The sequence below is a fragment of the Amycolatopsis xylanica genome (genome assembly GCF_900107045.1).
GTDB classification, from domain to species: Bacteria; Actinomycetota; Actinomycetes; order Mycobacteriales; family Pseudonocardiaceae; genus Amycolatopsis; species Amycolatopsis xylanica.
The window spans coordinates 112,414-168,240 of record NZ_FNON01000003.1; the positions used below are offsets into that span (position 1 = coordinate 112,414).

Annotated in this window: 53 protein-coding genes and 3 tRNA genes (2 of these 56 cut by a window edge); 18 read left to right on the plus strand and 38 right to left on the minus strand. The window is 69.6% G+C overall.

All coding sequences use genetic code 11. The features are described 5' to 3' along the window. Positions 1-67: the 3' portion of an FAD-dependent oxidoreductase gene (locus tag BLV57_RS14290; protein WP_091289238.1), read on the plus strand. It extends 1,172 nt beyond the left edge of the window; 67 of the gene's 1,239 nt are visible here — the last part of the coding sequence; its start codon lies beyond the left edge, outside the window; the stop codon is at positions 65-67. Between the two features lie 194 nt (positions 68-261). On the opposite strand, the gene BLV57_RS14295 is transcribed toward BLV57_RS14290, so the two are convergent. The 9 genes from BLV57_RS14295 to BLV57_RS14335 are packed head-to-tail and all read right to left on the minus strand — an operon-like array spanning position 262 to position 9,691. Then, complete coding sequence (locus BLV57_RS14295) at positions 262-1,638, minus strand: MATE family efflux transporter (protein WP_091289239.1); 1,377 nt, start codon at positions 1,636-1,638, stop codon at positions 262-264. After that, positions 1,635-2,687, minus strand: coding sequence for a PLP-dependent cysteine synthase family protein (locus tag BLV57_RS14300; RefSeq protein ID WP_091289240.1), 1,053 nt, complete (start codon positions 2,685-2,687; stop codon positions 1,635-1,637). The genes BLV57_RS14295 and BLV57_RS14300 overlap by 4 nt, the downstream gene beginning before the upstream one ends. After that, positions 2,684-3,991 carry a type III PLP-dependent enzyme domain-containing protein gene (locus BLV57_RS14305; RefSeq protein ID WP_091290335.1) on the minus strand — a complete coding sequence of 436 codons (1,308 nt, stop codon included), beginning with the start codon at positions 3,989-3,991 and terminating at the stop codon, positions 2,684-2,686. The genes BLV57_RS14300 and BLV57_RS14305 overlap by 4 nt, the downstream gene beginning before the upstream one ends. After that, a complete protein-coding gene (locus tag BLV57_RS14310) occupies positions 3,991-4,971 on the minus strand; it encodes an ornithine cyclodeaminase (RefSeq protein ID WP_091289241.1) in 981 nt (326 codons plus the stop codon). The genes BLV57_RS14305 and BLV57_RS14310 overlap by 1 nt, the downstream gene beginning before the upstream one ends. After that, positions 4,968-5,540 carry an ABC transporter ATP-binding protein gene (locus tag BLV57_RS14315; RefSeq protein WP_091289242.1) on the minus strand — a complete coding sequence of 191 codons (573 nt, stop codon included), beginning with the start codon at positions 5,538-5,540 and terminating at the stop codon, positions 4,968-4,970. The genes BLV57_RS14310 and BLV57_RS14315 overlap by 4 nt, the downstream gene beginning before the upstream one ends. 3 nt (positions 5,541-5,543) lie before the next feature. Continuing rightward, positions 5,544-6,305, minus strand: coding sequence for an ATP-binding cassette domain-containing protein (locus BLV57_RS14320; RefSeq protein WP_091289243.1), 762 nt, complete (start codon positions 6,303-6,305; stop codon positions 5,544-5,546). Next, a complete protein-coding gene (locus tag BLV57_RS14325) occupies positions 6,302-7,114 on the minus strand; it encodes an ABC transporter permease (protein WP_091289244.1) in 813 nt (270 codons plus the stop codon). The genes BLV57_RS14320 and BLV57_RS14325 overlap by 4 nt, the downstream gene beginning before the upstream one ends. After that, the gene (locus tag BLV57_RS14330) at positions 7,107-8,087 is read right to left on the minus strand and encodes an ABC transporter permease (protein WP_218134797.1); all 981 of its coding nucleotides are present in this window, start codon (positions 8,085-8,087) and stop codon (positions 7,107-7,109) included. The genes BLV57_RS14325 and BLV57_RS14330 overlap by 8 nt, the downstream gene beginning before the upstream one ends. Then, positions 8,084-9,691, minus strand: a complete 1,608-nt coding sequence (locus BLV57_RS14335; protein ID WP_218134799.1) for an ABC transporter substrate-binding protein — start codon at positions 9,689-9,691, stop codon at positions 8,084-8,086. The genes BLV57_RS14330 and BLV57_RS14335 overlap by 4 nt, the downstream gene beginning before the upstream one ends. Positions 9,692-9,919: 228 nt before the next feature. Between BLV57_RS14335 and BLV57_RS14340 the strand changes: the two genes are divergently transcribed. Further along, the gene (locus tag BLV57_RS14340; RefSeq protein WP_091289246.1) at positions 9,920-11,089 is read left to right on the plus strand and encodes a S8 family peptidase; all 1,170 of its coding nucleotides are present in this window, start codon (positions 9,920-9,922) and stop codon (positions 11,087-11,089) included. Between the two features lie 57 nt (positions 11,090-11,146). Here BLV57_RS14340 and BLV57_RS14345 read toward each other — a convergent pair whose 3' ends face one another. Further along, positions 11,147-11,968 (minus strand): hypothetical protein, encoded by an 822-nt coding sequence (locus BLV57_RS14345; RefSeq protein WP_091289247.1) that lies wholly within the window; start codon positions 11,966-11,968, stop codon positions 11,147-11,149. Positions 11,969-12,058: 90 nt separating this feature from the next. On the opposite strand from BLV57_RS14345, the gene BLV57_RS14350 reads away from it, so the two are divergent. Both BLV57_RS14350 and BLV57_RS14355 read left to right on the plus strand, forming a co-directional pair. Then, complete coding sequence (locus BLV57_RS14350) at positions 12,059-12,748, plus strand: class I SAM-dependent methyltransferase (RefSeq protein WP_245757320.1); 690 nt, start codon at positions 12,059-12,061, stop codon at positions 12,746-12,748. Continuing rightward, complete coding sequence (locus BLV57_RS14355) at positions 12,745-14,943, plus strand: ATP-binding protein (RefSeq protein ID WP_245757321.1); 2,199 nt, start codon at positions 12,745-12,747, stop codon at positions 14,941-14,943. The genes BLV57_RS14350 and BLV57_RS14355 overlap by 4 nt, the downstream gene beginning before the upstream one ends. Positions 14,944-14,984: 41 nt before the next feature. On the opposite strand, the gene BLV57_RS14360 is transcribed toward BLV57_RS14355, so the two are convergent. Continuing rightward, complete coding sequence (locus tag BLV57_RS14360) at positions 14,985-15,878, minus strand: TIGR03619 family F420-dependent LLM class oxidoreductase (RefSeq protein WP_091289249.1); 894 nt, start codon at positions 15,876-15,878, stop codon at positions 14,985-14,987. A 227-nt stretch (positions 15,879-16,105) separates the two neighbouring features. On the opposite strand from BLV57_RS14360, the gene BLV57_RS14365 reads away from it, so the two are divergent. Beyond that, complete coding sequence (locus BLV57_RS14365) at positions 16,106-16,984, plus strand: class I SAM-dependent methyltransferase (protein ID WP_176968615.1); 879 nt, start codon at positions 16,106-16,108, stop codon at positions 16,982-16,984. 11 nt (positions 16,985-16,995) lie between these two features. After that, on the plus strand, positions 16,996-17,724 hold the full coding sequence (locus BLV57_RS14370) for a phosphatase PAP2 family protein (RefSeq protein ID WP_218134801.1): 729 nt from the start codon (positions 16,996-16,998) through the stop codon (positions 17,722-17,724). Here the strand turns inward: BLV57_RS14370 and BLV57_RS14375 are convergent. Continuing rightward, a complete protein-coding gene (locus BLV57_RS14375; protein WP_176968616.1) occupies positions 17,706-19,091 on the minus strand; it encodes an alpha/beta fold hydrolase in 1,386 nt (461 codons plus the stop codon). The two genes, BLV57_RS14370 and BLV57_RS14375, sit on opposite strands and share 19 nt — an antisense overlap. A gap of 142 nt (positions 19,092-19,233) precedes the next feature. On the opposite strand from BLV57_RS14375, the gene BLV57_RS14380 reads away from it, so the two are divergent. Continuing rightward, entirely contained in the window at positions 19,234-19,701 is a 468-nt protein-coding gene (locus BLV57_RS14380; RefSeq protein WP_091289252.1) for a hypothetical protein, read from the plus strand. A 63-nt stretch (positions 19,702-19,764) separates the two neighbouring features. Here BLV57_RS14380 and BLV57_RS14385 read toward each other — a convergent pair. The 3 genes from BLV57_RS14385 to BLV57_RS14395 form a co-directional block, all read right to left on the minus strand. Further along, positions 19,765-19,837: transfer RNA gene (locus tag BLV57_RS14385), tRNA-Glu, on the minus strand. Positions 19,838-19,864: 27 nt separating this feature from the next. Then, positions 19,865-20,566, minus strand: coding sequence for an alpha/beta fold hydrolase (locus BLV57_RS14390; protein WP_091289253.1), 702 nt, complete (start codon positions 20,564-20,566; stop codon positions 19,865-19,867). Positions 20,567-20,572: 6 nt separating this feature from the next. Beyond that, positions 20,573-21,406: a class II aldolase/adducin family protein gene (locus BLV57_RS14395; RefSeq protein WP_245757322.1), complete on the minus strand. Its 834-nt coding sequence runs from the start codon at positions 21,404-21,406 to the stop codon at positions 20,573-20,575. 96 nt (positions 21,407-21,502) lie between these two features. Between BLV57_RS14395 and BLV57_RS14400 the strand changes: the two genes are divergently transcribed. Continuing rightward, entirely contained in the window at positions 21,503-22,087 is a 585-nt protein-coding gene (locus BLV57_RS14400) for a TetR/AcrR family transcriptional regulator (RefSeq protein WP_091289254.1), read from the plus strand. Here BLV57_RS14400 and BLV57_RS14405 read toward each other — a convergent pair. From BLV57_RS14405 to BLV57_RS14415, 3 genes are all read right to left on the minus strand, one after another. Then, positions 22,081-22,971, minus strand: a complete 891-nt coding sequence (locus BLV57_RS14405) for an RNA polymerase sigma-70 factor (RefSeq protein WP_091289255.1) — start codon at positions 22,969-22,971, stop codon at positions 22,081-22,083. The genes BLV57_RS14400 and BLV57_RS14405 overlap by 7 nt on opposite strands. Further along, positions 22,968-24,137 (minus strand): NAD(P)/FAD-dependent oxidoreductase, encoded by a 1,170-nt coding sequence (locus BLV57_RS14410; RefSeq protein ID WP_091289256.1) that lies wholly within the window; start codon positions 24,135-24,137, stop codon positions 22,968-22,970. The genes BLV57_RS14405 and BLV57_RS14410 overlap by 4 nt, the downstream gene beginning before the upstream one ends. Before the next feature lie 825 nt (positions 24,138-24,962). Continuing rightward, positions 24,963-25,676 carry a S1 family peptidase gene (locus BLV57_RS14415; RefSeq protein ID WP_091289257.1) on the minus strand — a complete coding sequence of 238 codons (714 nt, stop codon included), beginning with the start codon at positions 25,674-25,676 and terminating at the stop codon, positions 24,963-24,965. Positions 25,677-25,970: 294 nt separating this feature from the next. On the opposite strand from BLV57_RS14415, the gene BLV57_RS14420 reads away from it, so the two are divergent. From BLV57_RS14420 to BLV57_RS43240, 3 genes are read left to right on the plus strand one after another with little or no spacing between them, the layout of a single operon-like run. Beyond that, positions 25,971-27,047, plus strand: coding sequence for a 7TM domain-containing protein (locus BLV57_RS14420; protein ID WP_143047057.1), 1,077 nt, complete (start codon positions 25,971-25,973; stop codon positions 27,045-27,047). Positions 27,048-27,073: 26 nt separating this feature from the next. Continuing rightward, positions 27,074-27,895, plus strand: a complete 822-nt coding sequence (locus BLV57_RS14425; protein ID WP_176968617.1) for a sugar-transfer associated ATP-grasp domain-containing protein — start codon at positions 27,074-27,076, stop codon at positions 27,893-27,895. Positions 27,896-27,905: 10 nt separating this feature from the next. Then, positions 27,906-28,079, plus strand: a complete 174-nt coding sequence (locus tag BLV57_RS43240) for a hypothetical protein (protein ID WP_176968618.1) — start codon at positions 27,906-27,908, stop codon at positions 28,077-28,079. On the opposite strand, the gene BLV57_RS14430 is transcribed toward BLV57_RS43240, so the two are convergent. The 4 genes from BLV57_RS14430 to BLV57_RS14445 all read right to left on the minus strand — a co-directional run bounded on the left by BLV57_RS14430 (position 28,056) and on the right by BLV57_RS14445 (position 31,282). Then, positions 28,056-29,087 carry an ATP-binding protein gene (locus tag BLV57_RS14430; protein WP_091289260.1) on the minus strand — a complete coding sequence of 344 codons (1,032 nt, stop codon included), beginning with the start codon at positions 29,085-29,087 and terminating at the stop codon, positions 28,056-28,058. The two genes, BLV57_RS43240 and BLV57_RS14430, sit on opposite strands and share 24 nt — an antisense overlap. A 2-nt stretch (positions 29,088-29,089) precedes the next feature. Beyond that, positions 29,090-29,764, minus strand: coding sequence for a two-component system response regulator CseB (gene cseB / locus BLV57_RS14435; RefSeq protein WP_091289261.1), 675 nt, complete (start codon positions 29,762-29,764; stop codon positions 29,090-29,092). Between the two features lie 14 nt (positions 29,765-29,778). After that, the gene (locus BLV57_RS14440; protein ID WP_143047058.1) at positions 29,779-30,336 is read right to left on the minus strand and encodes a hypothetical protein; all 558 of its coding nucleotides are present in this window, start codon (positions 30,334-30,336) and stop codon (positions 29,779-29,781) included. Positions 30,337-30,436: 100 nt separating this feature from the next. Continuing rightward, positions 30,437-31,282: a S1 family peptidase gene (locus BLV57_RS14445; RefSeq protein ID WP_091290343.1), complete on the minus strand. Its 846-nt coding sequence runs from the start codon at positions 31,280-31,282 to the stop codon at positions 30,437-30,439. Between the two features lie 249 nt (positions 31,283-31,531). On the opposite strand from BLV57_RS14445, the gene BLV57_RS14450 reads away from it, so the two are divergent. The 3 genes from BLV57_RS14450 to BLV57_RS14460 all read left to right on the plus strand — a co-directional run bounded on the left by BLV57_RS14450 (position 31,532) and on the right by BLV57_RS14460 (position 34,232). After that, positions 31,532-32,314, plus strand: a complete 783-nt coding sequence (locus BLV57_RS14450; RefSeq protein ID WP_091289263.1) for a S1 family peptidase — start codon at positions 31,532-31,534, stop codon at positions 32,312-32,314. A gap of 104 nt (positions 32,315-32,418) precedes the next feature. Then, complete coding sequence (locus BLV57_RS14455; RefSeq protein WP_176968619.1) at positions 32,419-33,573, plus strand: sensor histidine kinase; 1,155 nt, start codon at positions 32,419-32,421, stop codon at positions 33,571-33,573. After that, the gene (locus tag BLV57_RS14460; RefSeq protein WP_091289265.1) at positions 33,570-34,232 is read left to right on the plus strand and encodes a response regulator; all 663 of its coding nucleotides are present in this window, start codon (positions 33,570-33,572) and stop codon (positions 34,230-34,232) included. Before BLV57_RS14455 ends, BLV57_RS14460 begins: the two co-directional genes overlap by 4 nt. Positions 34,233-34,261: 29 nt before the next feature. On the opposite strand, the gene BLV57_RS14465 is transcribed toward BLV57_RS14460, so the two are convergent. Then, positions 34,262-34,837, minus strand: a complete 576-nt coding sequence (locus BLV57_RS14465; RefSeq protein WP_091289266.1) for a TetR/AcrR family transcriptional regulator — start codon at positions 34,835-34,837, stop codon at positions 34,262-34,264. Between the two features lie 141 nt (positions 34,838-34,978). Between BLV57_RS14465 and BLV57_RS14470 the strand changes: the two genes are divergently transcribed. Further along, positions 34,979-36,118 (plus strand): agmatine deiminase family protein, encoded by a 1,140-nt coding sequence (locus BLV57_RS14470; RefSeq protein ID WP_091289267.1) that lies wholly within the window; start codon positions 34,979-34,981, stop codon positions 36,116-36,118. Between the two features lie 697 nt (positions 36,119-36,815). Here BLV57_RS14470 and BLV57_RS14475 read toward each other — a convergent pair. Beyond that, a complete protein-coding gene (locus tag BLV57_RS14475; protein WP_091289268.1) occupies positions 36,816-37,964 on the minus strand; it encodes an agmatine deiminase family protein in 1,149 nt (382 codons plus the stop codon). Between the two features lie 110 nt (positions 37,965-38,074). On the opposite strand from BLV57_RS14475, the gene BLV57_RS14480 reads away from it, so the two are divergent. Further along, positions 38,075-38,668 (plus strand): TetR/AcrR family transcriptional regulator, encoded by a 594-nt coding sequence (locus BLV57_RS14480; RefSeq protein WP_091289269.1) that lies wholly within the window; start codon positions 38,075-38,077, stop codon positions 38,666-38,668. A gap of 3 nt (positions 38,669-38,671) precedes the next feature. On the opposite strand, the gene BLV57_RS14485 is transcribed toward BLV57_RS14480, so the two are convergent. From BLV57_RS14485 to BLV57_RS14525, 9 genes are all read right to left on the minus strand, one after another. After that, positions 38,672-40,351 carry an urease subunit alpha gene (locus BLV57_RS14485; RefSeq protein ID WP_091289270.1) on the minus strand — a complete coding sequence of 560 codons (1,680 nt, stop codon included), beginning with the start codon at positions 40,349-40,351 and terminating at the stop codon, positions 38,672-38,674. Continuing rightward, the gene (ureA, locus tag BLV57_RS14490; RefSeq protein ID WP_091290345.1) at positions 40,348-41,034 is read right to left on the minus strand and encodes an urease subunit gamma; all 687 of its coding nucleotides are present in this window, start codon (positions 41,032-41,034) and stop codon (positions 40,348-40,350) included. Before ureA ends, BLV57_RS14485 begins: the two co-directional genes overlap by 4 nt. Then, complete coding sequence (locus tag BLV57_RS14495) at positions 41,015-41,824, minus strand: ABC transporter ATP-binding protein (protein ID WP_091289271.1); 810 nt, start codon at positions 41,822-41,824, stop codon at positions 41,015-41,017. The genes ureA and BLV57_RS14495 overlap by 20 nt, the downstream gene beginning before the upstream one ends. Continuing rightward, positions 41,821-42,789 carry an ABC transporter ATP-binding protein gene (locus BLV57_RS14500; protein ID WP_091289272.1) on the minus strand — a complete coding sequence of 323 codons (969 nt, stop codon included), beginning with the start codon at positions 42,787-42,789 and terminating at the stop codon, positions 41,821-41,823. The genes BLV57_RS14495 and BLV57_RS14500 overlap by 4 nt, the downstream gene beginning before the upstream one ends. Further along, positions 42,786-43,622 (minus strand): ABC transporter permease, encoded by an 837-nt coding sequence (locus BLV57_RS14505; protein ID WP_091289273.1) that lies wholly within the window; start codon positions 43,620-43,622, stop codon positions 42,786-42,788. The genes BLV57_RS14500 and BLV57_RS14505 overlap by 4 nt, the downstream gene beginning before the upstream one ends. Then, complete coding sequence (locus tag BLV57_RS14510) at positions 43,622-44,605, minus strand: ABC transporter permease (RefSeq protein ID WP_218134803.1); 984 nt, start codon at positions 44,603-44,605, stop codon at positions 43,622-43,624. Before BLV57_RS14510 ends, BLV57_RS14505 begins: the two co-directional genes overlap by 1 nt. Then, positions 44,572-46,197 (minus strand): ABC transporter substrate-binding protein, encoded by a 1,626-nt coding sequence (locus tag BLV57_RS14515; RefSeq protein ID WP_176968620.1) that lies wholly within the window; start codon positions 46,195-46,197, stop codon positions 44,572-44,574. Before BLV57_RS14515 ends, BLV57_RS14510 begins: the two co-directional genes overlap by 34 nt. A 32-nt stretch (positions 46,198-46,229) precedes the next feature. Next, the gene (locus BLV57_RS14520; protein ID WP_218134805.1) at positions 46,230-47,258 is read right to left on the minus strand and encodes an agmatine deiminase family protein; all 1,029 of its coding nucleotides are present in this window, start codon (positions 47,256-47,258) and stop codon (positions 46,230-46,232) included. An 89-nt stretch (positions 47,259-47,347) separates the two neighbouring features. Further along, positions 47,348-47,917, minus strand: coding sequence for a TetR/AcrR family transcriptional regulator (locus tag BLV57_RS14525; RefSeq protein WP_245757323.1), 570 nt, complete (start codon positions 47,915-47,917; stop codon positions 47,348-47,350). Positions 47,918-48,029: 112 nt separating this feature from the next. Between BLV57_RS14525 and BLV57_RS14530 the strand changes: the two genes are divergently transcribed. After that, positions 48,030-49,016 (plus strand): agmatine deiminase family protein, encoded by a 987-nt coding sequence (locus BLV57_RS14530; RefSeq protein WP_218134807.1) that lies wholly within the window; start codon positions 48,030-48,032, stop codon positions 49,014-49,016. A gap of 403 nt (positions 49,017-49,419) precedes the next feature. Here BLV57_RS14530 and BLV57_RS14535 read toward each other — a convergent pair whose 3' ends face one another. The 5 genes from BLV57_RS14535 to gltX form a co-directional block, all read right to left on the minus strand. Next, entirely contained in the window at positions 49,420-51,963 is a 2,544-nt protein-coding gene (locus tag BLV57_RS14535) for a phosphocholine-specific phospholipase C (RefSeq protein WP_091289277.1), read from the minus strand. A gap of 783 nt (positions 51,964-52,746) precedes the next feature. Next, positions 52,747-52,819, minus strand: a tRNA-Glu gene (locus BLV57_RS14540). A 58-nt stretch (positions 52,820-52,877) separates the two neighbouring features. Beyond that, positions 52,878-52,949, minus strand: a tRNA-Gln gene (locus tag BLV57_RS14545). Between the two features lie 50 nt (positions 52,950-52,999). After that, the gene (locus BLV57_RS14550; protein WP_245757385.1) at positions 53,000-53,773 is read right to left on the minus strand and encodes an HAD family hydrolase; all 774 of its coding nucleotides are present in this window, start codon (positions 53,771-53,773) and stop codon (positions 53,000-53,002) included. Between the two features lie 144 nt (positions 53,774-53,917). Further along, positions 53,918-55,399, minus strand: a complete 1,482-nt coding sequence (gltX, locus tag BLV57_RS14555) for a glutamate--tRNA ligase (RefSeq protein WP_091289279.1) — start codon at positions 55,397-55,399, stop codon at positions 53,918-53,920. 100 nt (positions 55,400-55,499) lie between these two features. Here gltX and BLV57_RS14560 point away from each other — a divergent pair, with 100 nt between their 5' ends. Continuing rightward, positions 55,500-55,827, plus strand: partial view of an FAD-dependent oxidoreductase gene (locus BLV57_RS14560; protein ID WP_091290350.1) — the 5' end (the start) only. 917 nt of this gene lie beyond the right edge of the window; only the first 328 of its 1,245 coding nucleotides appear in the window; the start codon lies at positions 55,500-55,502; the stop codon falls past the right edge of the window.

The window sequence follows — 55,827 nt, forward strand, 5'->3', positions numbered from 1 at the left end:
CGGGTCGGACACCTTCACCGGCTGGGCCCTGCGCTCCGCCCTCGGCCTGACCCGCGCGAGGTCATGAGTGTTGCGGCCGGTTCTAACCGGCCTAAACACTCACGACCCCCGGCGTTGGGTGAGGGAGGCCCTCACCCAGCTGCCAGGCCACCCGTAGGGCTTTCCACCCGCGGCACGCGCGACCCCGTCAAAGCAGGCCGGGATAAAGCAGGCTTTATCCCGCCGGTGAGCCGTCTGGGGTCGTGAGTGTTGCGGCCGGTTCTAACCGGCCGGAACACTCACGACCTCCTTGAAGCGGCGGGCGAGGAGGACGGCGGTCGCCCCGAAGCCCAGGCACAGGCCCACCCAGACGCCCTGTCCGCCCCAGCCGAAAACGTAAGCGCAGGCCAGCATCGCCGGGACACCCACGCCCCAGTAGCCGATGAGCGTGCAGCGCAAGCCGGAGGCGGTGTCACCGAGCCCGCGCAACAGGCCGACCAGAATGTTCTGGGTCCCCTTCGAGAACTGCTGCACGACCGCGAACAGCAGCAGCGTCGACGCCATGCCCAGCACGACCGCGTCCGCATCCCCACCCAGGAACGGCCACAACATCACCCCAGGCACCACCACGTAGCCCAAGCTCACGACCGCCGTCAAGGACCATGACAGCGTGAAAGCGTGCCGGGCGATCACCGGCGCGAGGTGCCGTTCGCCGCGGCCCGAAGCGCGGCTGACCAGAATGGACGAACCCTGGGACAGGCCGATGTTGCATTGGTAGACGATGTACGCCAGCTGGTTCGCCACGTTCGACGCGGCCAGCGCCGCCGGGCCGAAGGCACCCATCAAGACCGTCGCGATCGAGGTGATCGCGGCCTCCGAGCCGTAGGTGAAACAGATCGGTGTCCCGTGGCGGACGATGTGCTTGACCACGGCCGGGTCCGCACGCCAGGCCGCGAGTGACACCATCGGGCGCAGTTCCGGGTCGCGGCGGACCGTGGACGCGAACGCCGCCAGCGTGAAGACCTGGACCACCGTCGTCGCCAGGCCGACGCCCGCCACGCCCAGCCGCGGCAACCCGGCCCAGCCGTAGATGAACGCCGCGTTGGCCACCGCGTTGACCGCGATCGACACCAGCGTCACCGCGAGCAGCGAGCCGGGGCGGCGCAGGCCGACCGCGAACTGGCGCAACACGTTCAGCCACATCATCGGGAACAGGCCGCCCGCCAGCGCGAACATCATCGCCCGCGCGAGCGACACGATCTCCGGGCGCTGGCCGAGCAGCGGCAGGGCCAGCGCGAGTCCACAAAGGACCGAGGCGCCCACCAAAGCCGCCAAGGTCGCCACCAGCAGGGCCGACCGGAGCAACGAACGGATCTCGTCGCGGGCGCGGTCGTCGAGGCCGCCCGCGCGGAGTTCGGCCTCGCCCGCCGCGGTGGCCACCAGGTTGCCCACGCCGGTGACCATGCCGACGCACATGGTCCGGATCTGGTTGTACAGCAGGATCGCCAGCCCGCCCGCCGCCACCGCGGACACGCCCAGCAACCCCAGCATCGCCAGGTCGACGCTGGTCAGTGCGACCTGCGCGAGCTGGATGCCCGCGATCGGGGCGGCGAGCGTGGCGAGCGCGCGGTAGCCGGTCGGCTGAAGCGTCATCGTCATGCGCTGACCGCCAAGGCCGGGGCGAACGCGTCGCGCTCGGCCACGCGAACCGACACCGCGTAGGTGGTGAACCACCGCTCGACCCGGCGGTGGGCCAGCTCGTCGAGCACCCCTCGGGCACGCAGCCAATCGTCGTCGTAGACCGAGTCGAGGTACTTCTCCCCCGTGTCGTTGCACAGCACCACGACCGTGCTGCCCGCCGGATACGCGTACAGCCGCCGCAGCGCGACGTGGATCGCGCCGCCGGTGGTGCCGCCCACCAGCAGGCCGGTCCGGCGGGCCACCACGCGGGCGCCGGCGAACGCGTCGCGGTCGGACACGCGGTGCGCGTCGTCGACCAGCGAGTAGTCGACGTTGGTGCCGATCGGGAAACCGGCCGGGCTGCCCGCTCCGGTCTGGTGATAGACGCCGGGAGGGCCGCCGAAGATGATCGAGCCGACCGGTTCGACCGCCACCGACCGCGTGCGCGCCCCGGCCGCGCGCAGGCCGCGGACCGTGCCGCACAGCGAACCGCCGGTGCCGATGGCCGCGACGAGCACGTCGACCGAGCCGAGCTGGCGGCGCAGTTCGGCGGCCAGTCCGTGGTAGCCGTTGGAGTTGCCGTCGTTGTTGTGCTGATCGGGGTGGAACGCGCCGAGCTCACGCGCGAGCCGGGCCGCGATCTCCCTGCGCTGCACCGAACTCGGGCCGCCGTCGGCCGAGCACTCGGCGAACACCAGCTCCGCGCCCATCGCCGAAAGCATGCGCAGCTTCTCGCGGGCCGCGTGCTGGTCGACCACCGCGGTGAACCGGTAGCCGCGTTCCAGCGCGAACAGCGCCAGGCCGCAGCCGGTGTTCCCGGACGTCGGCTCGACGATGTGCCCGCCGGGGCGCAGCCTGCCGTCACGTTCGGCCTCGATGATCATCTGCCGGGCCATCCGGACCTTGCACGAGCCGGTCGGGTTGAGCTGGTCGAGCTTGAGCAGCAGGCGCGTCCCGGTGCCGGTGCGCGCCAGCTCCAGCAGCGGGGTGTCCCCGATCAGGTCGGACGCGCGCTGGACGATGGTCATCGGATCTCCTGGATCGGGTACTCGGTGTCGAGCTGCCAGCCGTCGTCGCCCGCCACCACCTTGGGCGGCAGTGGCAGCTGGTGGAAGCCGCTCTCGTTCTTGTCCATCTGGTAGCCGGCGGTGTTCGGGTAGACGAGCAGATCGCCGAACCGTGGCGCGCCGGGCAGTTCCACGGTCCGCCAGGTGAGCACGTCGTATTCCATGCAGCTCGACCCCGCGACGGCCGTCCGCACCGGCCCGCCTTCGCGCGGCGACGCGCTGACCAGGATCGGGTCCGGCAGGAATTCGCTGCCCTTCCACTGCTCGGACAGGCTCATGCTCAGGCCCGCGACCGTGGTGATGAGGTGCTCGCCGCTCGGTTTCGCGCCCAGCACCGGGAACACCGAGAACCCGGCGCCGTCGACCAGCGCGCGCCCCGGTTCGAGCAGCAGCTCGACTCCGGCCTCGCGCAGCCGGGAGGCCAGCGCGTCGTGTCGCAGGATCGCGGTGACCATGGCCGCGCCGGTCGGCGCCTGGTGATACGGATACGTCCGCGCCGGATTCCGCCCGCCGTGGAACCAGCCTTCACCGCGACCGGCCTCGAACCGCGCCCAGTCGTCGGCGTCCACATAGGACACCGCGATGCCGCCGCCGATGCTGATCTTCGTAGCCGGATGCCCCAGTGCCCGCGCGTCTTGGCACAACTCGATCAGCCGAACGGCGAGTTCGGCACGCGGAACGGGGTCGTAGCCGTCGAGGTGGAACGAGAACCCTCGCACCTTGATGCCCAGCTCAACGCACCGGCGCACCGCGGCCGCAAGCGCTTCCTCGGCGAACCCGAAACGGCTCGCCGGAGCCATCGGCGGCCGCACCCGCAGCAGGACTTCGGCCGTCTCGCCGAGGTGGGCGAGGCGTTCCAGCTCGTCGGCCGCGTCGACCGCGATCAGGCAGCCGTGCCGCAGCGCGAGCCACAGCAGGCCTTCGGGCTTGGCCGCGCCGGTCACCCCGATCGACTCGCCCCGCACGCCGTTCCCCAGCGCGTGCACCAGTTCCGGCACGCTCGCGACGTCGACTCCGGCACCCGGCCTGACGCATTCCCGCAGCCAGGCCGAAGCCTTGTTGGCCTTCTTTCCGTAGTAGACGGTGCCCGCCACGCCCTCGGCGGCGAGCGCGTCGACCATCGCGCCCAGGTTCTCCGCGAACGTCTCCGGGTGGACGACGTGGAACGGCCCGCCCCCGACCGCGCGAGCGATGTCCCACAGCATCGGCGAATCACGCAGCTTCGGCGCCCACGGCCTTTCCCGCGCAGGCAAAGGCGGTGACATCACGACCACAACGCCACCTCGAGCCCGCGACCCGCCGCGATGGCACGGGCGGCGAGCGCGTGCGCCACCGGGATGTCCGTGATGATCATGCCGCTGCTGAACGCGAACACCCGGTCCTCGTCGCTACGGCGGCCCGGCACCCGGCCCGCCAGTATCTCGGGAAGCTCGGCGTCGACGCGGAACACGCCGTCCGGGCCCGCCATCCGCCGCCCGGTCACCTCGACCTGCGCGGAACTCGTGGCCACCGTGTAGTCGGCCTCGGCGAGCGTGCCCTCCTGAACTCCCTTGCTGGCCACCGAAATCAGCAACCCGCCCGGCGGCAGCCAGCCCAGCTGGATCTTCGGATGCGCCGCCCGGCCGGACGCCGCGATCACGATGTCGGACTCGCGGGCCGCCGCTTCGACGTCCTCGACCAGCTCGACCTCGCGGTCCGGGAACTGGCTCGTCAACGCGGACACACTGTCCCGGATGCCGTCGGGATGGGTGCCGAACAACCGCAGCCGCTCCAGCTTCGGCAACGCGGTGAGCAGGTATGGCAGCGTCCGGATCCCTTGTGCCCCAGTGCCGACCATGAGCGCCGAGCGCGCGCCCGCCGTGGCGCATTCCCGCGCGAGCAGGGCGGTGCTGGCGGGCGTGCGCGTCGCGCCGACGCGGTGACAGTCCAGCAACGCGAACGGCGTGCCAGTGGTGTCGTCGTACAGCGTGATGGTCGTGTAGTACTTCTCGGCCGACGTGCTGCCCTGGCGGTAACTCGTCTTGAACGCCGCCTGTTCGAGCGAGCCGTCGTAGCCGAGCATCGAGTACGTGACCGCGTCGCGCTCCGGGTCGGGGATCGGCACCATCAGCTTGGCCGGGTTCCGCGACTTCCCGGACGCGAAGGCGAGATAACCGTCTTCGACCATCGTGATCGCCTCGTGCGGGGTGAGCTCCAGGTTGTGGAGATCGCCGCGGGTGAGGACGTGCAGGGTGGGCGGTTTCATGGGGTGAGCACCTTTCTCGTGGAAGCGATGGCGTCGACCAAGTGCAGGTCGTGACTGATGAAGAGCACGCCGGCGCCGTCGTCGGCGGCGCGGCGCAGTGTCGCGGCCACCGCGGCGGTGGTGGCCGGGTCGAGCGACGCGGTCATCTCGTCGCACAGCAGGTACCGGGGCTCGCCGACGAGCGCGCGGGCGATCGCGGCGCGCTGCAGCTGACCGTCGGACACCTGCCGGGGAAAGCGGTCGAGCAGGCTGATCGGCAGGTCCGCGCGAGCACACAGGCTTTCCCAGCCGACCTCGCCGTCCGCGCAGACTTCGATGGATCGCCGCAACGTGAGCCGAGGGTCCATCGCCCGCCGAGCCGACTGGAACAGCATGGTCACCGGGCCGTCTCGCAGCACCTGGCCGCTCAGCGGCTCGGCCAGCCCGGCGAGCACCCGGGCCAGCGAGGTCTTGCCGCAGCCGGAAGGACCGACCAAGCCGACGATCTCGCCGGGCCGGACGTCGAGATCGAAGCCGGTGAACAGGACCGTGCGGCCGTGGCCGACGGTGACGGAACGCGCGGAGAGCATGGTTCAGCTTCCGTATCGGTAGTCGCCGGGGAGGTCGACGAGATCGGGGGTGGGGAACGGCAGCGGGTGCAACCCGTTCTCGGGCAACGCGGCCAGCAGGTCGCGCGTGTACGGATTTCGAGGCGCCGCAAGGACTTCGGCGGCCGGACCGGTCTCGACGATCCGCGACGCGAACATCACCGACAGGTCCGCCTCGCCGGGCACCGCCTCGATGTCGTGGGTCGCCGCCAGCACGACACGACTCGCCGCCAGCTCGGTCAGCAGCGAGACGACGGCGTGCGCACGCTCGCGATCCAGCGCCGAGGTCGGCTCGTCCGCGACGACGACCGCCGGGTCACCCGCGAGCGCGGCGGCGATGGCCGCGCGTTGCAGCATCCCGCCGGACAGCTCGTGCGGATACTTCCCGAGCGCGTCGGCCTCCAGCCCGACCAGGTCGAGCAGCTCACGCGGCCCACGCTCGCCGCGCAGGCAGCGCACCGTCTCGGCCAGCTGTTTCCCGAGCCTGCGCACCGGGGTGAAGCAGGTCATCGCCGACTGCGGCACGACACCGATGGCCCCGGACACCTTCACGCACCCGGTGACCCGCGCCGACGCGGGCAGCATGCCCGTAATCGCCGCGCACAAGGTCGACTTCCCCGAGCCGGAGCCGCCGATCACGAAATGCGGCCTGCCGGGCACGGCGATGAGGTCGGCTTCGGTGACCGCGTGCACCTCGCCGCGCTCGACGGGAATGCGAACGCTGAGCCTTTCGAGCAGCAACGTCATGCCGTCACCGCCGCTCGCGAGGCCGAGAAAGACCGTCCTATCAACGAAAGCGCCAGCGTGACGGCCACGATCGCGCCCGCCGGGAACGCCAGCCGCCACCAATGCCCGAGCAACAGCGCGTCGCCCGCGTCGGCGAGCAACGTGCCCAGAGAGGCTTGGTGCGGCGGCAATCCCACACCGAGGAACGACAGCGTCGACTCGTGCCACACGGCGTGCGCGACGAGCAGCACGACAGCCACCCCGGCCTGCCCCAGCGCGACCGGCAGGAAGTGAACGCGCGCGATCTTCCACGACGGCACCCCGCGCAGCTTCGCCACCTCGACGTACTCGGCGTGCCGCACGGACAGCAGTTCCGCCCGCACGACACGGGCGATCGATGTCCAGTGCGTGAGCACCAGCGAGACCACGATCGCCACGAGCGAGCCACGGAACATCGACACGATCAGCAGCGACAGCAGCAGGCTCGGGATCGCGGTCATCGCGTCGGCCACCCGCATCCCGATCCGGTCCCACCAGCCGCCGAACGCGCCCGCCGCGATGCCGACCGCGAGCCCGGCGATCGCCGACACCACCGCGGTGACCGCCGAGATCCCCAGCGACACCCGCATTCCCTTGGCCACCAACGTGAACAGGTCCCGGCCGGACGAGTCCGTGCCGAACCAATGCGCCAAGCCCGGCCCCTGATCGGCGGCCGCGAAGTCGGTGATGGCCTCGTCGACCGGAAACACGATGGGCACGAAGATCGCGTAGAGCGCCAATGCCGTGATGATCACGGCGCCACACCAGGCGGCCCGGTTCCGCTCAGCCATCGGCTTCGATCCTCGGGTCGACGGCGATCGCGGCCGCGTCGGCCGCCAGGTTGCCGAGCAGCACCAGCCCGACGGTGAGCACCGTGACGATCGCCAGCAGCGGGAAGTCCATCGCCCGCGCGGAATCCACGGTCGCGTCACCCAGCCCAGGCCAGGCGAACACCGTCTCGACGACGGTCGCGCCGATCAGCAGTTCCGGCAGCCTGCCGCCGATGAGCGCGAAGAACGGGGCCGCCGCCATCGGCAGGATGTGCCCGCGTTCGACGACGCCACGCGGCAGTCCGCGAGCCCGCGCGCCCCGCACCGGGTCGCTGGTCGCCACGGCGACGATCGCCTCGCGCAGGCCCAAGATCAGCCACGGCACCTGGGAAATCCCGAGCACCAGCGCGGGAAGCACCAGATGCCGCACGGCCGACGCGGCCGTCACCGCGGCGCCCGGATCCGTGAGCCCCGAGCTGGGGAACAGCCGGAACGTCACGGCCAGCACGAGCACGGCGCCCAGCGCGACGATGAACGGCGGCACGGCCTGCAGCAGCACGGCCAGCGCGCTGATCCCCCGGTCGACGAGCCCGCCCGCGCGGAGCCCGGCGATCGCGCCGAGTGTTAAGGCGAACGTCACCGCGACCACCGAACCGGCCAGTCCCAGCAACGCCGTCCAGCCGAGCCGGTCGGCGAGCACCTGCGCGACCGGCTCGTGGTAGGCCCGCGAGTAGCCGAGATCGCCGGTCAGCGCGCCGGTCAGCCAGTGCCACCAGGCCGCGATCCAGCTCTGGTCCAGCCCGAGCGTGTGGCGCAGTGCCTCGCGTTCGACTTCGGTGAGGCCGTCCCCGACGCCACGCAGATACGCCTCGAGCGGGTCGAACGGGCTCGCCGCGGCGAGCGCGAACGTGGCGAGCGAAACCCCCAGCACGAGCGGAACCCCGAAGAGCAGGCGGCGGACGGCCAGCCGGCCGATGCGGCGCGACCGCGTCACGAGCGGGTCCAGCGGGCCAGCGAATACCAGGGACCCCAGGCCACACCGTGGGTGTGCGGTTCCAGCGCGGTCGGGCCGAACTTCCAGCCGTTGTCGCGCACCACGTACACGTGGTTCTCGGAAACGAGCGCCAGCATCGCGGGCGCCGCGTGATAAGCGGCCTGGAAGTCGCGGTACAGCTGCGCGCGCTTGGCCGGGTCACGCTCGACACGGGCCGCGTCGAGCACGCGGTCGACTTCGGGGTTCACGTAGTCCGAGGCGTTGTCCCACTTCGACCCGGTGCCCGGCTTGGCGTAGCGGGAGTGGAACTTCGGGTAGAGCTGAGTGTCCACTGTGTACGGCTGGCCACCGCCGCCGAGCAGGAACGCGGTCGCGGCCAGGTACTGCGGCGTCATGGTCGACTTCTCGACGGCGACCGGGTTCAGCTCCAGCCCGATCTTCTTGGCGTCGGACACGGTCGCCATCGTGAGATCGCGGCGCAGGTTCTCGGTCGGGTAGTACGCGACGTCGAACCGCGCACGGCGGCCGTCGCGTTCCCGGATGCCGTCGGCGCCCGCCCGCCATCCGGCTTCGTCGAGCACCTTGCGCGCGCGATCCGCGTCGAAGGTGAAGTCCTGGGCGGGATCGTATGCGACCCCGAACAGCGGCGTGACCAGCGTCGACACGGCCGTGCCCTCGCCGCGCAGGATGTCGCGGACCATCGCAGCGCGGTCCACGCCGAGGTTCAGCGCGAGCCGGACGGCCGGATCGCCCGCCACCGGATTGCCGGTGGGCAAGGTGATTCCCAGCCAGTCGTTGGCCTTCGCGGAGATCACGCGGTAGCCGTCCTTCGCGGCCGCATGGGCCAGCGCGGGCGGCAGCCGGGTGCCGTCGGCGTTGCCCGCGAGCTGGGCAGCGCGGGCCTTGTCGTCGTCCGTGCGCCGCACGACGAAGGTCTTCACCGGCGGCTTGGGGCCCCAGTAGCCGTCGCGCGCGGTGAACACGGCCTGGTCGGGCCGCAGCTCGGTCAGCGTGTACGGGCCGGTGCCGACGGGGTGGTCACCGAGGGCGAGCTTGTCGGCGGGGCCGGGCTTCGCGAGTGCCTCCGACGGCGCGATAGCCAAGAACAGCCGGTGCGGCACGTCGGCGTAGGCCCCAGCGAGTGTGAAGTCGACGGTGTCCGGCCCGCTCGCCTTGGCGGACTTGAGGAAGTCGAAGTTCGCGGCGATCGGCGAGGCGAACGCGGGGTCGATGACCGCGTTGTAGGTCGCGGCGACGTCCTCGGGACCGAAGGCCGACCCGTCGGAGAAGGTGACCCCGCTCCGGGTCCGCACGCGCCAGTGCGTCAGGTCGCCGTCGACGGGCTCGGGCGGTCCCGCCGCGAGCACGGGCACCGCGTCGGGAATGCGATCGTCCTGGCCCTCCGCGACGCGATACAGGCTTTCGTAAACCTTCGATTCGCCGTTGCTCCCGTGTCCGGTGAGCGGGTTGAAGTGCCCCAGTTCCTCGGCGTCGATGACGACGAAGCGGTCGGTGGCACCGGAAGCCGTCGGCGTGCCGCAGGCGGTGAGGACGAGCAAGAGCGCGAGCGCCAACGGGCGCGGACGAAGGCGGGAGGTAAGCACGTCCGCCACCCTAACCATAATGATAATCGTTTTCGATTAGACTGTGTGCCACGTCACGTCATGGCCTGGTCAAGAGGCACCCGGTCCGTGGAACACGGTTGACCGCACTCGTTTCGTAAAACGCAAAAGCGTTCGTAAACGCAAAAAGACCGGACTTCCCACGCAAGATCACCGCGCCTAACGTTTTCCTTGTCACTCCCCGTCCCCACTTACCGAGGAGAATCCGTCATGCGCAAATCATTGAGAATCGCCGGTATCGCACTGGCCGGAGCGGTCGCCGCCGCCACCGCGGTGGCCGGTCCGGCCGCGGCCGCCGAGGGCGCGATCGTCGGCGCCGGAGACGCGAATTCCCTGCCCGGCAGCTACATCATCGTGCTGAAGGACGACGCGAAGGAGACCCCGGCCGCGCTCGCGGGCAAGTACAGCGGCTCGGTCGAGCAGGTCTACACCCGCTCGCTTTCCGGATTCTCCGCGAAAATCGACGAAAAGCACGCGAAGCGGCTCGCCGCGGACAAGTCCGTCGCCTTCGTCGAGCAGAACAAGAAGGTGCACGCCGAGGCCGTTCAGCAGAATCCGCCGTCCTGGGGACTCGACCGGGTCGACCAGCGGAACCTGCCGCTCGACAACGCCTACCACTACTCGACGACCGCCTCGAACGTGAACGTCTACGTGCTCGACACCGGCATCCGCGCCACGCACCAGACCTTCGGTGGCCGGGTCCACCAGGGCTACGACTTCGTCGACAACGACACCAACGCCGACGACGGCTACGGGCACGGCACCCACGTCGCCGCCACCATCGCCGGGTCGCAGTACGGCGTCGCGAAGGGCGCGCAGCTCTACCCGGTCCGCGTGCTCGGCTCGGACGGCAGCGGCACGACGGCCGGCGTGATCGCGGGCGTCAACTGGATCACCGCGAACGCCAAGAAGCCCGCGGTCGCCAACGCCAGCCTCGGCGGTGGTGTGTCGACCGCGCTCGACTCGGCGGTCCGCAAGTCGATCACCTCCGGCGTGACCTGGACGGTCGCCGCCGGTAATTCCAACCAGAACGCGTCGACCTCCTCGCCAGCCCGTGTGGCCGAGGCACTGACCGTCGCCGCCGCCGACAAGACCGACACGCGCGCCTCCTTCTCGAACTACGGCGCCGGCGTCGACCTGTTCGCACCGGGCGTCGGCATCACCTCGGCGTGGAACACCAACGACACGGCCACCTACACCGGCAACGGCACCTCGTTCGCCGCACCGCACGTGGCGGGCGCCGCGGCGATCTACCTGGCCACCCACCCCACGGCCACGGCCGCCCAGGTGTCCAAGGCGATCGTCGACGCGGCCACCCCCGGCCTCGTCAAGAACCCGGGCTCCGGCACGCCGAACCGCACCCTCTACATCGCAGGCTGACCAGGTAAGGACTCGTGAGCGTTGCGGGCGGTTCTAACCGCCCGCAACGCTCACGACCTATATCTCCCAGCGGATCCCGATCCGGCCGGACACGTCGGCCTCAGCCAGGTGCACCGACCCGCTCGGCCCCGGCACGAGCGGCCGGAACCGCGCGGCCGGCGCTTCCACGGGCTGATGCAACCGGACGCACCGCGCGGGCAACGTCTCGAACCCGGCCTCCAGCACGTAGTCGCGTGTCGGCCGGTCAAGCAAACGGACGAACTGACCGCGTCCCGCCGTTTTCCCTGACACCGCAAGGTATTCGAGGGTCAGTGACTCACCGTCGGCGAGCGGGGCGTCCAAGACGAGTTCGGCCGTGAGACTGCGCCGGTCGAGATCGTGGTCGATGCGGCTGACCCGGCAATGCCGCTGCGCGACGACCTCGGGCGCCTGCCCGTCCGGCAGCTCCCAGGACACCGTCCAGCGATCCGCTCCCGCACCCGACGCCAGCAGCACGGTTCGGCTGTGGACGGTGCTGATCCGCCCGCCGGCGTCGACCGCGACCAGGTCGTGCTGGCTCACGGCCAGCACCCCGTCGGCCCGCCGCCCGCGCGGCTTGGACGGCCCGAGCAACGCGGCGAGCGCACCGGGGCGCACCCCGAGCACCTGCTCGAGATGCCCCAGCGCCCGCAACGATTCCGCGCGCGCCGGACGGCGGCGGCCGGACTGCCACAGGCTCAGCGTCGGCACGCTCACGGCGGCGCCGCGCAGCGCGAGGTGATGGCGGATCCGGTCGAGCGGCAGCCCGCTGGCGACGATCGCCGCCCGCAGCGCGACCGGGAACGGGCCGTGTTCGAGCAGCCGGTCGAGGTCGGCCTGGTGGTCCACGTCGACACTCATGCGGGAACCCTGGCGGCCATGCACCGAACGTAAGCAGCCGTGTTCCCCACGTCAACGTCGTCCGGATGGTGAACGAGTACCGTGGCCTTCGTGGACGACAGGCCGATCACCATGGCACAGCGCACCTTCCGGCAGCACGCCGAGCAGCTGGCCGGAATGACCCATCGCGACCGCTTCGACTACATCTTCCGCGCCAACATGTGGGCGGCGGACTCGGTGTCGGGCCCGGGCTCCGAACTGGAGCAGACCAGGGCGCTGCGCGAGGGCCTGCCGCCGCTGCTGGCCCGGTTCGGCGTGCGGTCCGTGCTCGACCTGCCCTGCGGCGACTTCGGCTGGCTGAGCACAGTGGACCTCGGCGTCGAGAGCTACCTCGGCGCGGACATCGTCGCCGAACTGGTGGCACGCAACAGCGCGCGCTACGGCCAGTCGTTCCAGGTGCTCGACCTGATCACGGACGACCTGCCGCGCGCGGACCTCGTGCTGTGCCGGGATTGCCTGGTGCACCTGAGTTTCCACGACATCGGCCGCGCGATCGCGAACCTGCGCCGCAGCGGCTCCCGCTATCTGCTCACCACGACCTTCACCGAGCTGAACACCAACGCCGACATCGTCACCGGCGACTGGCGCGCGCTGAATTTCCGCCGCGCGCCGTTCGATTTCCCGGAGCCACTGGCGGTTCTGTACGAGGAGTGCACCGAGGAAGACGGCGCCTTCGCCGACAAGGCGCTGGCCCTGTGGGACATCGCGACGCTGAACGACTCGTGGATGCTCCGGCCGTGACCAAGACGAGCTTCATGGCCTTGCTCAAGCGCTACCGTCTCCGCGCCAATCTGACCCAGGAGGAGCTCGCCGAAGAGTCCGGAGTCAGCATCCGCGCGATCAGGGACATCGAGCGCGGGATCGCCAGGAGTCCCCAGCGGCGCACGATCGAGTCGCTCGCCGCCCCGCTGGCGCTGAGCGGCGACGAGCTGACCCAGCTGCGCGACGCCGCGAAGTCGAACCGCGCCCAGCAGACCGCCACCGGCGTCTACGCCACGTCGGTGCTCGGCATGCTGCCGCCCGATCTCGACGATCTCACCGGCCGTGAGCGCGACCTCGGCACGCTGCTCGCGCTCGCCGACGAGCTGTCAGGCCCCCGCTGGTCAGGGCACACGGCGGTGCTGACCGGGCCGCCCGGCGCAGGCAAGACGAGTCTCGCGGTGCGGACGGCGCACGAGCTCACCGACGCCTTCCCCGACGGCAGGCTGTTCTTGAAGCTTCGCGGGATGTCGTCCCAGCCGAGTGATCCGGCCGACGTGCTGCACCTGGTGCTGCGCTCGCTGGGCGTCGACGCCGTCACCATCCCGGCCGAGCTGGAACAGCGGGCGAGCCTCTGCCGGTCCCTGCTGAAGGACCGCGCCGCCATCCTCGTGCTCGACGACGCGGCGGGTGAGGCGCAGGTGCGCCCGCTCCTGGTCGGCGGCCCGCGCTGTCTCACCCTGATCACCAGCCGCCAGCTGCTGGTCGGGCTCGAAGGCGTCAGCAGGCTCAACCTCACGGTCCTCGACTCCGGCGACGCCATCGCCTTGCTGACGGCGATCGTCGGCCGCGCCCGCGTCGCGGCCGAGCCCGAGGCGGCACGCGAGCTGGCCGAGCTGTGCGGCAGGCTCCCGCTCGCGCTCCGCATCGTGGGCAACCGGCTCGCGAGCCGTCCCGGCTGGCCGCTGGCCGGTCTCGTCGACCAGCTCCGCGACACCGGCACCCGCCTGAAGACGCTCACCGCGGGCGATCTCGACGTCCGCAGCGTCTTCGAGCTGTCCTACCGCCAGCTCACCCCGGCCGCGGCCACGGTGTTCCGCAGACTTTCCCTGGTGCCTGCCGCCGAATTCTCGGCGGGCGCCGCGATGGCACTCGCCGACACCCGCGACGCGGCCCCGATCCTCGAGGAACTCGCCGACGCGAGCCTGCTGCAGACGTCCCATGTGGACGGTCGCTACCAGTTCCACGACCTGCTCCGGGTGTTCGCGGCGGAACTGCTCGCCCAGGAAGACACTCCCGAAGCCATCGAGGCGGCGGACCACCGTCTCACCGGCTGGCTGGTGCGCACGGCCACGCAGGCAGGCCGCTACTTCCTGCCGTCCGGCGACAGCGAGCCGCCGGCGCCGACACCGTGGTTCAGCGAGCCGGACGGCGCGCGGCGCTGGCTCGAAGTCGAGGTCAAGAACTGGCTGCCCGCCATGAAAAGCACCGCCGCACGCGGCGAGCACCGGCCGGTGCTCGACCTCGCCGAGGCCATGCACTGGTATCTCGACATCGACGGGACCGCCACCACCTGGCACGAGGTCTACGAACTCGCGGTGCGCTCGGCGGTCGCGCTCGGCAGCAAGCGCGACGAAGCCGTCCACCGCAACAATCTCTCCTGGATCGTATGCACACTGGGCGACGGAGACGGCGCCGCCCAGCTGGCTCTGCAGGCTCTCGACGCCGCGGTGGCGGCGGGAGACCTGCGCGAGCAAGCCTGGTCGAAGCTCTATCTCCGGCGCGCGCAGGCGGACGACTCCGGCGAGCTGCTCGACGAAGCGGTGCGGCTGTTCGAAGAGGCCGATTACCCGATCGGCCTGCAGTGGGCGCGGGCGGAGCGGGCCACGTACTGGCATGAACAGGGTGACCACGCGGCCGCGGCGGCGGAGTTCGAGCGCTGCCTCGATCATCTCAAGCAGCGGACCGGCACGCCGATGGACGACTACAGCTACGCCTACGTCCTGCTGGATTCGGCCACGTGCCTGCTCGCGCTCGGCTCCCACGACACGGCCTTCACCCGCTGCGAACAGGCACTCGGACTCTTCCGCCGCCACGGCGTGACGCTGGGCCAAGCCCGGACGCTCCAGGCCATCGCCGAGATCCTCCGCCATCGCGGCGACCACGCGAACGCGGCCGCCGCGCAAGCCGAGGCGCACACCCTGTTCGAGCGAACCGGCGCAGCCCGTAGGTCGTGAGTGTTCCGGCCGGTTAGAACCGGCCGGAACACTCACGACTCCTAGCCCTTGGCCGTGAGTTCCAGGAGCCGCCCGGTGAGGTCGAGGTGCTCGTCCACGCTGCTGGTCAGGTAGGTGAGGTCGATGAAGGTGTGATCGGGTTCGAGCACCGAGAGGATCTTCACCACCGACTCGGCGATGAGTTCCGGCTTCGTGTCCGGCGCGGCGTTCACCCGCAGCGCCACCCCCAGCGCGCCCGGATCCCGCCCGGCCCGCTCGGCGTCCGCGCGGAGCTTCGCCAGGGTCGTGGTCAGCATTTCCGCCGGGAACTGCTCGGGCACCGTCCACACCGGCAGCCAGCCGTCGGCCCGCTCGGCGACGCGGCGCAGCGCCTTCTCGCCGAACCCCGCGAGGTGCACGGGCGGCTTGCGCACCGGCTTGAGCCCGACGTGGCTTTCCGCGATCTTGTAGCCGACGCCCTCGTGCGTGACGAGTTCCTTGCTCCACCAGGTGTCCAGCAGATCGAGCAGGTCGTCGAGCCGCTTTCCGCGCTCCGACATGGGAATGCCGACGGCGTCGTACTCGTCGGGCGACCAGCCGATGCCCAGCCCCGGCAGCAACCGGCCATTGCTGGCCACGTCGATGCTGGTCAGCTGGCGCGCGAAGTTGGCGGGCTGGTACTGCGTGGCGTTGATCGTGCTGGAGCCGAGAATCGCGGTCTCGGTCACGGCGGCGGCGACGGCCAGCGCGGTGAACGGGTCGTACGCGGTCCAGAACTCCTCGGGCATGGTGTCGTATCCCGGGTAGGACACCACGGGCGCGACCGGCGACAGCAACCGGTCACCCACCCACAGTCCCGCGGCCCCGGCCCGTTCGGCCTCGCGCGCGTACCGCGCGACCCCGCCCGGCGTGGCCGCGGCCTTGCCGAACACCGGAAGACTGAAACCAATGCGCATGGGTAAACCCCCTGAAGCGGCAACGGACCCGTATCGGTCCTGACACCACTACTACTCGCATATGGTTGCGCGTTCAAGCACTTCCGGGGACCGGTTTCAGGCTGCGGTGAAACGTATTGCGGCCCACCGGCCGGATCCAGCATGCTCCGGTCGGGGTCTGGGGGATGGGGTGTCCATCGTATTCGTCGTCCTTCGGGCGGTATTCGCTTTTTCTGATCGGAGTGGGCGTGGCACAGGTAGACGAGCATCTTGATCGGCTGAAGGAACTCATCTCGTCGGAGGACAGCCGGGACGGCAACTTCGAGGAAATGGTCCTGACCTTCTACGACCTCGTTTCCGACAAGTACCGCAGCGACTGGGGTCAGTCGAACCATCTGGCGCCCATCAAGGACGGCCAGACCATCGACGAGGCCATGCTGGAGCTGGAACTGGCACTGGCCAAGCGCGGCGGATTCACGGCGGGCCAGTCGCTGCTGGAGCTCGGCAGCGGAATCGGCGGACCGGCCATGAACATCGCCGAGCACATCGGCGCGAACGTGACCGGCTTGGACTTCAGCCCCAAGCGCGTGGAAGGTGCCCGGCAGCACGCCGAGCGGCGCGGCCTCTCCGACCGCGTGAAGTTCGTCCAGGGTGACGCGCAGAAGATCCCGTTCGACGACAACAGTTTCGACGGCGCCTACACCAGCGAGGCCATTTGCCACGTCCCGGACAAGACCGCCGTGCACCGCGAGGTCGCCAGGGTCCTGCGCCCCGGCGGCCGCTGGGTGGGCCACGACTGGCTGGCCGCGGACGGGCTGACCGCCGAGCAGCGCGAGGAGCTCATCGAGCCGGTCGCCCGCACGCAGAGCCTCCACCACATGTCCACGCCCAGTGAGCTCAAGGCGGACCTGGAGGCGGCCGGGTTCACCGACATCGTCGTGGGCAACCTCCCCGACGAGCAGGACTGGACGGGGCAGTGGGACTTCCTCGAGGCGAAGTCCCGTGAGGTTCAGGGCTTCGACGACCCGGTGTTCCACTTCCTCGGCGAAGGCGGGTTCGCCGTGTCACGGGCCGCTCGCGAAGGAGCCTTCCTGGTGGTCTACTTCGAAGCCACCCTGCCGTCCTGAGCCACACGGCCTTGACCGCGCTTTTCCGGAGAGCAGGCGAGCGACCTCACCCACTGGTCGAGGTGCTCGGCCTGCTGCTCTGGCTTCTGCTCTTCACCCGTCTTCATGCCGCCATGGGCACCGACGTCACGGCCGCCACCGACAACGCGCTGGCGCTCCAGTCCGCGGAAAAAGCCGCGCACCTCGACATCGAGCTGCACGCGAACGCCTGCCTGGCCGCGCATCCGGTCCTCAGCCACCTGGCGGTGTACCTGTACCGCCTGTACTACGTGGCGATCATCGGCGTGCTGCTGTGGGTGTTCCTCCGCCACGCCGAGGTTTACCGCCAAGTCCGCCGGACACTGGTCGCGATGACGGTCCTCGTCCTGCCGGTCTACTGGGCGGTGCCGATGTCCCCGCCGCGCTTCGCGCTGACGGGAACAGTCGACATCGTCGCCCTGTACGACATCTTCGGAAACACCTCCCGAGACATCGGGAACGGCCAGAACCACTTCTCGGCGATGCCCAGCCTGCACGTCGGCTGGGCACTGTGGTGCGCGTACGCCGGGTGGTCCGCGCTCCGTGCCACCCATCCACGATGGGCGCTGCTGCCCTGGATTTTCCCGGTGCTCATGACCGCGGACGTGCTCGCGACGGGAAACCATTACGTCCTCGACGTCGCGGGCAGCGTCGTGCTGGTGGCGGTGTCGATCGCCGTCGCCTCGCTGTGGCGGCGAAAGGATCAGGGACAGGTCAGCTGAGCCGGAATCGCCAGTTCCACCAGGTAGTTCTCGACCGCGGCCCGGACGCACTCGGTCCGAGGGTAAGCCGTATGGCCGATGAGGTCGGCCCGCAGGAGCACCGTCCGGTTCGCGGTCTGCCGGTGCAAGCCCTCGGCCCACGCGTACCCGGTCGCCGGGTCGTGCGCGGGGTTGACGAGCAGGATGGCCGGACCCGATCCGAACCTGACCGGCGCGGGCGGGTTGTTCGCCTTACGCGGCCAGCCGACGCAAGACAACGCCGCCTCCCGCGCCTCGGACGAATACCGCAGATGCGGGGCCGCCCCTCGTTCACCGCGCACGATCCGCTGCCAGTCCGCGTAGTCGGTGATCCTCGGTGTCCAGTCCTGACAGAAGATCGCGGCCCGCGGATTCGCCGTCACGGTGGAACTCGCTTGGCGTGCCGCGAAACCCGGGTGCAGAGTGCTGATCCAGTTGGCCAAGCCGGGCATGTCCCCCGCCACCAACCGGCTGTAGACGGCCTGGATCACGTAGAACGTGGAGGCAGCTCCTCCCCCGTCTTCGACGAGACCACCTTGATCGGCGAGATCGAGCAGTTTGGAGAAATGCTCGAGCACGGGCTTGCCGTGCAGCGCGCAGGCCGATTCCGCCTCACACCAGCTCGCGAACGCCCTGAACGCGTCCTCGCCGGCGGCGGCCGCCGTGGGGAGGAACCGGTCCAGGCTCAGGCTGTGGTCCATGTTGCCGTCCAGCACCATGGCGCGCACCCGGTCACCGAACAGCTGGGCGTATTGCTGGCCGATCTGCGTGCCGTAGGAGAAGCCGAGGAAGTTGACCTTTTCCTCGCCCAGTGCCGCCTGCAGCGCGTCCATGTCACGGACGACCGAGAGCGTGTCTGCGTGGTCGAAGATCGGCCCGGACTGCCGACGGCAATCGGCGCGGAGCTTCTGGTTGTAGGCGGCCAGCGCGGTGAATCCCGTCTGGTCATGGGGTTCGCCCGGATTCTGGCCGAGCAGCGAGTTGGAGCACCGGATCGGAGCGCTGCCCGCCACGCCTCGCGGATCGAACGCGATCACGTCGAACCGCGCTCGTACTTCCGCGCCGAGCAGCTGGTCGGATTTCAGGGCCAGGTTGACGCCCGAAGCGCCGGGCCCGCCGGGATTCAGCATCAGCACACCGGTTCGCTTCGCGGGATCGGTGGCCTTGCGCCTGGCCACCGCGAGCGGGAAGGTGCCCAGCTTCGGGTCCGCGTAGTCGATCGGCAAGAGCAGCGTCGCGCAGTCGGCGGTGGCGTCCTGCGGGCAAGGCCGCCACTGCACCCTGCCCGGCGGGGCGGCCGCTTCGGCGGGCGCGACACCGGCCACGAGCACCACGAGCGCGACCACCATCCGTCGCAAGATCATCATGTACGGCCAGACGCGTAGCCCGTGCCCTGGTTGCGTTCGTGCACCAGGGACGGCAAGCGAGGCAACCTGATCAACGGCTCACACGTGCAAGGGGGCAGCGAGGGGACGCTGAAAGGGGATTTCCATGTCTTTACTCGTAAGACGAGGCTTGGCCGCGATGGGAGCCGCTGCGCTGGTGGCGGGGATCGGCACCACGCCGGCGCAGGCCGACGAAGTGCTCTGGGGGATCGGGCCGTCGCCGGTTCAGCCTGGCGGCCAGATACACGTCAGCATGAGGGCTTGGGCGGGCGGCTGCGCCCCGGGCACCCCGGTGACGTCACCGGGACTGGTCGCGCCGATCAAGTGGCAGGGTGAGGCCGGCAACTTCCCCTCCTACACCGGAACCGGCACCGTGGTGAAGAAGCCGGGCAAGTACGTGGCGACGTTCACCTGCCAGAGCGGCAAGAAAGCATCGGCGACGTTCGTGGTGGCAGGCACCCCGGCGCCCGATCCGACGCCCACCCCTGCCAAACCCAAGCCGACGGCCAAGCCCAAGCCGCAGGTTGCTGTGAAGCCGAAAGGCGCACCACAGACCGGTGGCGGCGAGCAGTAGCCGACCGAAAACACTGATGCCACCGACCGAAATGGCCGGTGGCATCAGTGTGGATCTTGCGCGTACCCCCGATGGGATTCGAACCCACGCTACCGGCGTGAGAGGCCGGCGTCCTAGGCCGCTAGACGACGGGGGCCAGGATCTTCTTTGGTGCGGGAGAAACTTAGCAGAGCAGCTCGCGGATCAGTTCGGCGACCTCCGCCGGGCGCTCGACGTGCGGTGAATGGCCCGCGTCTTCGAGGATCGCGACCCGGGCGCCCGCCGCGCGGTAGCGGGCGGCCGTCGGGGCGCAGGGGTACATCCGATCGCGGCCGCCGAGGATCGCCAGCGTGGGTATGCCGAGGTCACGGAGTTGCGCGTCGAGTGGCCGGGCGGCCAGGCGGGCGCGGCGGTCGGCGAGCACCACGCGGTACATGCCGGGGTGCATCGTGGACAGTGCGGTCCGCCAGGGGCTGAGGCGGTGCAGGAAGGCGAGTGTCGCCGCCGTCGTGGGCAGGAACGCGCCCGGCGGGAACCTGGCGTAGCTGTAGTCGGGGGCCTGGCCGAGGATGACGAGGCCGGTGACGCCCGGCCACAGCCGCGCCACGGCCAGTGCCACGTCCGCGCCGAAGGAATGGCCGGCCACACACGCTTCGGTGATGTCCAAAGTGGCCAGTGCGTCCACCACGGCACGGGCCTGGGACTCGGCGTCGAGGCCTTGGGCGCCGCCGCCGGTGCGGCCGTGGCCGAGCAGGTCGAGGCGGATGACACGGTGGTCGGCCGCGAGCTCGGACGCGACGTCACCGAACCAGCGCATCGACGACCCGAAACCGTGCAGCAGCACCACGGTCGGACCGGCGGCGAGACCGTCTTGGCGGACGTGCATTCCCGCTCAGTCGAACAGATCGGGGTCGGACAGCGTGATCTGGTCCCACAGCGGCCGCGCCTGGAACCAGCCCGCCAGCGGGCTGCCGAGCTGGGCGCGGCTCTGGAGCGCCACGTCGCGATCGATGAGCTTGGGCGTGCCCGCCGCCATGGCCAGCAGCTGCGCCTGGCAGGACCGCTCCATGGTGATGAACCACCACACCGCTTCCGCGACCGACTGGCCGACGGTGAGCAGGCCGTGGTTCTGCAGGATGACCGCCTTGTGCGGGCCGAGCGCCTCGCCGATGCGCTTGCCTTCCTCGACATCGCTGACGATGCCGCGGTAATCCGTGTAGAGGCCCTGATCCTCGAAGAACGCGCACGCGTCCTGGGTGATCGGGGCGAGCGGGATTCCCAAGCTGGAGAAGGCTTTTCCGTACAGCGAGTGCGAATGGGCGGCGGCCAGCGCGTCGGGGCGGGCCTGGTGGACCTGGGCGTGGATCACGAACGCGGCGCGGTTCACCGGGCGGTTGCCGTGTTTCACGGTGCCATCGTGGTCGACCAGGATCAGGTCCGAGGCCTTGATCTGGGTGAAGCTCATGCCGAACGGGTTGACCCAGAACCAGTCCGGGCGTTCCGGGTCGCGCACCGTGATGTGCCCGGCGACGCCTTCCGAGAAGCCGAAACGGCCGAACAGCCGGAAGCCCGCGGCCAGCTGCTCCTTGCGGTACTGGCGCTCCTCTTCGACCGAGTCGAAGGTCGGCGGCACCGGGAGCTGGGCGTTCTCGGGCATGGGGCCGATCGCGGCCGCCAGCGCGGCGACCATCTCGGCGGGCAGGGTGGACATCTCGGTCGTCGTCATCGCGCGAACCCCATTTACGATTGGTCGGCCAATCCGATTGGTGGTTGTATCCTGTGCCGGGCCGGGAGCGCATGTCAAGGCCGAGAAGGAGACGCCATGCCGAGGGGAACCACCAAGCGGCGCCCGGAAACGCTGGCCCGCCTGCTGGACGCGGCCTTCGAGGCCTTCGCCGAGCTGGGCTTCCACGCCGCGACGATCCCCGAGATCTGCCGCCGCGCCGGCTACACCCACGGCGCCTTCTACTCGAACTTCACCAGCAAGGACGAGCTGTTCTTCGCGTTGTTCGACCGGCACGCGGCGGCCACGCTCGACCGGATCGCCGCCCTCACCGGCGAGCACCTGACGGTCGCCGAGTTCGTCGACCGCGTCTCGCGGATCGACGACGACGAACGCGCCTGGTACCTGGTCACCACCGAGTTCACCCTCTACGCGATCCGCGACGCCGCCGCGGCGAAACGCCTGGCCGAGCACGACGGCAAGCTCCGCGCCGAACTCGTCCAGGTGCTCGAGACGACACTCGGGCCGAGCAGCACGGTCGACCTCGATCAGCTCGCCCGCCTGCTGATCGCGATCCGCGAAGGCGCACTCGCCCAGTCCTATGTAGAGCCCGCCGAACTCCCGCCCGGCACGCTCGAACGGACCTTCCTGCCGACCATCCTGAAGGCGCTCTTCGCTCAGTGAAGCGTGCCCTCGGCGACGGCGCGGAGCTTGTCCGGGTTGGCGACGTTGTGGATCGCGACGATGCGGCCCTCGGCGTCGAAGTCGAACGTGACGGTGGCGATCACCCGGTCCGGCGCACTGAACACGATGCCGGGCCCGCCGTTGATCTCGGCGAGCGCGGCCCTCATGTCGCCCGGTTCGACGCCCTGGTAAGTGACGCTGCCCATGGCCGCGAACCAAGAGGCCACAGTGGACGCTCCGACGACCGGCCGCAGTGCCTGGCGCACCTTGCCGCCGCCGTCCGTCCACAGTGTCACGTCCGGTGACAGCAGCTCCATCAACGCGTTGACGTCACCGCCGGTCGCCGCGTCGAAGAACCGCCGGGTCGCTTGCTCGCGGCTCGACCGGTCGGCGGTGAACCGCGGCCGCTGCGCCCGCACGTGCTCGCGGGCACGGTGCCCGACCTGGCGCACCGCGGCTTCCGACCGGTCCACCGCCTCGCCGATCTCCGCGTAGCTGAAGCCGAAGACCTCCTTGAGCACGAACACCGCGCGTTCGAGCGGGCTGAGCGTCTCCAGCACCACCAGCATGGCCATCGACACCGACTCGGCGTCCATGGCGGCGTCGGACGCGTCCCCGCCGGTGAGGATGGGCTCCGGCAGCCACGGCCCCACGTAGGTCTCGCGCTGGTGCCGGGTGGACCGCAGCCGTTCCAGCGCGAGATTGGACACGATCCGCGTCAGGTACGCCTTGGGATCGAGCACCTGCGACCGCTCGGCCGCCGACCACTTGAGCCACGAGTCCTGCACCACGTCCTCGGCATCGGCGGCGGTGCCGAGAACGCGATAGGCCACCGCGAACAGCAGCCGCCGGTGCTCGTGGAAGACCTGCTCGTCCGCGTTCACCGGCCCGCCCGGGTGAACCGGCCGCCCCGCGGCCAGATCGCGCCCGAAGCGGGCATCTTCTTCATGCGGCCGAAGGTCGGCCAGGGTGCGGCGGTCACCGTCTCCTTGTACCTGACGGCCAGGCGCCCGGTCAGGTAAATCCGCCGCGCGCTGTCGTCGGGATGGGTGAACTGCACCACAGCGTCACCCCGGCCCAGGCTCACCGGCGTGTGGTAGTACCCGAACCGGAAGTCCTTGGCCCGCTTGCCTTTCAGCACCCGCTCGATCGACAGCGCCGCGTGCACCCCGGTCGGCATCCCACTCTGGCAGGTCCCGTGCATGACCCCATAGCCCTGCGTGATCGCGGCGGCGTCCCCGACCGCGTACACCTCAGGATGCGAAACCGACCGCAACGTGCCATCGGTGACCACGCGCCCACGCTCATCGACGGTCAGCCCGGCGGCAGCCGCCAGCGGCGACACCCGCGTCCCGCTCGTCCACAGCACCGCGTCGGCGGCGACGACTTCCCCACCGGCCAGTTCCACGGCGTCCGGCAACACCTTCACCACCTCGACACCGGCACGCACCTGAACTCCCAGCCGCTCAAGCGCGCTTCGCAAGTACGCCTTGGCCTTGGCATTCATGGCCGCGCCCGGCTCCTGCCTGCCCATCAGCACGACCTCCAGCGCGGGATACCGCTCGGCGATCTCGGCGGCCGACTCGATCCCGGTGAGCCCACTCCCCGCGACCACGACCGTCCCGCTTTCGAGCCGCTTCAGCCTGCCCGCCAGCGATTCCGCGTCCTGTGCGCCGCTGAGGCTGTACGCGTGCTCGTCGGCGCCGGGCACCGCCGACGTGTCCGCCGCGCTCCCCAGCCCGTACACGAGCATGTCGTACGGCAGGACCCGGTCGTCGTCGACGCGCACGGTCTTGGCATCCGCGTCCACGGCGGTCACCCAGCCACGCACGAACTCGACGCCCGTGCCCGCCAGCAGCTCGGGAATGTCCAGCTCGGCGACCTCCTGCCCGGTCGCCGTCATGGGCAGCCGCAGCCGCTCGGTGAACCGCTCCTGGGCGTTGACCAGCGTCACCCGCACGTCGCCGCGCCGCTTGGTCCGCACCCCCAGCTGAATGGCCGCACCCAGTCCCGCGTACCCCGCACCGAGAACCACAACGTGAGTCATCATTTCGCCTTCCTCGTCGGCTGTTCGATGACCACCAGATGGAAGCTGCGCCCCCGTTCGTGACATGCCCTCACTGTGTCCCCCGCCACAGCGGTCGTGCGGCAGCCGCGCCCCGGACCACCCCGGGGTCGTGAGTGTTCTGACCGGTTAGAACCGGCCGCATCACTCACGACCCCAGCTTCGCCGGATCAAAGGTGGGCGGCGGGTGCCTCGGCTGGCTTTGTATGAAGGCTCCCCTCATCCAACTTGAGCTGTATGAAGGCTCCCCTCATACAAGTTGGGCTGTATGAAGGCTCCCTTCATGCGGCTATGCGCGATGAAGGCTCCCTTCATCCAGGCTGGGTTGTATGAAGGGAGCCTTCATACAACCCAGCCTGCGAAGGCCTCGGTATGCGTGGGGTCGTGCGCGTTGCGGGCGGTTAGAACCGCCCGCAACGCGCACGACCCACCTCGCGCAGGCCCCTTGCGCGAGCCCGATTGGGTGAGGGAGGCCCTCACCCAAACCACCCGAACGCGCCACGTTTGGCTTTCCGCCCGATAACCCAACGCGGGCCAGTCAAGGCTTGCTTGCGTTGTCAATCGACGCGTGGGCCTTCGCGAAACCCGAGTTTGGGCCATCCACTGGCCCAAACTCGGGTTTCGCGAGGCCGCGCCACCGTCAGCGGGGAGGGTGGACGTAATGAGCGGGGCGTATGCGTCGCTCAGCGTTGTGAACGCCCCGTTCACAACGTTCAACCAACCCCTGCGGCACCCGCCACAGCGGTCGTGAGTGTTGCGGCCGATTAGAACCGGCCGGAACACTCACGACCCCCATCACGGCGCGGTGGTTCAGATATCCGTGATCTGCTTGATCCAGTCGCGGTACCGGGTCAGGTCCGCGTAGGCCGGGGAAGGGACGCAGTCGCCCGACAGGCCGATCAGGTACCACCGCCCGTCCGGCCCGGGAGCGAACAGCGGCCTGCCGAAGTCGTCCTCGCTCGCGCAGCCCTCGTCCCGGTCCACGCAGATGGTCGCGCCGCTCCCGCAGCTTTCCGCGGTCACCAGCGTGCTGGACGCGGCCTGCAGGTCGGCCTTGCACTCCGCTTCGTCGCCCTCGCAGGACATGGACCAGCCGTACGTCCGCACCCGGCCACCCGCCAGCGGGCGCTCGGCGCCGAGCGGGGCGTACGGGCCCGCGACGTCCTGGTCGAGGCGGACCAGCGCGAGGTCGGCGCTGGGGTGCTCGCGCACGCTCGCGACGGTGGCTTGGTCTTCGCTGTCGAAGACGACGTCGATCTCCGCGCCGGGATGGCGGACGCAGCGGGCGGCGGTGATCATCCAGCGCGGGCCGATGATCGTCGCGCCGCAAGTGTCTTCGCCGTCGACGAGCAGGCGGGCGTCCCACGGCCCCGAGGTCGTGAAGTCGGCGTCGACGGGACGGGAGGCGGACCCTATTTCGCCTTCGCTTTGCCTGCCGGCCAAGCCCACCGCGACCGCGGCGGCGACGGTCACCACGGTCAGCGCGGCGCCGTGCAGGATCGCCTTCTTCGCGAACTCGGGCATCGGCCACACCTCTCACAACCTGTCGGCGATCAGGTTGATCGCTCACCATTGCGGACCGGGGACGAACGGACCACCTACTTTCGTCAGCTATCGCGTGGGAAATTCACAGCGGCCCGGCTGTTACACAACCGGTGGGTCGTCTGCGGCTTCCCGTTACGCCGTCGCGGGATTTCCGCGACGCGCACCCCTTAGCGTCGCTCGCGAATCCACTCCTGCGACCGGATCGGGGACTTCAGGTTGTTCAGCACACCGCCACTCGCGGCTCGCCGCGCACTGGTGCCGACAGTGATCAAGGTGGTGGCCATCGCTGCAGGAGCCGCGATACTGCTGCTGGCCGCGCTGCTCTCGCCGAGCCGGAACGTCACCGGGGCCAACGTGGTCGGCGATCAGGAGATGGTCCAGCTCGCGGGCCCGGCAGGCACCACGATCCAGGTCAAGGCGATCATCGACACCGGCGCGTCGGCGTCCGCGATGGACACCAGGCTGGCGCGCTCGCTCGGCTTCGACCTGGACGCGGCGCCCCGGATCACCGTCGGTTCCTCGCTGGGCAAGCAGCAGCGGCCGGTGGTGGACACCACGATCAAGCTGGCGGGCACCGAGCGGACGGCCAAGATCAGTGTCACCGACCGGTCGCGCCGCGACGCCCCGGTGCTGATCGGCCGGTCCGAGATGGCGGGACTCCAGGTCCACGTCGGCAAGCAGATGCTGACCACGCCGGAGGGCAGCGCGGCGCCGAGTTCCGTTGCGGTGCTGCTCACGCCGTCGCCGAGCATCGACGTCGAGTCGCTGCTGGCGCTTCTGCCGCTCGCCGCGCTGCTGGTGGTGATCGCGCGGGTGTGGATCGGGTTGAACACCCTCGGCACGTTCAGCCCGGTACTGCTCGCACTGGGCTACACCCAGACCGGCGTGATCGCGGGCCTGATCACCACGACCGCGATGGTGACCGTCGGCCTCGCCGCGCAGGCGGTGCTGCAGCGCACCCAGCTGCCGCGGGTGGCCAGGCTCGCGGTGCTGGTCGGCGTGGTGGTGCTGGTGCTGCTGGGCATCCGGCAGGCGATCGGCGGCGCGCACGCCGCGGTGCTGGTCGGCGCGTCGCTGCCGGTGGTGGTCACCGCGGTGATCATCGAACGGCTGTGGGAGCAGTGGGACACCGACGGCTGGCGGCCCGCCGCGACCAGCGGGCTGCTGACCATCGCGTTCGGTCTCGTCGCCGCGATGCTGATGGTCACGCCGGGAGTGCGCTGGCTCGGCGAGAACGTGCCGATGGCCTTCGCCGCGGCCTGCTGTGTCTGGGCGTTCGTCGCGGGCACCTACCGCGGGCTGCGGCTGACCGAACTGCTGCGGTTCACCCCGGCCGCCCGGGCCGGATGAACCGGGTGCGCGGCTGGGACCCGTTGATGGGCATGAACGCCCGGAACCAGCTGATCGCCCAGGTCAACGCCGCGGACGCGATCCGGCTGGTGAACAACAAGTACGAGACGAAACTGGCGCTCACCGAGGTCGGCGCGCCCACCTCGCCGACCGTGCTGGTCGTGCGCTCACGGCGGGAGATCGCGCGGATCGACTGGGACGCGATGCCCGCCGACTGGGCGCTCAAGCCGAACCAGAGCCTGGGCGGGTCAGGCATCCTGCTCGCCGATCAGCGGATCGACGGAACATGGCGTTCGCCGTCCGGAAAACCGTTGCCGCTGCCCACAATCGTCAACCACGTCCGGCGGATATTGGACGGCGACTTCTCGCCGCGGATCACCGACTGGGCGCTGTTCGAGCCGTTGATCCGCACGCACCCGGCGATGGCCGCGCTGTCGTTCCAAGGCCTGCCCGACATCCGGGTGATCTGCGTCGGCGACCAGCCGCGGCTGGCGATGCTGCGGCTGCCGACCAAGCACAGCGGCGGCCGCGCCAACCTGCATCAGAAGGCCGTCGGCGCCGCCGTCGATCTCGCCAGCGGCACGGTGACCCGCGCGGTCGTCGGCAAGCGGGAGATCGCCGACCATCCCGACACCGGGCACCGGCTGATCGGCGCCGCCATCCCGCGGTGGCCCTCGGTGCTGGCCGCGGCCGCCCGCTGCGCCGCGGCCACCGGCCTGCGTTACCTGGGTGCGGACATCGTCATCGACGCCGACCGCGGCCCGCTGATCCTCGAGGTCAACGCCAGGCCCGGCCTGCAGATCCAGAACATCACCGGCCGCGGTCTCGGCTCCGCCGTCCGGCTCTGAAAGGGAAACCGTGAACTCGACGAAAACTCCCCGCCGTCTACTGTGGACGGCCGCGCGCGTTCTGCTGGTGCTCGGCGCGGCAGCCGGGCTGGCGTTCGCGGTGAGCGTGGCCGAACCGGCGCCACACGGCGTGCTGAACACCGTCCCGGAGCCCAGCGCCTCAGCTCAGCGGAACATGCGGTAGCTCGAGCACGGCCAGCGCTCCCCCGTCCGGCGCGTTGGACAAGGTGAGCGAGGCGCCGAGCACCTTGGCCTGCCCCATCGCGACGGTCAGGCCGAGCCCGTGCCCGCCACCACGGGACCGGGACTCGGTGTGAAAACGCCGCGGCCCGTTCTCCATGAGGTCACGGGGAAAGCCCCGCCCGTGGTCCCGCACCTCGATCCGCCGCCCGTCGACGACGACCTCGACCGGCGGGCCGCCGTGCCTGGCCACTTCGAGCACGTCTTCGACCAGCGTCTTGAGCACCTCGACGCGATCGCGGACCAGCTCGGTCGCCTGGGACGGCGGCAGGAGCTCGGCCGCGGTGACCAACCCGGTGACCGGGGTGCGCAACTCGTGCGCGATGTCGGCGGTCACCTGGCGCTCGGTCTCGATCCTGGCGGTCAGCGCGTCGGCCATCCGGTCGACCGCGGCGCCGAGTGCGGCGACTTCGTCCCGCCCGCGCCCGCTGATCGTCGAGCTCACCCTCGCCTCGAGATCACCGGCGGCGACCGTGCGGGCGACCCGGGCCGCGACGCGCAGCCGCCTGCTCAGCCCGAACGCGATCAGCACGCCGAGCACGGTGGACAGTGCCGCGGTGGCGACGCCCGCGACCAGCAGCGTGCGATCGAGCTGGGCGATCGCCTGCCGGTCGGCGGCGAAGGAGGTGTGCACGGACAGCACCCGGCCGTCGACCTTCATGGCCGCCCACAGGTTCTCGCCACCCGGCTGGAGATACGTGGCACGCCGGTCGCGCAGCGCGGCCTCACGCAGTGGCGCGGGCACCGCGGGGTCGTCCAATACCGCGCCGAAGGTGACCACCCCGCTGTCCTCGAACGCCTGCGCCGCCGCGCGGACTCTGCTGTCCAGCAGCGAACGCGCCTGATCGACGCGCGCGTCCTCGGTGATCAGGTGCACCGACACACCGAGCGCACCCGCGCCCACGATTGCGACACCCGCGATGGCGGCGGCGAGCTTGACCGGCAGCAGCATCCTCAGCGCCGCAGCTTGTAACCGAAACCGCGCACGGTCTCCAAGCGGTCCTTGCCGATCTTGTTGCGCAGGCGCTGCACATGCACGTCGACGACCCGGGTGTCGCCGCCGTACTGGTAGTCCCACACCCGGTCGAGCAGCGTGTCCCGGCTGAGCACGACGCCCGGTTCGGCGGCGAACTCCAGCAGCAGCCGCAGCTCGGTCGGGGTCAGCTCGAGCCTGCGTCCGTCCCGGCGGACCTCGAGCGCGGCGGGGTCGACGGTGAGATCGCCGAACACCCGCACCGGATCGGCTTCCGGGGCGGGCGCCGCGCGGCGCATCACCGCGCGGATGCGGGCGACCAGCACGGTGGTCTCGAACGGCTTGATCACGTAGTCGTCGGCGCCTGCCTCGAGCGCGTTGACCACGTCGACCGCGTCACCGCGCGCGGAGATCATCAGCACCGGGACCTGGCCCGCCTCCCGGATGCGGCGGCACAGGCTGACTCCGTCGAGTTCGGGCAGCATCACGTCCAGCAGCGCGACATCCGGCCGCTCTTCGTGGAACGCGGCCAGCCCGGCGAGCCCGTCGGCCGCGACCCGGACGTCCAGCCCGTGCCGCCGCAACGCGAGCTGGGTGGCCACCCTGATCACGTCGTCGTCCTCGACCAGCAGCACCCGCGGCGATCGCTCGCTCAAAGACCCCTCCCCGCTCACCACGTGTTCGGCACCAGTCCTGGCTGGGCGCCGGTCAGGCTCACCTCGACGAACCGGCCCCGCTCCCAGTGCAGGCCGATGATCTCCTCGGCCACCGGCGGCTCGTCGAAGTCGCCGGGCCTGAACAGTTCCCGGTTCAGCACGAGCTGACCATTCTCCACGGTGACCGAAAAATCGGCGCCGTGATAAGCCCACAGCTGCCGGACCGCTCCACTTTGGACGCCGTAAACGTAGGCGGCCATCGTTCCCCTGCCGGTGCCGCTGTCGATCGACACCCGCAGCTCCTCCACGTCGTCGCCGGTGAGGTCGGCGTACACCGTCTGATCGAGGCCGCAACCCCTTGCGCAGTCCCGGATCGCGGTCTTCACCTCGGCGCGCACCAGCGGGTCGGCCAGCAGCAGCTCGCGCACGTTGAGCCTGCGCAGGTCCGGGCCGCGCGAGAGCCCGGAGTGCGACGCGGTCGGCGCCGGTCCCTCATCGCGCAGCGGCTCCCTGGCGCACCCGGCCAGCAGGCACAGCGCGGTCAAGGCCGCCACGCCACCCCATGCGGGCATCCGGCCTCCTGAAATCGTGTCGCGCACCGAAATCGACCTTAGCCGCACGCACAAATGAGTGGGGCGGCACAAGGCCGCCCCACTCACCGGCGAAGCTCGGTCAGCGGCGCTGGCCTTCGGAGCCGTCGCCGAGCTGCTTCTTGATGTCCTCGAGGTAGGTGGACACGCGCGAGTACACGCCGTACTTACCAGGCTGGGCGCAACCCTCGCCCCACGAGACGATGCCGATCAGCTTGCCGCCGGAGCCGACCAGCGGTCCGCCGGAGTCGCCCTGGCAGGTGTCCTTGCCACCTTCCTGGACACCGGCGCAGACGTGCGCCTCCGCCACGTAGCCATCGGGGTAAGCCGTCTTGCAGGCTTCGTCGGAAGTGACCGGCAGCGTGACCTTCTTCAAGGTGTCCGAGGGCTCTCCGTTGTCGGAAGTCAGGCCCCAGCCCAAAGCGACGGCCTCGGCGCCGGGCGTGTAGCCCTCGTCCGAGGTGTCGGCCAGCTCCATCGGCTTCGCGTCGCTGTCACCCTCGAGGGTCAGCACCGACACGTCGGCCGTGGTCTTGTCGGCGTCGTACTGCTCGTGCACCCAGATGGCCTTGACCTTGAGTACCTGACCCTCCTCAGTGGACAGTTTGGTGCGGCCGATCGCGACCTGGACCTGATCCGGCCGGTCCTTGATGTCCACGGTGCAGTGTGCGGCCGTGACGACCTTGTTCTTGGCGGCCAGTGTGCCACCGCAGAACTGGCCGCGGGTGTCCTGCAGCCGCTGCCCGTCAGCGCTCAGCAACGCCACCACGAAAGGATTTTCCTGCGTGGTGGTGTCCTCGCCGCCGACCACGAACGGGGTGACCGGCGGCGGCGCGGCGGCGGCCGTGGCCGCCGTGGTGGCGACCGAGGCCGCCGCCACCGCGACGACACCGGCCAGCAGCGCGAAACGGCGCGAACCCTTCGACATGTCGAACTCCTTCTCGTCGTTGCCCGCGAGCGGAAGGCTCTGGGGCCACGTCGAGAAGTACTGGTGGCACCGAGGCCGCAACCAGCAGCTTTCGGAGGAGCCGGTTCATCCGGAGGGATGACGAAGCCACGACGGGCCGCGATGTCATCCCATTGATTGACCGGCGCCCTACCCCGGTGGGTGTCACTCAGAGGTCAGACATTCCTACCTTCCGTGATGTCCCACTCGGGGGCCTGGAAGGAGCACACAATGAAGGCACGTCTCGTGGCCGCCGGTCTGGCCGCGCTCGCCGCCTGCGGCATCGCCGTGGCAGGCACCGTCCCGGCGGGCGCCGACCCGATCACCAACATCGTCGGCGGCCAGCCGGCGGACCAGGTCTACTCGTTCATGGTTTCCCTGCAGTCCAACGGCAGTCACTTCTGCGGGGGATCACTCATCAGCGAGGAGTGGGTGCTCACCGCCGCGCACTGCGTGGTGGACACCGAGCCGGACGCGGTGAAGCTGCGCATCGGCACCAAAACCTGGGCCAGTGGCGGCGAAGAGGCCGAGGCCGAGTCGATCAAGGTGCACCCTGACTACGACGGCCAGAAGCCCGGCGCGGACATCGCGCTGATCAAGCTCAAAGCGAAGGCCACCTCGACGCCGATCAAGATCGCCGACAAGGCCGGGCCCGGCACCGAGTCACGGATCATCGGCTGGGGCCAGACCTGCCCGACCCCGAGCTGCGGCGACGTCCCCGACGAGCTGCAGCAGCTCGACACCAAGGTGATCGAGCCAGGCCAGTGCACCGACATCGATGGCGCCGTCGAATTGTGCACGGACAACCCGAACCGGAATTCGGGCGCCTGCTACGGCGATTCCGGCGGTCCGCAGATCGTCAAGAACGGGGACGAGTGGCTGCTCATCGGTGACACCAGCCGCACCGGCAACAACGACCCCACCTGTGCGACCGGACCGTCCATCTACACCTCGGTGGTGGCTTACCAGAGCTGGATAGGCCAGACTACCGGAGGCGAAAGCGAAAGCCGCTGACGTGATCGGTTCCGCTCGCCGCGCCGACACGGTCCACAAAGGACTGTGTCGGCGCGGCGCGCAAGCACGCCGGGCGCTTCACCGCAAGGGCAGAAGGTATGAACATGGGTGCGATGCCGTTCCCGGCGGGCAAGTTCGGCAGGCTGCGCCGGTTCCGGGTGCCCGCCGAAGTGCTGGCCGTGCTCACGCTGATCGTGCTGGGCATGATCGGCGTCCGGTCCGGGTTCGACGAATACGGCTACCCGGAACCGGTCGCGGTGGCGGTGTGGCTGGCCGGTCCGCTGTCGCTGCTGCTGCGCCGGGGCGCGCCGTTCGCGGTCTTGATCGTCGCGCTCATCTTCCCCAAGGCGGCCGAGCTGATCGATCCGGCGCTGCAGAACGGAAACGTGACCGGGACGCTGACCGCGTTCGTCGCCGTGGGATCGGCGGGCTATTACGCGCGCTGGCCGTTCCTGGCCTTGGTGCTCGCCTTACTGATGACCTGGATTCCCATGCTGGTCGCGCATCTGGAGATGCTGCCGCCGATCGGCGATTTCGTGTATCACGGCACGCTGATGGTGCTGGCCTGGCTGGTGGGGCACAGCGTCAAGATCGGCGCGTTACGGGCGCAATTGTCACAACAGCGGGCGGCGGCGTCGATGGCGGAAGAACGGGTGCGGATCGCGCGCGAGCTGCACGACGTGGTGGCGCACAGCATCAGCGTGATGACCTTGCACGCCGGTGGCGCCCGCCGCCTGCTGCGGTCCGACCAGCGGGCCGAGCACGACGCTCTCGAGGTGGTCGAACAGACCGGAAGGCAAGCGCAGGAAGAAATGCAGCGAGTGCTGCAGCTGCTGCGCACCCCGCTGGACGAGCCGCCGGTCGACGTGCCCCGGCTCACGGACGCGGCGGAACTGCTGCGCCCCGCGTGCGCCGCCGGGCTGACCGCGCGGCTGCACGTGATCGGCGAACCCCGCGCACTGGAGCCGGGCGTGGACCTTTCGTGCTACCGGATTCTTCAGGAGGCTTTGACCAACGTGCTCAAACACGCCAAGGCGACCAGGGTCGACGCGACGATTCACTATGAACCGCGCGCGATGCGCCTGGAGATCACCGACGACGGATCCGCGGCGAGCGGCAAGCCGTGCGGCACCGGGCACGGCCTGATCGGCATGCGTGAGAGAGCCGCGCTCTACGGCGGAACACTCGAGGCCGGTCCCTTGCCCGAGCGCGGTTTCCGCATCACCGCCACCATTCCGACGGCGGGTCCGGCGCGGTGACCATCCGGATACTGCTCGCCGACGATCAGCCGCTGATCCGCGCCGGATTCCGGCTGATCCTCGCGGGCGAACCCGATATCGAGGTGGTCGGCGAGGCCACCACCGGCGTCGAAGCGGTCGAGCAGGCGCAACTGACCCAGCCGGACGTGACGCTGATGGACGTGCGGATGCCGGAGCTCGACGGCATCGAGGCGACCCGGCAGCTGTGCGCGCTGCGGCCGGAGCCGACCAGGGTGATCGTGCTGACCACCTTCGACGTGGACGCGTACGTGTACGAGGCGCTGCGCGCGGGTGCGAGCGGTTTCCTGTTGAAGAAGGCGCCACCGGAGGAATTGGTGCGCGCCATCCGCCTGGTGGCCGGTGGCCGGGCGTTGCTGGATCCGGCGGTGACTCTGCGGGTGATCGAAGAGTTCGCCAAGACGCCCAGCGCGACACCGGAGCCACCCGCCGAACTGGCCACGCTGACCGAGCGCGAGCACGAGGTGCTGGTGCTGCTCGCCGATGGGTTGTCCAACGCGGAACTGGCGTCGCGGCTGTTCCTGTCCGAGGCGACCGTCAAGACGCACCTGTCCCGGATGCTGGCCAAACTCGGGCTGAGAGACAGGGTCCAGGCGGCCATCTACGCCTACGAGCACGCGGGCGGGCGCCCGAGCCGGTGAGTCCACTGTGGACATTCCACAGTGGATTGTCAGTGGCCGCCGAGTTCGACGGCGATCGCGCCGCGGAGCAGGTCCTGCGCCCGCTCGATGGTCATCGAGCCGCTGAGCCAGCGTTCGCTGAGACCCTCGACCAGTGCGGTGAGCCGCTCGGCGGCATCGGCGGGAGCGCAGTCGAGCTTGGCCAGCCCGGCCGCCTCGGCCCGCTCGATGATCTCCGCGACCTCGGTGACCCAGGTGCGGGTCGATTCCCCGAGCGGGACGCGCAGCGATTCGTCGAACACCGCGCTCGCCCGCAGTTCACCCCAGGCCACGCTGTTCTCGCGCGTCGCCTGGTCATCCTGGATCTCGTGCAGCAGCACCAGTTCCAGTTCCTCGCGCGGGTTGGCGGCTTCGGCCGCCGCCCGCGTGGTGTAGCCGCCCGCCAGCTCGTTGACGTGCTCCAGGGTCTGGCGTAGCAGCCCGGCGCGATCCTGGAAGTGGTAGTAGATCAAGGCCGTCGAAACCCCGGCCTCGGTCGCGAGCTCCTCGACCCGCAACCCCCGCACGCCGGTCCGGGCGATCACCCGCACGGCCGCCGCCAAGATCAACCTTTGCCGCTCAGACACGAGACTCACAGTAGTCCAGCGGCCCCGAACAGCCCGCTAAAGGATGACAACGCCCGGTTCGCGAGCGGCCCGCCAGTGCCGCAGTATGGCGGTAAGCACGCCATCTGGAGGTCCACATTGTCCGCCTACAGGTCCTCCCCGATGTCCCGCCGGACCGCGCTGCGCTCCGCCGCCGGGGTCGCCGCTCTGGCCACCGGCGCCGCGGCCTGTTCGAGCCCGCCGGAAGAACCGACGGCGCCGAGCGGTTCACCCGCGGCCCCGGCGGCGGCCGAACGCAGGTTCGGCGCGGAGTGGGAACCGCAGGCACGCACCTTCATGTCCTGGCCGACCTCCGCGATCTGGCAGGAGCAGATCGGCGCGGTCCAGCGTGACATCGCCGGGCTCGCACGGGCGATCCGGGCTCATCAGCCGGTGGTGATGTTCGCCCAGCCGGAGCTGGCCGACGAGGCGCGCAACGCCTGCGGCGGCGAGGTCGAGATCGTGCCGATCCCGGTGGACGACCTGTGGGCCCGCGACACCTTGCCCGTCTTCGTCGAGGAGGCGGGCAAGCTCAGGGGCGTCAACTTCAACTTCAGCGGCTGGGGCGGCAAGCAGACCCCGCGCGACAAGGACTCCACCGCGGCGGCGGCACTGCTGGAGAAGTACGGCATCCCCGCCGTGCGGACCTGGCTCGTCGCCGAGGGCGGCTCGTTCGAGACCGACGGCAAGGGCACGCTGCTGGTCACCGAAAGCTCGGTCGTGAACGACAACCGCAACCCCGGCAAGACCCGCGACCAGATCGAGGCCGAGCTCAAGACCGCACTCGGGGTCCGCAAGGTCATCTGGTTCGAAGGTGTCCGTGGCAAGGACATCACCGACGCCCACGTCGACTGCCTGGTGCGCTTCGCCGCCCCCGGCGTGGTCCTGCTCGACCGCGCGTTCCCCGGCGGCGAACCCGATCACTGGTCGCGCTCGGCCGATCAGGCCAAGCAGGTGCTGGACGGCGGCACCGACGCGCAGGGAAACCCGTTCAAGGTCATCGACCTCGTGCAGCCCGACCCGGACAAGATCACCGGCCGCGGCGACGCGTTCGTCTCCACGTACCTCAACTTCTACGTCACCAACAAGGCCGTGTTCCTCCCGAAGTTCGGCGACGCCGCCGCCGATGAGAAGGCGGCCCAGGTCATGCGGGACACCTTCCCCGGCCGGGAGATCGTCGCGGTCTCGATCGACGGCATCGCGGCGGGCGGCGGCGGCATCCACTGCGCCACCCACGACCAGCCCGACCTACCCGCTCAGTAGGTCGTGAGTGTTCCGGCCGGTTCTAACCGGCCGGAACACTCACGACCCCAGCGCTCGCCAGGAGCGCGGCTGCCGCTGGCAGCGCGGCCTGGGCGCGGCCGCCGCTGGGTGAGGGCCTCCCTCACCCAGCTCGGGTTGGTGAGGGCCTCCCTCACCCAGCTCGGGTTAGTGAGGGCCTCCCTCACCCGGCTCAGGTTGGTGAGGGCCTCCCTCACCCGGTTCGGGTTGGTGAGGGCCTCCCTCACCCAGATATGCGGGTCAGGGCCTCCCTCACCCGGTTCGAGTTAGTGAGGGCCTCCCCCACCCAGATATGCGGGTCAGGGCCTCCCTCACCCAGCTGCTTGGGTGAGGGAGGCCCTCACCAAATCGGGCTCGCGCAAGGGGCCTGCGTGAGGTGGGGTCGTGCGCGTTGCGGGCGGTTAGAACCGCCCGCAACGCGCACGACCCCACGCATACCGAGGCCTTTCACAAGCTGGGTTGTATGAAGGCTCCCTTCATACAACCCAGCCTGGATGAAGGGAGCCTTCATCGCGTATAGCCGCATGAAGGGAGCCTTCATACAACCCAAGCTGGATCAAGGGAGCCTTCATACAAAGCCAGCCGAGGCACCCACCGCCCACCCCTGATCCGGCAATGCTGAGGTCGTGAGTGCCGCGGCCGGTTCTAACCGGCCAAAACACTCACGACCCCAGCGTGGTCAGGGGCGCGGCTGCTGTTGCGTGACGCAGTGGATGCCACCGCCGCCCTCGGCGAGCGAGTCGATGTTGAGCTGCTCTATGACGCGCCCCGGGTAGAGGCGGGCGAGCGTGGTCTTGCACGCCGTGTCGGCCGCGGTGTCGCCGAACTGCGCGGCGATCACCGCGCCGTTGCACACGTAGTAGTTCGCGTAGGAGGAGACGAAGTCCGGGTTCGTGGACCGGATACGCCGGTAGTCGGGGCCTTGGATCCGGGTGACGGCGATGGCGTGCCCGTGCGTGTCGGCCGACTGGGACAGGATCTGGTACTGCCCGCGCGCGTCCTTGGCCCAGATGTCGGTGTCGCTGTCGAGCGGGTACTGGACCGCGGCGCCGGCGTGCCCGGTGAACCGGGACGTCGCGTCCACGTGGTCGTCGGTGATGTCCTGGCCCTTGATGCCGGGGAACCAGATCACCTTGGACGCGCCGTAGGCCGCGCACATCGCGGCTTCGATCGCGGACTGGGACATGCCGGAGTTGCGGTTGGCGTTGATCAGGCTGCTCTTGGTCGCCATCAGCGTGCCCGCGCCGTCCGTCTCGACCGCGCCCGGCTCGCCGACGAAACCCGCCGCGGTGAAGCCCACCCCGGCGTACGCGGCGACGCCGGCCGCGACCCGCGCGTCGTAGTAGTGGCTCTGCTGGTTGCCCCAGCCGTTGAAGTTCAGCCCCACCGCGTCGAGCCCGCCCGCGCCGTCGACGCGGAAGACCGGTCCGGTGTCGCGCATCCAGCAGTCGTCGACGGGGATCGAGCTGATCACCTGCACGGTCGAACCACAAGCACTGCGGGCCTTCGCGGCGCTGCGTGAGTTCGCGAGGAGGTACACCGGCTCGTACTTCGCGATGGTGCGGGCGATCAGCGCGATGTTGGCCTGCACACCGGGAAGCAGCCTGCTGCCCCAGATCGAGGTGCGGTCCGGCCAGGCCATCCAGGTGCGGGTGTGGGCCACGGACTCCTCAGGCGCCCAGAAGCCGGCCGCGCGCCGGGGCGCGGCGACGGCGGGGAAGGCACCCAGCGCCACGCCCGCGCCGGCCAGCCCCACCGCGCTGAGGAAACTCCTGCGGCCCAAGGGTTTCGGTGCTGCCGCGCTGGGCAGTTCGTCCCGCTCACTCATGGTGTCTCCTAGCTGGAAGGGGTGTGGTCTGCGCCACAGCGAACCGTAAAATTAATTGGGCGCCCTGTCAAGAATCTGCGGTGCCGAACCCCACCGACTAAAGTGGGGTCGTGGCGGCAGGAACGGACATCAAACCGAAGACCTCGGCGAAGGGTGAGCAGACGCGGGCCCGGCTGCTCGCGGCGGCGCGCACGCTGCTCGCCCAGCACGACGCCGGCGAGCTGACCACTCGCAACGTCGCCTCGTTGTGCGGGCTCTCCCGCAGCCTGACCCACTATTACTTCCGCGACCGGACCGACCTGATCCTCGCGGTCATCGAGGACATCCGGGCCGACTGGATCCTCCCGTTCGAACAGGCCGTCGCGAGCACGGGCACCTTCGAGGAGCGGGCGGACCGGGTCGTCGCACTGCTCACCACCCCGGAATCCCCCGACCTCGGGCGAGTTCATTCGGCGCTGCACTGGTTCGCGCTCAACGACGAGCGGATCAAGGACAGCCTCGAAGCCGAATACCAGCGGTGGCGGCGCTGTTTCGTCGATCTGTTCCAGGTATTGGCCGACGAACGCGGCGACGGCCTCGACCCGCGCCCGCGCGGTGAGGCGCTGGCCGCCGCCGCGGACGGACTGGCCGCCGTGCAGTCGCTCGGCTCGGTGGTCGACGCCGAGACGATGTTCCGCACGCTCGTCCGGTCCTTGGCCCGCTGACGGTCAGAAGAAGTACAACCGGCCGAGGCTGATGCTTTCGGCGGGCTGCGAACCGATCCGCTCACCGTCCACGCTCACCTGACCGGTGCCCGGCTGGACGCGTACGGCGGCGGTCCGGTTGTTGTGGATCATCGCCGACGGCCCGATCCCCCGGGTTCCGTGCACGCCCACGCGCCTGCGGCGGGTCGTCATGTGGTCGTTGCCCGCCTGAGCCGCGGCCTGGCTGACGAACGCCACCGACAGATCGGCCGCCGTGGCGCCATGGGCGCCGAAGAGCGGACCGAGCACCAGCGGCTCACAGGTTCCGGTGGCCGCGTTGGGATCGCCGGTGACGCCATAGGCCGGAAAGCCCGCCTTGAGCACCATTTCCGGCTTGGCGCCGAAGAATTCCGGCCGCCACAGCACGATGTCGGCGAGCTTGCCGACTTCGAGGGAACCGACCTCATGGCGCAGGCCGTGTGCGATGGCCGGATTGATGGTGAGTTTGGCGATATAGCGCAGAACGCGCGCGTTGTCGTGACGCGGATGCTCGGCGCCGAATTGTGCTTTCATCTTGCCCGCCATGGCGAAAGTGCGGCGCACAGTCTCCCCCGCCCGGCCCATGCCCTGCGCGTCGGAGGACGTGATCGGAATGATCCCGAGGTCGTGCAGCCGCTCCTCCGCGCCCATCGTGCCGCTGCGGATCCGGTCGCGGGCAAGGGCTTCGTCGCCGGGCAGATGGGTTTTGAGCCCGTGCACCGAGACGATCATGCCGTAGTGCTCGGCGATGGCGTCGCGGCCGAACGGGATGGTCGGGTTGGTGGAGGACCCGATGACGTTGGCCTCGCCCGCCAGCCGCAGCACGTTCGGCACGTGCCCACCGCCACAGCCCTCGATGTGGAAGGCGTGGATGGTCCTGCCTTCCAGCACGGCCAGGGTGTCGTCCACCGAAAGGCATTCGTTGAGCCCGTCGGTGTGCAGCGCGACCTGCACGTCATACCGCTCCGCGACGTTCAGCGCGGTATCGAGCGCCCTGGTGTGCGCACCCATGTCCTCGTGGACCTTGAACCCGCTGGCTCCGCCTTCCTCGAGCGCCTCGAGCAGCGGCGCCTCCCGCGACGAGGAGCCTCGTGCCAGGAATCCGACGTTCACCGGCCAGGCGTCGAAAGCGTTGAACGCGTGGCGAAGCGCCCAAGGTGAGTTCACGCCAACGCCCCACACCGGCCCGAATTCCTGCCCGATGATGGTGGTGACCCCGGCGGCGAGACTGGCCTCCATGATGCGCGGCGACATCAGGTGGACATGGGTGTCGATGGCGCCCGCGGTGGCGATCAGCCCCTCACCCGACACGATCGACGTGCCGGTCCCCACGACCACGTCGACCCCGTCGAGGGTGTCGGGATTACCCGCCCTGCCGATCGCGTGGATGCGCCCTTCCCTGATCCCGATCGAGACCTTGCGGATGCCCAGCAACGCGTCCACCACGACCACGTTGCTGATCACCAGATCGCAGGTGTCGCGCACGGCGGCCGCCTTGAGATGCATGCCGTCGCGCGCGGTCTTGCCGAAGCCGACCAGGAATTCCTGCCCCGGCTGCTGGGCGTCGTGCTCGACCTCGATGACCAGCCCGGAGTCGCCGAGCCGGATGCGGTCACCCGCGCGCGGACCGTAGGTACGCGGATAGTCGTCGTGCGCGAAGCTCATGCGGGTCCTTCCAGATAGCCGAGACGCTCGGCGGTGCGCATCGCCTCGGCACGCACGCGGGGATCGTCCAATGGCCCGTCGACGAGGCCCGCGAAGCCGATGGCGATCCGGTCGCCGCCGATCGGGATGAGGTCGACGCTGCGGGACCCGCCGGGGTCGAAGCGGATCGTGTCGCCCGCGGGGATCGCCGCGCGGCGGCCGTACGCGGCGCGCCGGTCGAACCACAGCCGCCGGTTGACCTCGAAGAAGTGAAAGTGGGACGTGACGCTGATGGGCACGTCGGCGCTGTTCGTGACCGTCAAGGTGATCACGTCCGGATCCGCCTCGACCAGCGCGGCCGTTGGCAGGAACGCGCCGGGCGCGTCGTCCCCGGAACCGCCGCCTGCCAAGGGATCCGTCACCACGGCCAGCCTGCTTCCGTCCTCGAAGACGGCTTCGACCTGGATCTCGGTCACGATGTCGGCGACCCCGGGCAGCACCTGCTCCGGCCGCAGCACCGCGCGCCCGGCGGCGACCGCGTCCGCGAGACGCTTGCCGTCCCTGGCCGCCTCGCACACCGCGTCGGCGATGAGCGCGGTCGCCTCGGGCACGTTGAGCCGCAGTCCGCGGCCGAGCCTGGCTCTCGCCAGTTCCGCCGCGGTGAACAGCAGCAGCCGGTCCTGTTCAGTCGGTGTCAGGCGCATCGCGATCACTCCGTTCCTTGCGGCTGGGTTTCCAGCCAGGGCGGGGAACGCTGGCAAGCAGCGCTTGGGTGTAGGGGTGAGCCGGTGTGCGAAGCAGGGTCTCGGTGTCCCCGCGCTCGACGACGACGCCGGTCCGCATGACGATGCTGTACTCGGTGACCTGCCGGATGACCGCGAGGTCGTGGCTGATGAACAGATACGAGATCCCGGTCCGGTCGCGGATGTCGGCCAGCAGGTTGAGGATCTGGGCCTGGATCGACACGTCCAGCGCGGCCACGGATTCGTCGAGCACGAGCACGCGAGGACCGGCCGCGAGTGCCCTCGCGATCGCGACGCGTTGCCGCTGCCCGCCGGACAGATGCTTGGGCACCGAGGCCAGCTGCCGTTCGTCGATGGCGACGAGGTCGGCGAGTTCACGCACCCGCGCTTCGCTGTCGCGCCGGTCCGCGATGTGCAGGCTCGCGGCTTCGGTGAGCGCCTGCCGCACTGTCTGATGTGGATCGAGACTGGCGTACGGGTCCTGGAAGACGATCTGGGTTTCCCTGGCCCTGGCCCGCCTTGCCCGCGTCGACCGGGCGGGCGCGGACCGATCGTTGCCACAGCAGCTGATCGAGCCGGTGGTCGGCGTTTCCAGCCCGATGATCATCCTGGCCAATGTGGTCTTGCCGGAACCGGACTCGCCGACGATGCCGACCGACGCGCCCGCCGCGATCTCGAACGACACGTCGTCGACCGCGGTAAAGGCCCCGAACCGCTTGGTCAGGTTGGTCACGGCCAGCACCGGTGTCATCGGGTCACCGCCTTGGTCAGGCTCAGCTCGCCCGCGCGCAGGCAGCGAACCCCGCCCTCCAGCGGCACCGGACCAGACGTGGTGCAGCGGGCGACGCGGTGCGCGCACCGGTCGGCGAACGCGCAGGTCGTCGCGGCTTCCCAGGCCGCGACCGGGCGTCCCGGTATCGCGGCGAGCCGATGCGCGGGCGAGTCCAGGTCCGGCCTGGCCGCCGCGAGCGCGGCGGCGTACGGGTGCAGCGGGTCGGTGTGCAGCCGCCCGGACGGCTGGGTTTCGATGATCTGGCCCGCGTACATCACCGCGGTCCGGTCGCAGACGGCCGCCGCGAGATCGAGGTCGTGGGTGATGAACAGCAGGGCGACACCGGCGTCCCGGCGCAGTTCGTCCAAGATCGCCATCACCTCGGACTGGGTGGTGACGTCCAGCGCGGTGGTCGGTTCGTCGGCCAGGATCAGCTTGGGCTCTCCCAGCAGCGCCGCGGCGATCATGACCCGCTGCAGCATGCCGCCGGACAGATCGGACGGATAGTGGCGCAGGCACCGAGCGGTGTCGGTGATCCCCACCTCGGTGAGCATCCGCTGGGCCCGGCGCGTGGCCTCCCGGCGATCGAGCCCGCCCACGACGCTCGACTGCTCGGTCAGGAAGTCGCCGATGCGGCGAACCGGGTTGATGTGCGCACGCGGGTCCTGGAACACCACCGCCATCTCGCGGCGGATCCGCCGCAACGCCTCGCCGCGTGCGCCGAGCAGCTCCTGGCCGCCGAACCGGATCGACCCGGTGGCCACGGCGTTGGCGGGCAACAGCGCGGCGACGGCCCGTGCGGTCATCGACTTGCCGGCACCCGACTCGCCGACGAGCCCGAGCGCTTCCCCGCGCTCCAGCGTCAGCGACACGTCCCGCAGGACGGGCTTGTCCCTGTCCAGTGTCACGCCGAGCCCTTCGACCGTGAGGAGCGGCCGGTTCACGTGCCCACCTCGGCGAGGCGCTCGCCCAGCAGGTTGAACGCGACCACGACGAGCACCAGCGCGGTGCCCGCGACCAGTGATTCGGCCGGAAAGCCTTGCAGGACACCGGTTTTGCCTTCGGACACCATGACACCCCAATCCGCCTGGGGTGGCTGGACCCCAAGCCCGAGGAACGAGATCGCGGCCAGGTCGAGCGTCGCCCAGCCGAACAGGATGGTCGCCTCGGCGACCAGCACCGGCGCGATGTTGACCACGATGTGACGCAGGCAGATCACCCAGGCCGAGGAGCCTTGCACCTCAAGAGCCTCCACATAGGACAGTGACCGTTCGCGCAACGCGGCCGCCCTGACCAGGCGCGCCACATAGGGCGTGTAGGCGACGGCCAGCGACAACGCGGCGGAGAGCTGGCTCGGCCCGAAGACGGCTGCGGTCAGCACGGCCAGCAGCAGCCCGGGAAACGCGAAGACGATGTCGCCGATCCCGGAGATGACGCTGTCGAGCCAGCCGCGCCGCCACGCGGCGACCACGGCCAGCACGCTTCCGGCGGTCATGGCCAGCGCCACCACCAGCAGCGGGCCGAGCATCGAGGACCGGGCCCCGACCAGCAGCCGCGAGAACAGATCGCGGCCCTGCGAGTCGAATCCGAGCCAGTGCGTGCCGTCCGCGGTCACATAGGCGTTGCCGAGATCGGCTTGATCGGGCGGAAACGGCGCCAGCGAAGAGCCGAACACGGCGAGGAACGCGGCGAGCAAGATAATCGCCAGGCTGAGCTGCCCGAGCCGTCCCACACCGGCCAGGCCGCGAAAATCCTTGCGGGAGAAGGTGATCGCCATCAGGTCGCCGCCGTTCCGAGGCTGACGCGCGGGTCGAGCAACGCGTACAGCAGGTCCACCACCGTGTTGATCAGGACGAAGGCCGCGACCATGATCAGCGCGAGCGCCTGCACCACCGCGAAGTCCTTGTTCTGGGCCGCGGTGACGAGCGCGGCGCCGAGCCCGTTGAGGCCGAAGACCTGTTCGACGATCGCCACCAGCACGATGAGGGACGCGATGCTCAGCCCGGTGACCGTGGCGATCGGGATCGCCGCGTTGCGCAGGACATGGCGGCGGAACACCACGCCGCTCGGCAGTCCCCTGCTGATGGCGGCCTGCACGTGCTCGCGGGGCAGCTCGGCACGCACGGAGGCCCGGGTGATCCTGGCGACCAGCGCGAGCGACGAACTGGCCAGCGCGAGGCTGGGCAATGTCAGATGCCAGAGCTGATCAAGGAAACCTTGCCCCTCACCGAGCGCGGGGAACCAGCCGAGCGTCACGGCGAACAGGCTGACCAGCACCAGCGCGGCGACGAACGAGGGCACCGCGGCCAGCACCGTCGTCACCGTGAGCGCCAGCGTGTCGACGAATCCCGGCTTGAGCGCGCTGAGCACCCCGATCGACACCCCGGCCACGATGACGATCACCGAAGTGAGCGCCAGCAACGCGAGCGTGGTCCCCGCCCGGTCGGCGATCAGGGTGGACACGTCCTGCCGGTTGGCGATCGAGTACCCCAGGTCGCCGCGCACGGCCGAGGTCAGCCAATGCCAGTAGCGCACCGGCAACGGCTCGTCGAGGTGGTAGCGCGCCTCGAGCTGCGCCCTGGCTTCCGCCGTGATCTGCCTGCCCCCGGTGAGCGTCGCGATCGGGTCGCCTGGCGCGAGATAGAGCGCGCCGTAGATGGCCATGCTGGCCACCACCAGCGCCCCGAGCAGGAGCGCGCCGCGCCTGATGAGGAAGCGTCCCATGGTCAGCCCGCCGCCGCGCCGAGCTTGGCCAGCCACGGGGCCTGCATGTACACGAACGACGTCGGCACTCCGGTGAGCTTGCGGTTGAGTGCCAGCACCGACGGCGGATGCGCGAGCGGGATCCAGGGCAGGTCCCGCATGATCAGCTTGTCGGCGTCGATGTCGAGCTGGGCACGCCGCGCCGGATCCGCCTCGGCCCGTGCGTTCTCCAGGATCGTCAGGATCGCGTGGTTCTGGTAGCCGGAGTAGTTCTGGCTGCCGTTGGGCGCGATGAACGTGTTCGCCAGCGCGGCGGGATCGGCGTAGTCGCCGTAGGTGGTGGTGCTGAAGGCGTCGACGGCGGCCCGCGCGCCGGGGTCGGTGAAGAAGTTGATGTAGTTCTCCGGCGAGACGTTGTGCAGGCTCGCCTTCAGCCCGATGGCGTTCGCCGCCTGCAGCCACGCGTTGGCCTGGGTGGCGACCGTGGCCAGCCCGGTGGAGGTGCCGATGACCAACGGCTTGCCCGTCGCACCGGCTTCGGAGATCAGCTTCTTGGCCTGCTCCAGATCCTGGCTGAGTTCCGGCGCGGCGTCCCAGGCCGCGCGGAAAGCGGGCTTGGCGAACCCCCAGGTGCCCGGATTGGTGGCCATCCGGGGCACGAAGGCGTCACCGCCGTACGTGGCGCTGATGTAGGTGCGCCGGTCGAACGCGAGCGACAGCGCGCGGCGCACCCGGACGTCGCCGAGCACCCCCGTGAGGTTGGCCGGGATGAAGTACTGCGTCTCCATCGACGGTCCCAAGTGGACGTTGATACTCGGATTCCGCCGCAGCTGAGCCAAGTTCGACGTGTCGGTGATCCAGGAGCCGTCGATCTCGCCGGTCGTCAAGCCGGTCGTCAACGTCGCCGCGTCCGAGACACCGCGGAAGGCGATCTCCTGCGCCAGCGGCCGAAGCGCGGCGTCCCAGTAGTCCGGGCGAGCTGCTACCCGCACCGCCGCGCCCGGCTCCCAGCCCGCGAGCTTGTACGGCCCGGAGCACATGGTGCCGCCCGCCGCCGTGCCGAAGTCGCGCCCCTTGGCCCGCGCGTAGCGCTCCTGGACCACGACGCCCGGCATCGCCGACAGCTCGCCGGCGAGCCAGTAGTCGGGCTTGCTCAGGCTGATGGTCACGGTGTCACCGGACGCGCTGATCCCGGAAATCCGCTCCAGGTTGGCGCCGTAGAAGCTGCCCGTCTCAGGATCGAGGTGCCGGTTGAGGCTGAAGACCACGTCGGCGGCGGTCACCGGGCTGCCGTCCCAGAAGCGGGCGTCGGGACGCAGCGTGAGCTGCAGCGCGGTCGGCGTGGGGTAGCTGTAAGCCGAAGCGAGCCCGGGCGCGAGGGAGCCGTCCGGTTGCTGGCGCAGCAGCGAGTCGCACAGGGTGGCGATGACGGTGTTCTCCGGATAGTCGAACGCCGTGGCCGGGTCGAGCGACTTCACCTGGCGGTAGAGCGCCCAGGTCACCTTCGGCACCGGCCCGGCGGCCGCCGCGGTCGTGTCCGGCAGCCCGAACGGGTCACTGGGCGGTTTGGTGGTCGAATCCGCCGCCTGCCTGCCGCCGCAGGCGGACAGCAGCAAAGCGGCGGCGAAAGCGGCAAGTCGGGTGGCCACGGCCGGCCCCTTCCTCGTGGCGGCGGTCCGGGTCATGACGCGGGGATCTGCTGGGTGATGCAGTGCACGCCGCCACCGCCGTAGGCGACGACATTGCCCGGCACGCCGACGACCTCCCGCTCGGGGAACGCCTCGCCGATCGTGCGCAGCGCCTGCTCGTCCAGGTCCGCGCGCCCGGAGACGGGGACGATCACCGCGCCGTTGGCGACATAGAAGTTGGCGTAGGCGACCATCGCCGAAGTCCCGTCCGGCAGCACCTGGACCGGATACTGGGGCAGCTCCAGTATTTTCAGCGGTCGGCCCAAAGCGTCGTGCTTCGCCTTGAGCACGTCGAGGTTACGCGCCATTCGCTCGAAATCGGGCAATGCGGGATCGATGCAGGTCTGCGCGAGCACGACGCCGGGACGCACATAGGTGCACACGCCGTCGACGTGCCCGTCGGTGTGGGCGTCGTCGAAGTGGCCATAGGGCAGCCAGAGCACCTCGCGCACGCCGAGCTTCGCCTTGAGCTCGGCCTCGATCCCCGCGCGGCTCATCGACGGGTTCCGGTTCGGGTGCAGCAGGCATTGCTCGGTGGTGATCAGCGTGCCCTCACCGTCCACGGTGATCGACCCGCCTTCGAGCACCATGTCCGAGCCGATCCGCTCGATGCCCAGCACGTCCAGCACCCGGGCGCTGATCGTCGCGTCCTGGTCGTAGGGCAGGAACTTCTCGCCCCACGAGTTGAACGCGAAGTCCACCGCCGCGCGGCGGCCGGTCCCGTCGAGCACGATCTGCGGACCCGAGTCCCGGATCCACGAGTCGTCGATGGCCAGCTCGGCCACCTCGACGGCGCCACCGCACCTCCGGCGGACCTCGTCGGCCTGCCCCGGATTGGTGATCATCAGGACCGGCTCGAACTCGCCGATCGCGTTCGCGGTGGCCGCGTATTCGGCCTTCGCCTCGTCGAAATACGGGTCCCACAAGGATTCCCGGGTCGGCCAGGCCATCAGGCAGCGCTCGTGGGGCGCCCACTCGGCGGGCATCCGCCAGCCGGTCACCGGTTCGGAGGGGGGTGTCATGGCAGGGAACCATGCTCCTGACTGAAAAATTAGTCAAGGTTTTCGGGTCGATTGACCCCCACCCGTTTCTCACGGCGAGCGTCAGTCGATCACCGGCACGCCAGTTCCCTGTCCATGGCGTGAGCCAGGTATGCGCGGACCTCGCCGGTGGTCATCAGGCGGGCCAGCCAGCGGTTGCTCAGACCCTCCACCAGCGCACTCAGGCGGATCGCGACCGCGGCAGGGTCGACAGCCCGGTCGACACTGCCGTCCCGCCTGCCCCGCTCGATGAGCTCCGCCAGATCGGCGATCCACCGCTCGGTGGCGGCCGAGACGACCGGGCGCAAGCCCTCGTCGAAGACGGCGGCGCCCCGGAGCTCACCCCAGACCGCGGAGTTCTCGCGGACCGCGTCGTCGTCCTGGAACTCACCCAGCATCTGGAGGGTGAACTGCTCCCGCCCGGTTTCGCCCGCTTCGGCGTCCGCGTAGGTCTCCGCGCGGCTGTTCACATGCTGCATGGCCTGGGCGAGCAGGCCGGCCCGGTCGGTGAAGTAGTAGTAGATCAGCGAAGTGGAGACGCCCGCCTCCGCCGCGACGTTCTCGACGCGAAGCCCACGGATCCCGTCACTGGCGATCACCCGGCAGGTCGCGTCCAGCAGCCGTTGTCTGCGATCGTTCACCTGCCGAACACTATCGGCGCGACGACGCCGGGTGGGGTATTCTCGCGAACTGACTGAATTTTCAGTAAGCAGGAAAGGGCTGGACATGAGCCTTCACGGGCAAGGGTGGCGCATGCCCGACGAGGCGCACCCGCACGACCTCACCTACATGGCCTGGCCTGCCCGCAAGGTGTGGAAGTCGGACATCTACGGCGTGCAGGACGACATCGCCGGCATCGCGCGGGCGATCGCGGAGTTCGAGCCGGTGGCCCTGCTGGCCGACGAGCGGGACGTGCGCGCCGCCCAGAAGGCCTGCGGCTCCGGCGTCGAGGTCGTCCCGATCCCGGTCGACGACCTGTGGATGCGCGACACCGGGCCGACCTTCGTGGTCGGGCCGCACGGCATCGCCGGGGTCGACCTCAACTTCAACGGCTGGGGCGGCAAGCAGCGCCACGAGAACGACCGCCTGGTCGCGCGCGAGATCCTCGCCGATGAGCGGATCACCCGGATCCAGGCGCCGATCATCGGCGAAGGCGGCTCGATCGAGGTCGACGGCGCCGGCACGCTCCTGGCGACCGAAAGCTCACTGGTCAACCCCAACCGCAACCCCGGGCGATCCCGCGACGACATCGAACGGGCACTGAAGGAACTTTTCGGTGTCACCACGGTGATCTGGGTGGACGGCGTGGCAGGCCAGGACATCACGGACTACCACATCGACGCGCTGGCCCGGTTCGCCGCGCCCGGAGTCGTGGTCATGAGCAGGCCGGATCCCGCGGCCCCGCAGGACGATTTCACGCGCGCCTACCACCAGGCGCGCGCCGTGCTCCGCGAGGCCGTGGACGCCCAGGGCAGGCGACTGGAGATCGTCGACCTGCCCGAACCCGTCGACATCGGCCGTCGCGGGCGCGACTTCCTGGCCTGCTACGTGAACTACTACGTGGTCAACGGCGGCGTGATCATGCCTCGCTTCCGTGACCAGCGCGCCGACGACCATGCCGCGGCCGTCCTGCGCGAGCTGTACCCCGGGCGCGAGATCGTGCGGGTACCCGTCGACACCCTGGGCGAAGGCGGGGGCGGTATCCACTGCTCGACACAGCAGGTTCCCAAGGGGTCGTGAGTGGTACGGCCGGTTCTAACCGACCCGTATTTGGTCACCCACGGCGGAATTCGCGGCGCTGCTTGGTGCGAGGGGAAGGTTTGCTGCGTTAGATGCAGCAAACCTTCCCCTCGCACACCCGATCACACCTCACAAGCCGAAATACGTCCCGCTATGTACCTTTTGCCGGTCTCGCTGGCGAAACAAGGGTGGCCCTTGTCACGCTGGAGGTAACAAGGGCCACCCTTGTCACCTCCAGCACAAACTCCGACAGCCCAGCCCTCGCCGTGCATGTTACGAACGGGACTTTTGTCACCGTGAGCGCGACAAAAGCCCCGTTCGTGCGGATCCCGACGAGCACGACCCGCGTAGATCACCAAATATGGCCGGTTTTAACCGGCGAAAACACTCACGACCCCGCGCGTCACCAGCCCAGCGGGGTGATCTCGGCGGCCGAGGTCCACGGGCCGCGCCCGCCCGCCTCGGTCAGCGCGCGAAGCCGGACGTAGCGCGCCTGCGCGGGCCAGAACCGGACCGTCTTGAGCGTGGCGTCGTCGGCGAACGTGCCGGTGGCGACAGCGGTGCCCCACGTACTGCCGTCACCGCTGAGATAGACCTCGTACTGCCCGACACGGCCGTTGGCGCCGCCGTCCTGACGAGGCAGGTAGGTCAGGCCGGTGACCGTGCGGGTGACGCCGAGGTCGAACTGGATCTCGTGCGGCAGCGGGTCGGATCCGCCGAGCCACTTGGTGTGCCACAGGGTCGTGGGCTTGCCGTCGACGGCGTTGAGCGCGGCGCCGTTCTCACCGGAGGTCTCCTGGCTGTCGTAGTACTTCACGACGCGCGGCAGCGGCGACGAACCCATGACCGGGTCGCTGGTGCTCTCCGCGCCGGTTTCGACGTGCCCGGCGAAGCGGCGGGCGAACGCGTCGGTGGTGTCCGCGGTGGCGGTCAGGTCGTACCAGCCGTTCATGCCTGAGCCGACGGAGAACCAATCCTCTTTGGTCGCGCCGGGGGCCACCGGGTAGGTCCACGGCCCGCCACCCCGGTTGCCCGAGCGCACGGTGATAGTGCACGCCTTGCCGCCGGTGTTGGTCATGGTCAGGTAGACCTTGCCCTCGGTGGGCGCGTAGCGCAGTTTCACCTCCGGGTTGGCGTTGCCGGAGGTCGTCGCGGTGGCGTAGTTCCCGGCGAGGCGCCGGAGGAAGCCGTTGGGACCGACCACGGTCAGGTCGTACGCGCCCGCCGGGACGCCCGCCTGCCAGTAGTCGGCCACCGTGGCGCCGGCGCCGACCGTGTACCGCCACGGCCCGTCGGCGCGGAAAGCGTTGGCGTACACGTAGAAGTGCGCGCCCGCAGCGCCGGTGTTGGCGAAGTCGATCCACAGCTTCGACGACTCCACCCGCCCCGAGGCGTGCAGTTCGTAGGGCAGCGGCCGGGCGGTGCGGACGCCGGGCTCCTGCGTCGGCATCACCTGCGTCGCGGGCGGCGACGGGTTGGTCGGCCTCGGCCCGCTGGTGGGCACCGGGCTGGGCAGGCTCGGATAGCCGGGCGTGCCGACCGTGGTGTCCAGAGTGGACGTCAGGTCCCCGCAGACCGCCCGGCGCCACGGCGAGATGTTCGGCTCGGCGATGCCCGTCCACTTCTCGAGGAACCGCAGCACCGAGGTGTGGTCGAACACCTGCGAGTTGACCTTGCCACCCCGGCTCCACGGCGAGACCACCAGCAGCGGCACCCGGTTGCCGAGGCCGATCGCCGTGCCGAGGTAGAGCTCATCGGTGGTGGCCACTGTGGACTGCCCGTCGGACGCGCTCACCGGCGGCGCAGGCGGCGGCATGTGGTCGAAGAACCCGTCGTTCTCGTCGTAGTTGAGCAGGAACAGCGTCTTGTTCCACACGCTGATGTCGGACGCGATCGCGTCGAGCACCTTCTTCACCAGATCGGCGCCGGTGTTGGGTCCCCAGTCGGGATGTTCGCTCTGGTCCTCGGGCGCCACGATCCACGAGACCGCGGGCAACCGTCCATTCGCGACATCGGCACGGAAGGTGTCCGCCAGTGCGCCGGGCCGCCGCCGGGCCAGGCCGCGGTCGTACATGCTGCGGTCGGCGGCGCTCAGCGCGGCCACGCCCTGGGCGAGCTGGTCGAGCAGCACCGCCTGCTGCGCGGGCGCGGCCTTGGCCACGTCGTAGTAGAAGTACTCGAGCTTGCCGTAGGGCTTGCCGCTCGGATCCTTGGTCTTGGCCAGCGCCTTACGCCCCACGGCGAGGAAACTGGCGAAGTAGTCCAGCGAGTTGTCGCCGTAGTTGTCCCACTCCTGGTAGACCTTCCAGCTCCGGCCCGCCGCCTCCAGGCGCTCGGCGTAGCTGGTCCAGGTGTAGCCGGTGTGGCCGGGGTTCTGCCACGAGTCGTTGCCGATCGCGCGGTTGGTGGTGCCCGGCTCGTAGCCGATCGTGCCGGAGAACAGGTAGAAGCGGTTCGGGTTGGTCGGGCCCATTTCCGAGCAGTGGTAGGCGTCGCAGATGGTGAACGCGTCCGCGAGCGCGTGGTAGAACGGCAGCCCCTGCCGGTCCAGGTACATCATCGTGCGCGTGGTCTTCTGCGCGATCCACTGGTCGTAGCGGCCGTTGTTCCACGCCGCGTGCCCGTCGGACCAGCCGTGCGGGGTACCCGACATGAACTGGTCGCCCACCCGGTACGGCAGCAGGGAGCCGGTGCCGTTGGGCTGCTGGTAGACCGGTTTGCCGTTCGGCAGCCTGATCGCGGCCGGGTCGTTGAACCCGCGGACACCACGCAGCGTGCCGTAGTAGTGATCGAACGACCTGTTCTCCTGCATGAAGATCACCACGTGCTCGATGGTCTCCAGGCCACCGGTCGGCGCCTCCGCGGCGAGTGCCTTGACCAGGCTGGCGGGCAACAGGGCCAAGCCCGATGTCGCCGCCGCGGCACGAAGCAGATCACGACGCTTCATTACGTCTCCTCGTTCAGAGCAAGCAGGGGGTAATGCTCGAACTCGCCAGGTTCTGCAATCTGGTGCGCGAATGAAAGCATTATCGAGCATGTTCACGCAACATCCGGAAGTCGGGCGCGTGGACCGCTCGCGCGACCTCGACGCCGCCGAGCACGACGACGACCGTCGCACACGAGGCGGTCGAGCAGCTGAAGAGAACCCGGGATCCGGGTTACTCGTGGGTTACCCGGCGGTGCCGCCACGGTCCCGGACGCGGGATCACCCCATGACCCCCGACTCTCCGGCCACACCCACCCGGAAGCCGCTGCGCGCCCCTTTCATTGAGGAGAAAGCCGAACGCGGCATGTCTCGCCGCGCGATAGGGGGTCGTGAGTGGCGCGGCCGGTTCTATTTGAGGGGAAGGTCAAATATGGCGCGTTCCCGGGGCTGGCCGGTGGGGATTTCCTTGGTCGAATTCGAGGTGGGTGCGCTATGAAGCGCGACCAAGCTCAGATCAGAGTTGTGTCGGCGCGAGTGGTACCTCTGCTGCGTCCAACGGAGCAGAGGTACCACTCGCGCAAGCCTTGTCAGGCTGGAGCGAGGGGGTCCCCCGCTGCGTTCGATGCAGCAGGGGATCCCCTCGCTCACGACCTCACGTTCGGGTTTCCGGCTGATAAAGGCCGCCATTCATTCGCGATTGATCATTGGCCGACGGCCACAGTCCACAAAGGACCTGATCTTGCAACAGGCCCAGCAATGCAAAAAGCGCCGACCACGTGGTCGGCGCTTGATCGCTGGTGCGAGTACCCCCGATGGGATTCGAACCCACGCTACCGGCGTGAGAGGCCGGCGTCCTAGGCCGCTAGACGACGGGGGCTAGGAACTTCTTTTTGTTGCGAGAGAGAACTTACCAGGCTTGGTTTTTCGCTCTGCAGCTGGGGTACCAGGACTCGAACCTAGAATAACTGGACCAGAACCAGTCGTGTTGCCAATTACACCATACCCCATCGGAGTGACTCGCCGATCTTGCTGGCGTGTGCTCCAACGAGAAGAAATACTAGAGCACCGCCTTCCCGAGTCTGACGGCGGGGGTGCCAAGTGCGCGCTGAGCAGGCACTCCGACGCTGGCGAACTCCGAAACGAGCAGCTCAGGGAGCTCGTCGAGGCCGCGGATGGCGTGCACGCCGTCGGGCACCGTGTGGCCGGTGGCGTCGCGGTCGAGCCAGACGGCGCCGAGGCCCGCGTTGTGCGCGCCGATCGCGTCCGTGTCGAGCTTGTCGCCGACGTGGACGGCGTCGGCGGGCGCGCAGCCCGCCGCGTGGCAGACCGAGTGGAACATCACCGGGTGCGGTTTGGCGACGCCGAGCTCACCGGCGATGGCGACGTGATCGAAGTAGGACGCGAGGCCGAGGTCGGCGATCTTGCGGCGCTGGTGCACGCCGGAGGCGTTGGTGACCGCGGCGATGAGGACGCCGGCGGCGCGTAGCCAGTCGAGGCACGGCAGGACGTCCTCGAACAGGCGGAAGGAGCGGGCCAGCAGCTCCCGACGGCGTCGCTCGAAGTCAGCGACGTCCTCGGCGGCCGCCAGCACGCCCATCTCCGCGAGAAAGCATTCGGTGCGGCGGTGGTGCATGGTGGCGTAGTCGAGTTCGCCTGCCACCACCATCGCCACATGCTCTTCGGTGATCAAGTCCCACAACGGCCACATGTCCGGCCGTCCGGTCAACGCGTCCAGCGTGCACCGGATCGCCGCCGTGCAGTCGATCAACGTGTCGTCAATGTCCAAACAGACCAGACGTAACTCTGGCGGCGACCACGGAGCGGGGGCGATTTGCGGTGTCGTCGGGGAGGCAAGCGCAAAATCCACTTAGCGAGGCTAGGCCAAGTCCGGCCGCTCCGACTCGGCCAAGGAGGTGATTAGCGGTGGTCTGTTTCGACGAACCGGTGCTACTCCCAGTTGGTGAGACGCGATCTTTCAGTTACCGGGCAGCGCTCGGCGCAACCGTCCCAGTGAGACGTCACGGCCCAGCAGCTCCATCGACTCGTACAGCGGCGGGGAAACCGTACGTCCGGTGATCGCCACCCGGACCGGACCGAAAGCCTTGCGCGGCTTGAGACCCAGACCGTCCACAAGGGCCGATTTGAGCGCCTCCTCGATTGCTGAAGTCTCCCAAGCAGGCAACGCCTCCAGCGCCGAAATCGCCGCCTGGAGCACGGGTTCCGCGTCGGCGCCGAGGTTCTTCGACGCCGCATCGGGCTCCGGTGCGAAGTTTTCGTCGTCGGCGAAAAGGAAGCCGAGCATCGGCGCCGCTTCCGAGAGCACGGTCACACGTTCCTGCACCAGCGGCGCGATCGCACGGAGTTTGGTGAGCAGTTCGTCACTTGACTCCGCGGGCAGCACGCCCGCGGTCACGAGGTAAGGCACCACACGGGTGACGAAGTCCTCCGGCGCCAATGCACGCACGTGCGTCCCATTGATCGACTCGGCCTTCTTGAGGTCGAACCGCGCCGGATTCGCGCTCACCTTCGAGATGTCGAAGGCGGCGACCAGCTCGTCGACGCTGAAGATGTCGCGGTCGTCGGCGATGGACCAGCCGAGCAGCGACAGGTAGTTCAGCAGGCCTTCCTTGATGAAGCCCCGGTCGCGGTAGTTGAAAAGGTTCGACGAAGGGTCCCTTTTGGACAGTTTCTTGTTGCCGTCGCCCAGCACGGAGGGCAGGTGGCCGAACTCCGGCGTGAAATCGGTTACGCCGATGCGGCGCAGCGCCGCGTACAGCGCGATCTGGCGCGGCGTCGACGGCAGCAGGTCCTCGCCGCGCAGCACGTGCGTGATGCGCATCAGCGCGTCGTCGACCGGGTTGGTCAGCGTGTACAGCGGCTCGCCGTTGTTGCGCACCAGCACCGGGTCCGGGATCGTGCCGGCCGGGAACGAGATGTCGCCGCGCACGAGGTCGGTCCAGCCGAGGTCCTCGTCCGGCATCCGCAGCCGCAGCACCGGCTTGCGACCTTCGGCGCGGAACGCCTCACGCTGCTCCTCGGTCAGGTCACGGTCGAAGTTGTCGTACCCGAGCTTCGGGTCCTGACCTGCCGCCTTGCGCCGCGCCTCGACCTCTTCGTTGGTCGAGAAGGCTTCGTAAAGCTCGCCCGCCGCAAGGAGCTTCGCGGCGACGTCGGCGTAGATGTCACGCCGCTCGCTCTGGCGGTACGGGCCGTATTCGCCGCCTGCCTCGGGGCCCTCGTCCCAGTCAAGGCCCAGCCAGCGCAGCCCGTCGAGCAGCTGCTCGTACGACTCCTGCGAGTCGCGCGCGGCGTCGGTGTCCTCGATGCGGAACACCAGGGTGCCGCCGTGGTGACGGGCGAAGGCCCAGTTGAACAGCGCCGTGCGGATCAACCCGACGTGCGGGGTTCCGGTCGGCGACGGGCAGAAGCGGGCGCGAACAGGCGTGGTCTCAGTCATAGCCCGATCAGCGTATCTGCCCATTAGGTCCTTGACGCACGGAAGGTCCCCGGTGCATCCTCGATTTATTCAACAAGTGATGAATAAGGGGATGATGGAGATGACCGAGCGCACGGACTGCGTGGTCGTCGGCGGCGGACCTGCCGGGATGGTGCTGGGATTGCTGCTGGCCAGGGCCGGTGTGCGGGTGACCGTCATGGAGAAGCACGCCGACTTCCTGCGTGACTTCCGCGGCGACACCGTGCACCCGTCGACGCTGACGCTGCTCGACGAACTGGGGCTGGGCGAGAAGTTCCACGCGCTGCCGCACAGCGAGATCCAGCGGATCGGCTTCCCGAAGGACGACGGCGGGCTGCTGATCTTCGGCGACCTGAGCAGGCTGAAGGTGCCGCACCCGTACGTCGCGATGGTCCCGCAGTGGGACTTCC

What these genes read in the sequence shown, in the direction of transcription:
- BLV57_RS14495 (WP_091289271.1), bottom strand. Translation starts at nt 41,824, where the DNA reads ATGACACCGGTGCTGGCCGTGACCAACCTGACCAAGCGGTTCGGGGCC.
- BLV57_RS14520 (WP_218134805.1), bottom strand. Translation starts at nt 47,258, where the DNA reads ATGACACCCCCCTCCGAACCGGTGACCGGCTGGCGGATGCCCGCCGAG.
- BLV57_RS14485 (WP_091289270.1), bottom strand. Translation starts at nt 40,351, where the DNA reads ATGAGCTTCGCGCACGACGACTATCCGCGTACCTACGGTCCGCGCGCG.
- BLV57_RS14395 (WP_245757322.1), bottom strand. Translation starts at nt 21,406, where the DNA reads ATGACGACGACCGAGATGTCCACCCTGCCCGCCGAGATGGTCGCCGCG.
- BLV57_RS14505 (WP_091289273.1), bottom strand. Translation starts at nt 43,622, where the DNA reads ATGGCGATCACCTTCTCCCGCAAGGATTTTCGCGGCCTGGCCGGTGTG.
- BLV57_RS14320 (WP_091289243.1), bottom strand. Translation starts at nt 6,305, where the DNA reads ATGACGTTGCTGCTCGAAAGGCTCAGCGTTCGCATTCCCGTCGAGCGC.
- BLV57_RS14295 (WP_091289239.1), bottom strand. Translation starts at nt 1,638, where the DNA reads ATGACGATGACGCTTCAGCCGACCGGCTACCGCGCGCTCGCCACGCTC.
- BLV57_RS14375 (WP_176968616.1), bottom strand. Translation starts at nt 19,091, where the DNA reads ATGGTGGTCGCGCTCGTGGTGCTCGTGGCCGGTGTCGCGCCCGCCGAA.
- BLV57_RS14390 (WP_091289253.1), bottom strand. Translation starts at nt 20,566, where the DNA reads ATGCACGTCCGCCAAGACGGTCTCGCCGCCGGTCCGACCGTGGTGCTG.
- BLV57_RS14325 (WP_091289244.1), bottom strand. Translation starts at nt 7,114, where the DNA reads ATGGCTGAGCGGAACCGGGCCGCCTGGTGTGGCGCCGTGATCATCACG.
- BLV57_RS14305 (WP_091290335.1), bottom strand. Translation starts at nt 3,991, where the DNA reads ATGTCACCGCCTTTGCCTGCGCGGGAAAGGCCGTGGGCGCCGAAGCTG.
- BLV57_RS14410 (WP_091289256.1), bottom strand. Translation starts at nt 24,137, where the DNA reads ATGATGACTCACGTTGTGGTTCTCGGTGCGGGGTACGCGGGACTGGGT.
- BLV57_RS14440 (WP_143047058.1), bottom strand. Translation starts at nt 30,336, where the DNA reads ATGCCCGCATGGGGTGGCGTGGCGGCCTTGACCGCGCTGTGCCTGCTG.
- BLV57_RS14470 (WP_091289267.1), top strand. Translation starts at nt 34,979, where the DNA reads ATGTCCCGCCGGACCGCGCTGCGCTCCGCCGCCGGGGTCGCCGCTCTG.
- BLV57_RS14310 (WP_091289241.1), bottom strand. Translation starts at nt 4,971, where the DNA reads ATGAAACCGCCCACCCTGCACGTCCTCACCCGCGGCGATCTCCACAAC.
- BLV57_RS14430 (WP_091289260.1), bottom strand. Translation starts at nt 29,087, where the DNA reads ATGCTGCTGCCGGTCAAGCTCGCCGCCGCCATCGCGGGTGTCGCAATC.
- BLV57_RS14455 (WP_176968619.1), top strand. Translation starts at nt 32,419, where the DNA reads ATGGGTGCGATGCCGTTCCCGGCGGGCAAGTTCGGCAGGCTGCGCCGG.
- BLV57_RS14530 (WP_218134807.1), top strand. Translation starts at nt 48,030, where the DNA reads ATGCCCGACGAGGCGCACCCGCACGACCTCACCTACATGGCCTGGCCT.
- BLV57_RS14340 (WP_091289246.1), top strand. Translation starts at nt 9,920, where the DNA reads ATGCGCAAATCATTGAGAATCGCCGGTATCGCACTGGCCGGAGCGGTC.
- BLV57_RS14300 (WP_091289240.1), bottom strand. Translation starts at nt 2,687, where the DNA reads ATGACCATCGTCCAGCGCGCGTCCGACCTGATCGGGGACACCCCGCTG.
- BLV57_RS14345 (WP_091289247.1), bottom strand. Translation starts at nt 11,968, where the DNA reads ATGAGTGTCGACGTGGACCACCAGGCCGACCTCGACCGGCTGCTCGAA.
- BLV57_RS14425 (WP_176968617.1), top strand. Translation starts at nt 27,074, where the DNA reads ATGGGCATGAACGCCCGGAACCAGCTGATCGCCCAGGTCAACGCCGCG.
- ureA (WP_091290345.1), bottom strand. Translation starts at nt 41,034, where the DNA reads ATGCGCCTGACACCGACTGAACAGGACCGGCTGCTGCTGTTCACCGCG.
- BLV57_RS14400 (WP_091289254.1), top strand. Translation starts at nt 21,503, where the DNA reads ATGCCGAGGGGAACCACCAAGCGGCGCCCGGAAACGCTGGCCCGCCTG.
- gltX (WP_091289279.1), bottom strand. Translation starts at nt 55,399, where the DNA reads ATGACTGAGACCACGCCTGTTCGCGCCCGCTTCTGCCCGTCGCCGACC.
- BLV57_RS14415 (WP_091289257.1), bottom strand. Translation starts at nt 25,676, where the DNA reads ATGCCCGAGTTCGCGAAGAAGGCGATCCTGCACGGCGCCGCGCTGACC.
- BLV57_RS14535 (WP_091289277.1), bottom strand. Translation starts at nt 51,963, where the DNA reads ATGAAGCGTCGTGATCTGCTTCGTGCCGCGGCGGCGACATCGGGCTTG.
- BLV57_RS14360 (WP_091289249.1), bottom strand. Translation starts at nt 15,878, where the DNA reads ATGCGCATTGGTTTCAGTCTTCCGGTGTTCGGCAAGGCCGCGGCCACG.
- BLV57_RS14380 (WP_091289252.1), top strand. Translation starts at nt 19,234, where the DNA reads ATGTCTTTACTCGTAAGACGAGGCTTGGCCGCGATGGGAGCCGCTGCG.
- BLV57_RS14475 (WP_091289268.1), bottom strand. Translation starts at nt 37,964, where the DNA reads ATGAGTGAGCGGGACGAACTGCCCAGCGCGGCAGCACCGAAACCCTTG.
- BLV57_RS14445 (WP_091290343.1), bottom strand. Translation starts at nt 31,282, where the DNA reads ATGTCGAAGGGTTCGCGCCGTTTCGCGCTGCTGGCCGGTGTCGTCGCG.
- BLV57_RS14450 (WP_091289263.1), top strand. Translation starts at nt 31,532, where the DNA reads ATGAAGGCACGTCTCGTGGCCGCCGGTCTGGCCGCGCTCGCCGCCTGC.
- BLV57_RS14315 (WP_091289242.1), bottom strand. Translation starts at nt 5,540, where the DNA reads ATGCTCTCCGCGCGTTCCGTCACCGTCGGCCACGGCCGCACGGTCCTG.